The 55,019-nt window shown below is 72.8% G+C and carries 53 protein-coding genes and 2 tRNA genes; 19 read left to right on the forward strand and 36 right to left on the reverse strand.

Annotated features, from left to right (window positions below; genetic code table 11):
• Both V3T34_RS02910 and V3T34_RS02915 read right to left on the reverse strand, forming a co-directional pair.
• Positions 1-1,040, reverse strand: a 1,040-nt coding sequence (locus V3T34_RS02910) for an MASE1 domain-containing protein (RefSeq protein WP_305079092.1), incomplete at its 3' end; no start/stop codon positions are given.
• 258 nt (positions 1,041-1,298) lie between these two features.
• The gene (locus tag V3T34_RS02915) at positions 1,299-1,520 is read right to left on the reverse strand and encodes a hypothetical protein (RefSeq protein WP_060847723.1); all 222 of its coding nucleotides are present in this window, start codon (positions 1,518-1,520) and stop codon (positions 1,299-1,301) included.
• A 449-nt stretch (positions 1,521-1,969) separates the two neighbouring features.
• On the opposite strand from V3T34_RS02915, the gene V3T34_RS02920 reads away from it, so the two are divergent.
• The gene (locus V3T34_RS02920) at positions 1,970-3,658 is read left to right on the forward strand and encodes a methyl-accepting chemotaxis protein (RefSeq protein WP_305079091.1); all 1,689 of its coding nucleotides are present in this window, start codon (positions 1,970-1,972) and stop codon (positions 3,656-3,658) included.
• A 60-nt stretch (positions 3,659-3,718) separates the two neighbouring features.
• Here the strand turns inward: V3T34_RS02920 and V3T34_RS02925 are convergent, their stop codons facing one another.
• From V3T34_RS02925 to V3T34_RS02980, 12 genes are all read right to left on the reverse strand, one after another.
• Positions 3,719-4,570: a metallophosphoesterase gene (locus tag V3T34_RS02925; protein ID WP_305079090.1), complete on the reverse strand. Its 852-nt coding sequence runs from the start codon at positions 4,568-4,570 to the stop codon at positions 3,719-3,721.
• Positions 4,571-4,572: 2 nt separating this feature from the next.
• Complete coding sequence (locus tag V3T34_RS02930) at positions 4,573-5,610, reverse strand: DNA polymerase III subunit delta' (RefSeq protein ID WP_305079089.1); 1,038 nt, start codon at positions 5,608-5,610, stop codon at positions 4,573-4,575.
• A complete protein-coding gene (gene tmk, locus V3T34_RS02935) occupies positions 5,600-6,322 on the reverse strand; it encodes a dTMP kinase (RefSeq protein ID WP_244533314.1) in 723 nt (240 codons plus the stop codon). Before tmk ends, V3T34_RS02930 begins: the two co-directional genes overlap by 11 nt.
• The gene (locus tag V3T34_RS02940) at positions 6,319-7,488 is read right to left on the reverse strand and encodes a D-alanyl-D-alanine carboxypeptidase family protein (protein ID WP_060847726.1); all 1,170 of its coding nucleotides are present in this window, start codon (positions 7,486-7,488) and stop codon (positions 6,319-6,321) included. Before V3T34_RS02940 ends, tmk begins: the two co-directional genes overlap by 4 nt.
• A gap of 408 nt (positions 7,489-7,896) precedes the next feature.
• Positions 7,897-9,201, reverse strand: coding sequence for a septal ring lytic transglycosylase RlpA family protein (locus V3T34_RS02945; RefSeq protein WP_305079088.1), 1,305 nt, complete (start codon positions 9,199-9,201; stop codon positions 7,897-7,899).
• Between the two features lie 249 nt (positions 9,202-9,450).
• Positions 9,451-10,188, reverse strand: a complete 738-nt coding sequence (locus tag V3T34_RS02950; RefSeq protein ID WP_305079087.1) for a DUF2459 domain-containing protein — start codon at positions 10,186-10,188, stop codon at positions 9,451-9,453.
• Between the two features lie 4 nt (positions 10,189-10,192).
• Positions 10,193-10,444: a DUF2283 domain-containing protein gene (locus tag V3T34_RS02955; RefSeq protein WP_305079086.1), complete on the reverse strand. Its 252-nt coding sequence runs from the start codon at positions 10,442-10,444 to the stop codon at positions 10,193-10,195.
• Between the two features lie 187 nt (positions 10,445-10,631).
• Positions 10,632-13,343, reverse strand: coding sequence for a valine--tRNA ligase (locus V3T34_RS02960; protein WP_305079085.1), 2,712 nt, complete (start codon positions 13,341-13,343; stop codon positions 10,632-10,634).
• A 174-nt stretch (positions 13,344-13,517) separates the two neighbouring features.
• The gene (locus V3T34_RS02965; protein ID WP_175539855.1) at positions 13,518-14,144 is read right to left on the reverse strand and encodes a PopZ family protein; all 627 of its coding nucleotides are present in this window, start codon (positions 14,142-14,144) and stop codon (positions 13,518-13,520) included.
• A 140-nt stretch (positions 14,145-14,284) separates the two neighbouring features.
• Positions 14,285-15,655 (reverse strand): TolC family outer membrane protein, encoded by a 1,371-nt coding sequence (locus V3T34_RS02970; RefSeq protein ID WP_175539864.1) that lies wholly within the window; start codon positions 15,653-15,655, stop codon positions 14,285-14,287.
• 632 nt (positions 15,656-16,287) lie between these two features.
• Positions 16,288-16,941 carry a protein-L-isoaspartate O-methyltransferase family protein gene (locus tag V3T34_RS02975; protein WP_060847732.1) on the reverse strand — a complete coding sequence of 218 codons (654 nt, stop codon included), beginning with the start codon at positions 16,939-16,941 and terminating at the stop codon, positions 16,288-16,290.
• A gap of 166 nt (positions 16,942-17,107) precedes the next feature.
• Positions 17,108-17,181: transfer RNA gene (locus V3T34_RS02980), tRNA-Cys, on the reverse strand.
• 245 nt (positions 17,182-17,426) lie between these two features.
• Between V3T34_RS02980 and V3T34_RS02985 the strand changes: the two genes are divergently transcribed.
• Positions 17,427-17,502, forward strand: a tRNA-Asn gene (locus V3T34_RS02985).
• A 215-nt stretch (positions 17,503-17,717) separates the two neighbouring features.
• Complete coding sequence (locus tag V3T34_RS02990) at positions 17,718-17,894, forward strand: DUF1328 domain-containing protein (protein WP_048431004.1); 177 nt, start codon at positions 17,718-17,720, stop codon at positions 17,892-17,894.
• 116 nt (positions 17,895-18,010) lie between these two features.
• Here V3T34_RS02990 and V3T34_RS02995 read toward each other — a convergent pair whose 3' ends face one another.
• Positions 18,011-18,247: a hypothetical protein gene (locus V3T34_RS02995; RefSeq protein WP_305079084.1), complete on the reverse strand. Its 237-nt coding sequence runs from the start codon at positions 18,245-18,247 to the stop codon at positions 18,011-18,013.
• 452 nt (positions 18,248-18,699) lie between these two features.
• On the opposite strand from V3T34_RS02995, the gene sseA reads away from it, so the two are divergent.
• Positions 18,700-19,542 carry a 3-mercaptopyruvate sulfurtransferase gene (gene sseA, locus V3T34_RS03000; protein ID WP_305079083.1) on the forward strand — a complete coding sequence of 281 codons (843 nt, stop codon included), beginning with the start codon at positions 18,700-18,702 and terminating at the stop codon, positions 19,540-19,542.
• Between the two features lie 28 nt (positions 19,543-19,570).
• Here sseA and V3T34_RS03005 read toward each other — a convergent pair whose 3' ends face one another.
• The 8 genes from V3T34_RS03005 to V3T34_RS03040 all read right to left on the reverse strand — a co-directional run bounded on the left by V3T34_RS03005 (position 19,571) and on the right by V3T34_RS03040 (position 27,596).
• On the reverse strand, positions 19,571-19,786 hold the full coding sequence (locus tag V3T34_RS03005; RefSeq protein WP_060847735.1) for a DUF1289 domain-containing protein: 216 nt from the start codon (positions 19,784-19,786) through the stop codon (positions 19,571-19,573).
• A gap of 121 nt (positions 19,787-19,907) precedes the next feature.
• Positions 19,908-20,738 (reverse strand): amino acid ABC transporter ATP-binding protein, encoded by an 831-nt coding sequence (locus tag V3T34_RS03010; RefSeq protein WP_060847736.1) that lies wholly within the window; start codon positions 20,736-20,738, stop codon positions 19,908-19,910.
• 8 nt (positions 20,739-20,746) lie between these two features.
• A complete protein-coding gene (locus V3T34_RS03015) occupies positions 20,747-21,898 on the reverse strand; it encodes an amino acid ABC transporter permease (RefSeq protein ID WP_305079082.1) in 1,152 nt (383 codons plus the stop codon).
• A 10-nt stretch (positions 21,899-21,908) separates the two neighbouring features.
• Positions 21,909-23,120, reverse strand: a complete 1,212-nt coding sequence (locus V3T34_RS03020; protein ID WP_305079081.1) for an amino acid ABC transporter permease — start codon at positions 23,118-23,120, stop codon at positions 21,909-21,911.
• A gap of 70 nt (positions 23,121-23,190) precedes the next feature.
• The gene (locus tag V3T34_RS03025) at positions 23,191-24,213 is read right to left on the reverse strand and encodes an amino acid ABC transporter substrate-binding protein (protein WP_060847739.1); all 1,023 of its coding nucleotides are present in this window, start codon (positions 24,211-24,213) and stop codon (positions 23,191-23,193) included.
• A 237-nt stretch (positions 24,214-24,450) separates the two neighbouring features.
• Complete coding sequence (locus V3T34_RS03030) at positions 24,451-26,376, reverse strand: right-handed parallel beta-helix repeat-containing protein (RefSeq protein WP_305079080.1); 1,926 nt, start codon at positions 26,374-26,376, stop codon at positions 24,451-24,453.
• A 12-nt stretch (positions 26,377-26,388) separates the two neighbouring features.
• Positions 26,389-27,075, reverse strand: coding sequence for a hypothetical protein (locus tag V3T34_RS03035; RefSeq protein WP_305079079.1), 687 nt, complete (start codon positions 27,073-27,075; stop codon positions 26,389-26,391).
• Complete coding sequence (locus tag V3T34_RS03040; protein ID WP_305079078.1) at positions 27,072-27,596, reverse strand: hypothetical protein; 525 nt, start codon at positions 27,594-27,596, stop codon at positions 27,072-27,074. Before V3T34_RS03040 ends, V3T34_RS03035 begins: the two co-directional genes overlap by 4 nt.
• A 765-nt stretch (positions 27,597-28,361) precedes the next feature.
• On the opposite strand from V3T34_RS03040, the gene metC reads away from it, so the two are divergent.
• The gene (gene metC, locus V3T34_RS03045) at positions 28,362-29,549 is read left to right on the forward strand and encodes a cystathionine beta-lyase (protein ID WP_305079077.1); all 1,188 of its coding nucleotides are present in this window, start codon (positions 28,362-28,364) and stop codon (positions 29,547-29,549) included.
• Positions 29,550-29,651: 102 nt separating this feature from the next.
• Here metC and V3T34_RS03050 read toward each other — a convergent pair whose 3' ends face one another.
• A complete protein-coding gene (locus tag V3T34_RS03050; protein ID WP_305079076.1) occupies positions 29,652-30,245 on the reverse strand; it encodes a pyridoxamine 5'-phosphate oxidase family protein in 594 nt (197 codons plus the stop codon).
• Between the two features lie 111 nt (positions 30,246-30,356).
• Here V3T34_RS03050 and V3T34_RS03055 point away from each other — a divergent pair, with 111 nt between their 5' ends.
• A complete protein-coding gene (locus V3T34_RS03055; protein ID WP_091882475.1) occupies positions 30,357-30,674 on the forward strand; it encodes a hypothetical protein in 318 nt (105 codons plus the stop codon).
• On the opposite strand, the gene V3T34_RS03060 is transcribed toward V3T34_RS03055, so the two are convergent.
• A complete protein-coding gene (locus tag V3T34_RS03060) occupies positions 30,629-31,360 on the reverse strand; it encodes a gamma-glutamylcyclotransferase (RefSeq protein WP_305079075.1) in 732 nt (243 codons plus the stop codon). The two genes, V3T34_RS03055 and V3T34_RS03060, sit on opposite strands and share 46 nt — an antisense overlap.
• 145 nt (positions 31,361-31,505) lie before the next feature.
• On the opposite strand from V3T34_RS03060, the gene V3T34_RS03065 reads away from it, so the two are divergent.
• Both V3T34_RS03065 and V3T34_RS03070 read left to right on the forward strand, forming a co-directional pair.
• Positions 31,506-31,817 (forward strand): hypothetical protein, encoded by a 312-nt coding sequence (locus tag V3T34_RS03065; protein ID WP_060847746.1) that lies wholly within the window; start codon positions 31,506-31,508, stop codon positions 31,815-31,817.
• Positions 31,818-31,900: 83 nt separating this feature from the next.
• Positions 31,901-32,194 (forward strand): hypothetical protein, encoded by a 294-nt coding sequence (locus tag V3T34_RS03070; RefSeq protein WP_060847747.1) that lies wholly within the window; start codon positions 31,901-31,903, stop codon positions 32,192-32,194.
• Between the two features lie 19 nt (positions 32,195-32,213).
• On the opposite strand, the gene V3T34_RS03075 is transcribed toward V3T34_RS03070, so the two are convergent.
• Both V3T34_RS03075 and V3T34_RS03080 read right to left on the reverse strand, forming a co-directional pair.
• On the reverse strand, positions 32,214-32,939 hold the full coding sequence (locus V3T34_RS03075; protein WP_305079074.1) for an alpha/beta hydrolase: 726 nt from the start codon (positions 32,937-32,939) through the stop codon (positions 32,214-32,216).
• Between the two features lie 116 nt (positions 32,940-33,055).
• On the reverse strand, positions 33,056-33,532 hold the full coding sequence (locus V3T34_RS03080; protein WP_305079073.1) for a hypothetical protein: 477 nt from the start codon (positions 33,530-33,532) through the stop codon (positions 33,056-33,058).
• A 287-nt stretch (positions 33,533-33,819) separates the two neighbouring features.
• On the opposite strand from V3T34_RS03080, the gene V3T34_RS03085 reads away from it, so the two are divergent.
• The gene (locus V3T34_RS03085) at positions 33,820-34,050 is read left to right on the forward strand and encodes a hypothetical protein (protein WP_305079072.1); all 231 of its coding nucleotides are present in this window, start codon (positions 33,820-33,822) and stop codon (positions 34,048-34,050) included.
• Positions 34,051-34,149: 99 nt separating this feature from the next.
• A complete protein-coding gene (locus V3T34_RS03090; protein ID WP_305079071.1) occupies positions 34,150-35,148 on the forward strand; it encodes a GDSL-type esterase/lipase family protein in 999 nt (332 codons plus the stop codon).
• Positions 35,149-35,304: 156 nt separating this feature from the next.
• Here the strand turns inward: V3T34_RS03090 and V3T34_RS03095 are convergent, their stop codons facing one another.
• The 7 genes from V3T34_RS03095 to V3T34_RS03125 all read right to left on the reverse strand — a co-directional run bounded on the left by V3T34_RS03095 (position 35,305) and on the right by V3T34_RS03125 (position 40,721).
• Positions 35,305-35,760 carry a type II toxin-antitoxin system RatA family toxin gene (locus V3T34_RS03095; RefSeq protein WP_048431019.1) on the reverse strand — a complete coding sequence of 152 codons (456 nt, stop codon included), beginning with the start codon at positions 35,758-35,760 and terminating at the stop codon, positions 35,305-35,307.
• Between the two features lie 4 nt (positions 35,761-35,764).
• The gene (gene lipA / locus V3T34_RS03100) at positions 35,765-36,727 is read right to left on the reverse strand and encodes a lipoyl synthase (RefSeq protein WP_091882454.1); all 963 of its coding nucleotides are present in this window, start codon (positions 36,725-36,727) and stop codon (positions 35,765-35,767) included.
• A 153-nt stretch (positions 36,728-36,880) separates the two neighbouring features.
• Positions 36,881-37,168 carry a GlsB/YeaQ/YmgE family stress response membrane protein gene (locus tag V3T34_RS03105; protein ID WP_060847754.1) on the reverse strand — a complete coding sequence of 96 codons (288 nt, stop codon included), beginning with the start codon at positions 37,166-37,168 and terminating at the stop codon, positions 36,881-36,883.
• Between the two features lie 154 nt (positions 37,169-37,322).
• The gene (locus V3T34_RS03110) at positions 37,323-37,649 is read right to left on the reverse strand and encodes a lipid-A-disaccharide synthase N-terminal domain-containing protein (RefSeq protein ID WP_060847755.1); all 327 of its coding nucleotides are present in this window, start codon (positions 37,647-37,649) and stop codon (positions 37,323-37,325) included.
• Positions 37,650-37,653: 4 nt separating this feature from the next.
• Positions 37,654-38,412 (reverse strand): glycosyltransferase, encoded by a 759-nt coding sequence (locus V3T34_RS03115; RefSeq protein ID WP_305079094.1) that lies wholly within the window; start codon positions 38,410-38,412, stop codon positions 37,654-37,656.
• Between the two features lie 23 nt (positions 38,413-38,435).
• Positions 38,436-40,151 carry an ArnT family glycosyltransferase gene (locus V3T34_RS03120; RefSeq protein WP_305079070.1) on the reverse strand — a complete coding sequence of 572 codons (1,716 nt, stop codon included), beginning with the start codon at positions 40,149-40,151 and terminating at the stop codon, positions 38,436-38,438.
• Positions 40,152-40,298: 147 nt separating this feature from the next.
• Positions 40,299-40,721, reverse strand: a complete 423-nt coding sequence (locus V3T34_RS03125; RefSeq protein WP_236012769.1) for a hypothetical protein — start codon at positions 40,719-40,721, stop codon at positions 40,299-40,301.
• A 226-nt stretch (positions 40,722-40,947) separates the two neighbouring features.
• Between V3T34_RS03125 and V3T34_RS03130 the strand changes: the two genes are divergently transcribed.
• From V3T34_RS03130 to V3T34_RS03145, 4 genes are all read left to right on the forward strand, one after another.
• A complete protein-coding gene (locus V3T34_RS03130; RefSeq protein WP_305079069.1) occupies positions 40,948-42,015 on the forward strand; it encodes an ABC transporter ATP-binding protein in 1,068 nt (355 codons plus the stop codon).
• 132 nt (positions 42,016-42,147) lie between these two features.
• Complete coding sequence (locus tag V3T34_RS03135) at positions 42,148-43,170, forward strand: extracellular solute-binding protein (protein ID WP_407942653.1); 1,023 nt, start codon at positions 42,148-42,150, stop codon at positions 43,168-43,170.
• Positions 43,171-43,623: 453 nt separating this feature from the next.
• Positions 43,624-44,583, forward strand: coding sequence for an MBL fold metallo-hydrolase (locus V3T34_RS03140; RefSeq protein ID WP_060847760.1), 960 nt, complete (start codon positions 43,624-43,626; stop codon positions 44,581-44,583).
• Between the two features lie 214 nt (positions 44,584-44,797).
• On the forward strand, positions 44,798-46,426 hold the full coding sequence (locus tag V3T34_RS03145) for an ABC transporter permease (protein ID WP_305079093.1): 1,629 nt from the start codon (positions 44,798-44,800) through the stop codon (positions 46,424-46,426).
• Between the two features lie 369 nt (positions 46,427-46,795).
• Here the strand turns inward: V3T34_RS03145 and V3T34_RS03150 are convergent, their stop codons facing one another.
• Positions 46,796-48,139 (reverse strand): extracellular catalytic domain type 1 short-chain-length polyhydroxyalkanoate depolymerase, encoded by a 1,344-nt coding sequence (locus V3T34_RS03150; protein ID WP_331369096.1) that lies wholly within the window; start codon positions 48,137-48,139, stop codon positions 46,796-46,798.
• A gap of 103 nt (positions 48,140-48,242) precedes the next feature.
• Positions 48,243-48,662, reverse strand: a complete 420-nt coding sequence (locus tag V3T34_RS03155; protein ID WP_060847761.1) for a CopG family transcriptional regulator — start codon at positions 48,660-48,662, stop codon at positions 48,243-48,245.
• A gap of 205 nt (positions 48,663-48,867) precedes the next feature.
• Between V3T34_RS03155 and V3T34_RS03160 the strand changes: the two genes are divergently transcribed.
• From V3T34_RS03160 to V3T34_RS03180, 5 genes are all read left to right on the forward strand, one after another.
• Entirely contained in the window at positions 48,868-50,205 is a 1,338-nt protein-coding gene (locus tag V3T34_RS03160) for an adenylate/guanylate cyclase domain-containing protein (RefSeq protein ID WP_305079766.1), read from the forward strand.
• 38 nt (positions 50,206-50,243) lie between these two features.
• On the forward strand, positions 50,244-51,170 hold the full coding sequence (locus tag V3T34_RS03165; RefSeq protein WP_244537492.1) for an amidoligase family protein: 927 nt from the start codon (positions 50,244-50,246) through the stop codon (positions 51,168-51,170).
• 300 nt (positions 51,171-51,470) lie between these two features.
• Positions 51,471-52,475, forward strand: coding sequence for a tryptophan--tRNA ligase (gene trpS, locus V3T34_RS03170; RefSeq protein ID WP_305079767.1), 1,005 nt, complete (start codon positions 51,471-51,473; stop codon positions 52,473-52,475).
• An 82-nt stretch (positions 52,476-52,557) separates the two neighbouring features.
• Positions 52,558-53,589, forward strand: coding sequence for an LLM class flavin-dependent oxidoreductase (locus V3T34_RS03175; RefSeq protein ID WP_060847764.1), 1,032 nt, complete (start codon positions 52,558-52,560; stop codon positions 53,587-53,589).
• Between the two features lie 70 nt (positions 53,590-53,659).
• Positions 53,660-54,778 (forward strand): metallophosphoesterase, encoded by a 1,119-nt coding sequence (locus V3T34_RS03180; protein ID WP_305079769.1) that lies wholly within the window; start codon positions 53,660-53,662, stop codon positions 54,776-54,778.
• Positions 54,779-55,019: the final 241 nt, after the last annotated feature.

Consider the following 55,019-nt stretch of genomic DNA (forward strand, 5'->3'; position numbering starts at 1 on the left):
TCGATCGCGACCAGGCTCGGGACCGCCCGGGGATCCCGCATCGCCGCCAGGGCCGTCTCGCGGAAGGCAGTGCGGTTGAGCACGCCGGTCAGGCCGTCGGTGGCGGCGATCCGCGCCAGCTCGGCCCGCTGCGCCCGCAGGGCCTCGGCGCTCCGCGACAGGGAGCGGAGGTTCCTGCCCTGCGCCGTGAGCGCCGCCGCCACCGGCAGGCAGGTGAGCAGCAGGACGGCCAGGAAGGCGTGCAGCAGGGTGGCCTGCTCGTGCGGGTCGGGCGTGACCGCGGCGATCGGGCCCTGGCCGCGCAGGGTCGCGACCGTGCCGATCACCGCGATGACCGCCACGGCGGCCTTCGTGCCGAGCCGCCCGACCCGGAACGTCGCCAGCATCGCGGGACCGAACAGCACGAACAGCAGCGACCGCTCGGCCACGCAGAACACCCCGCAGGCGGTCGCGGCGACGAGCCCCTGCAGCCCGAGCGCCTCGGCGCGCCGGCTCCAGTCCTTGCCGGTCAGGCACCGCCGGTAGTCGCCGCGCAGCAGCGCGAAGAGGAACGGCGTGAACACCAGGAGGCCGAGGCCGTTGCCGGTGACCCAGCTGCCGAAGGCGACCCTCGGGTCCCGCCCGGACACCAGCGAGGCGACCGCCGCGCCGCCGAGCCCGCTGAGCGCCGGGGCGACCAGGCCGCAGACCAGGATGAAGCGCCCGACGACGGAGGGCGCGACCAGCACGTCCTCGCCGTTCAGGACGGGCCGCAGGAGGCGGGCGGCGATCCAGGCCTCGGCGACGTGGCAGAGGCCGTCGAGGAACGGGGTGGGGCCGACGCCCCGCATCGCCAGCCCCGTCGCCACGTTGGCCAGGTAGCCGACGGCGAGCAGCCTTCCCCAGCCGTCCGGGCGGCGGTCGAGCAGCGCGGCGAGGAGGACGGCGTTGGCCGGCCACACCGCCGCCAAGCCCTGCCCGTCGCCGGTGAGGCGGATCGTGCCGGCGGAAAGGACGGCGTAGAGGAGGCCGACGATGCACTCTGCCTGTCTGGCTGTCACGGAGGGTCCCATCCGGCTCGACGCCCGCCGCCCAGCGGCGGACCTAACGTCAGTCGGCTGCCATGATGGTCGAGTCGTTGATGGTGGGATAACGGGACGTGGAAAAATCTCGCGACTGCGCGCGATCATGGACTATTTGGCGAGTGAGATGATGGTCGCACAGGAGAGATCGACGTGTCGATCGATCGATCGTCCAGTTTTTTTCCATCATTTCCTTGCGTGAGATCCAGCCGAGGGGCACCGCACCGCGTCCCGGCGTCATCCGCCCGCCCTCACCCGCCGGCACTGCGTCTTGAGGTAGGCGGTCTGCCCGATACCGGCCCGGACCTCGGAGCGGGCGATGATCTCCTGCCAGCCGGTGGCGCAGCCGATCTCGCTCGCGACCCGGGTCTTGAACACGTCGGTGGCGTTCGCCTCCTCGCACTCCTGCACCGGGACCGTGTTGGCGCAGATCAGCACCACCGCCAGGAATCCGTTCATCGTCCCCTCCTCCTGCCCGAGACGAGAGATGATGGGGCCCGGCGGGGTCGAGAAAAGCTGGATATTTGGCCGGGTCTATCTCGGCGGTCTGCCAAATGTTCGATCGGGAGCTTTCGTGCGACGCGGCGCCTTGTAAAGGAATGTCGAGGATCGCGTGGCGGCCCCCGTCCCTCTGCGTCAAGGCGAACGCTCCGCATTCGACCCCGAGTTGTCGTCAGCGCGCGAATACCTTCGAGGCCACAGGTGTTCGTTCTTGGCGTTCGGAAATGATGCCTCGCCGGCCGTCGTTAAGCTATGCATTGTCGACATATAGATCAATATCGACGATATTTGATCGCGATGGCGAATTCGCCAAATATAATTGCAATTTCAGCAATGGATTTACATTTTATTAATAATCGTTGAATAACCGAGGCTGGATAATTAACTTTTTATCGGAGCCGCAATCCATGCGCCTGGATCGTATTTCCATTCGCACCAAATTGGTTTTTTCTTTCGCCTGCGTGCTGCTGTTCGTTCTGGCGGTCGGTGCCGCAGGCTGGAGCGGCATCTCGTCGCTCAGCCACTCGCTGTCCCAAATCGGTCGAAACAGCCTGCCCAGCGTCGCGACCGCCGCCTCCCTGCGTGCGGCTGCCATCGACGTGCGCGTCAGCGTCGTCAACCACATCCTCTATACGGACGTGGAGCGGATGACGTACGAGGAGGGCGCCCTGGCAAAGAAGATCGCGGTCGTCGCCACTCTCGGCGACGCCTATGCCCGGCTGATCGGCTTGCCGGGGGAGAGGGAACTCTTCGAGGCGTTTCGATCGAACTGGACGCAGTTCCTCGACAAGCTGCCCGTCGTGGTGACCCTGTCTCGCAACGGCGACAAGTCGCGCGCGTTCACGGAAAACGTGACGGTCGTGCGTCCGAGCATCAAGGCCGCGGCGGAGGCCCTGGACGCCATCGTGTCCATGAACGAAGCCGCCGCCGGTGCCACGGTCGCGGCCAGCGAGCGTGCGGTGGCGACGGCCCACACGATCATGACGGCGATCGGCGCGGCGGCCGTGGGCCTGACGCTTCTCGTGACGGCGCTCATCATCGGCAGCATCGCGCGGGGGATCGGCGCCATCGTGCGGCCGATGCAGGCGCTCGCCTCCGGCGACCTCTCGGTGACGGTTCCGCACCGGGGACAGCGGACCGAGATCGGCACGATCGCCGACGCCGTGCAGGTGTTCAAGGGCGGCCTCGTGCGGATGAAGACGCTGGAAGCGGAAGCCGCGCAGGCGCGGCTCGCGGCGGAGGAGCATCGCAAGCGCGTCATGCGGGAGATGGCTGACGGGTTCGAGGCGGCGGTGGGCGGCGTGATCGGCATGGTGTCGTCCTCGGCGACCGAGCTGCAGGCGACGGCGCAGCAGCTGACGTCGACGGCGAGCCAGACGGCCAGCCAGTCGAACGCCGTCGCCGCCGCCGCCGAGGAGGCCGCCTCCAACGTCAGCACCGTCGCCGCCGCGACCGAGGAGCTGGGCTCCTCGGTGCAGGAGATCGGCCGGCAGGTCGACGGCTCGGCGGACCTCGCCCGGCGGGCGGTGGCGGAGGCCGATCACGCCGGTACGCAGGTGCAGGAGCTGAGCGCGGCGGTCGCGCGGATCGGCGACGTGGTGGGGCTGATCTCGACCATCGCCGGGCAGACCAACCTCTTGGCGCTCAACGCGACGATCGAGGCCGCCCGGGCCGGGCCGGCCGGCAAGGGCTTCGCCGTCGTCGCCTCCGAGGTGAAGGCCCTGGCGGAGCAGACCGCCCGGGCCACGAACGACATTTCCGGGCAGATCTCCCAGGTCCAGACCTCGACCGGGCAGGCGGTGGCCTCGATCGGCGGGATCACCGGGCGCATCCGCGAGATCAGCGCCGTCGCCACCTCGATCGCCGCGGCGGTGGAGCAGCAGGGCGCGGCGACCCGGGAGATCGTCCGCAACGTCGCCCAGGCGGCCCAGGGCACCGGCGAGGTGACGGGCAACATCGCCGGCGTGGCCGGCGCCGCCGACGAGACCGGTGCGGCGGCGAGCCAGGTGCTCGGGGCGGCCTCCGAATTGTCGCGCCAGTCGGAGCACCTCACCTCCGAGGTCGCCCACTTCCTCGCCACCGTCCGCGCGGCCTGACCCGACCGCATCGGCGGTCGCGCGGTCGGCGCCTTTCGCCCCCGCCCCGCCTCCGGTCCTTCAGGCCGGAACCTCCACCACCAGCCCCGGATCGAAGCTCGCGCCCTCGACCGGGTTGGCGAGGCAGCGGGTGCCGTGGAGCGCGAGGTCGTGGGCGGCGTGGAAGTGGCCGGAGATCCAGAGCTTTGGCCGGTGGACCGCCGGCAGATCGGCGAGGAGCGTGGTGGCGTAGAAGGCCGGGACCCACCAGGGCACGCCGGGGGCATCGCGAAAACGGTCGGCGGATTCCGCGATCGGCGGGTGGTGGGTCACCGCGACGGTCGGGCCGGGATGGGGCCGCGCGAGCGCCGCGCCCAGTGCCGCCCGGTCGGCGGCATGGGCCGCCATCGCGGCGCGCGGCGACCAGGGCGTGCCGTCGGCAAGCCGGATCGCCCGGTATTCCCGCGAGCCGGTCGCCGGATCGGTCATGCGGGCCTCCGCGTAGGCGACCGGGTCGTCGGGGCGGTCCGGCGTGTCGGGCGCGAGCCAGCGCCCGGCGAGCGCCCAGTCGCTCCACAAGGTGGCGCCGACGAGGCGCACGCCGTCGATCACTCGGGCGTCCCCGGCCTGGAGCAGCATCACCCGCTCGCGGCCGGCGGCGGCGTTCTCCGCCGCGACCGCCGCCGCCAGCGCCGCCAGCAGCTCGGGGGCGGTGCGGGGATCGCCGGCGGGCGCGTAGCGCTCGTGGTTGCCCGGCACCCACACCACCGGCCGCTCGCCGGCGAGCTGCAGGAGCGCGGCGAGCCCCCGCTCCGGCTGTCCCTCCCAGACGTCGCCGGCGCAGACCAGGAGGTCGAAGTCCCGGGCCGGGGCCGGCACCGCCGCGAGCGGCCGGCGCTCGAGATGCAGGTCGGAGAGCGGAAAGAGCCGCATCCTCAGGCGCCGAACAGCGACAGCACCACCGGCCGCCGGTCGAGGTTGTAGACCTGCGCCTCCCGGGCGGCCTTCGCGGCGCGCTCGGCGGCGTCGGCGAGCGCCGCGAGGCGGGCCGGCGGCTCGCCCTGGCGGCGCTCGATCTCGGCGGCGAGCCGGCGCTGCACCGCGTCGAGGGCGGTGGCGTAGAGGGCGTCGGCGTCGCGGCCGGCGAGCCGTTCGGCGAGCTTCAGGGCGCGGCGCCAGTCCGGCCGGTCGCCCTGGTCCATCAGGGCCTCGACCTCGTCCACCACGCCGATCGTGTCGGGATCGAGGAGCTCGATCGCGCGGGCGACCGAGCCCTCGCTCAAGCCGGCGGCCCGGTCGATCAGCTCCGGCGGCCGCGTCGCATGCGGGGCGCCGAGGCCGCGCAGCACCTGCGCCACCGCCCCGGTCGGCAGCGGCTTGAGGGCGAGGCGCCGGCAGCGCGAGCGGATGGTCGGCAGGAGGCGCCCGGGGGCGTGGCTGACGATCAGGAACAGCGAGCGCGGCGGCGGCTCCTCAATCACCTTCAGGAGGGCGTTGGCGCTGGCGAGATTCAGCTCGTCGGCGCAATCGACGATGCAGATCCGGTAGCCGGCATCGGCCGAGGTCGCCGAGAACAGGTGGAGCGCGCGGCGCGCCGCGTCGACGCCGATCTGGGTCGGGATCGTCTTGGCCCCCGGCGCCTTCTGGCGGCGCAGGAGCACGAGGTTGGGATGCGCCAGCCCGGCGACCTGGCGGGCGACCGTGTGGCCGGGGGGCAGCGCCAGGGTGTCGGGCGTGCCCGCGCTGTCGCCCCGCGCCAGGAGGTGGCGGGCGACCCGGAAGGCGAGCGTCGCCTTACCGATGCCCTTCGGCCCGCCGATGAGCCAGGCATGGTGCAGCCGCCCGGCGCCGATCGCCTCCCGGAAGGCGCGCTCGGCCGCCTCCTGGCCGAGCAGGTCATGGCGGTCGCGCGGGCGCGGCACGCCCGGGACATCGCCGATCTCGGCCTCGTCGTCGCGCAGCTCAGGCGGCATCGGAGACCCCCGGGGCGAGGTGCGGCAGCCGCGCCGCGACCGCCGCGCGGACCGCCTGCGCGACGGCATCGGGCGGCGCTTGCGCGTCGATCACGACGCAGCGCCCCGGCTCGGCCTCGGCGATGGCGCGGAAGGCGGCCCGCAGGCGCTGGTGGAACTCCAGGGCCTCGGCCTCGAACCGGTCCGGCGTGACGGCGGCGGCGCGGTCGCGCTGGCGGGCGCGGGCGAGCCCGATCTCCGGGGGCAGGTCGAGGATCAGGGTCAGGTCCGGCCGGGTCGGACCGACCACCACCCGCTCCAGGGCGGCGAGCGTCTCGGGCTCGAGGCCGCCGGCCGCGCCCTGGTAGGCCCGGGTCGAGTCGCTGAAGCGGTCGCAGAGCACCACGGCGCCGCGCGCGAGGCTCGGGCGGATCAGGGTCGCGAGGTGGTCGAGGCGGGCGGCGGCGAACATCAGCGCCTCGGCGAAGGGGCCGTGGGGCTTGGCGATGCCGGAGAGCACCGCGGCGCGGATCCGCTCGGCCCGGGGCGAGCCGCCGGGCTCGCGGGTGGTCACCACCTCGCGGGGCCCCCGGTCCGGGCCGGCCCGCAGCCAGGCGGCGAGCCGCGTGATCTGGGTCGACTTGCCGGCGCCCTCGCCGCCCTCGAAGGTGATGAAGCCGCCGGGGCGCGCCAGCACCTCGGCGGGAGCCCCGGTCACGATCGTCCCGGTCACGACTTGCTGGTGATCCGGCTGAGGGCCTGGCGGAACCAGCCGGTGCCGACCTCGAGCGCCGCGTCGAGGGCGCGCTGGGTCATGGTGCCGGCGGGCACGGCCTCGGCGGTGTAGAGCGGCATGTCGAGCACCACCTGCTCGCCGCGGGTGACCTTGAGCCGGCCGACCTCGCGGCCCTCCTCCACCGGCGCGGTCAGCGGGCCCTGGTAGGTGGCGCGCGCCACCAGCCGGTCGCCGTTGCCGCGCGGCAGCATCAAGCGCACCGGCTTCCTGGTGACGAGGGCGACCCGGCCCTTCTCGGCCCCGAAGGTCTCGGCCTCCGCCACGGTCTCGCCGGCGTTGAAGATCTGGCGCGCCTCGAAGGCGCGAAAGCCCCACTCGATCAGCTTGCGGGCTTCCGCGGCGCGGTCGCGGGCGGTCTTGAGGCCGCTCACCACCAGAACCAGGCGCTGGCCGTTCTGCACCGCCGAGCCGGTCAGGCCGTAGCCGGATTCCTCGAGGTAGCCGGTCTTCAGCCCGTCGGCGCCGATGTCGAGGGTGAGGAGCGGGTTGCGGTTCTGCTGGCGGATCTTGTTCCAGGTGAACTCGCGCTCGGAAAAGAGCTTGTAGTTCTCCGGGTAGGTCTCGATCAGGTGGATGGCGAGCTTCGCCATGTCCCGGGCCGTGACCTTCTGGTCGGGCGCCGAGTAGCCGGTGGCGTTGCGGAAGGTCGAGCGCTCGAGCCCGATCTCCTTCGCGTGCCGGTTCATGATCTGGGAAAAATTGTCCTCGGTGCCGGCGACGCCCTCGGCCGCGGCGATGGCCGCGTCGTTGCCGGACTGGACCACGATGCCGCGCAGGAGGTCGGGCAGCTTCACCTTGCTGTTGAGCTGGGCGAACATCGACGAGCCGCCGCCGCCCGCGCCGCCGCGGCGCCAGGCATTCTCGCTGATCGTGAACTCGGTGTCGGGGCCGAGCTTGCCCTTGCGCATCTCGTCGAAGAGCACCTCGACGGTCATCAGCTTGGCCATGCTGGCCGGCGAGAACGGCTCGTCGGCGCCCTTCTCGAACAGGATCGCGCCGGTATCGGCGTCGATCAGGATGGCGTGCGGGGCCAGCGTCTGGAAGGCCTGCGCCCAGGCACCGGACGCCGCGACGGTGATCCCGAGGGCGGCCGCGAGGGCCATGCCCGCGGCGCGGCGCGTCAGCGCCCTGCCCGCTCCGGTGGTCGCTCTCACACGCATCCCCTACCGCTCGAAACCCCGGCCGTCCGGGAGACCCGCCGCACTCTGCCGTCCCGCTCGCGCCCACGCAACCGCGGCTGTGCCGCAGTGCGGGATGGGGAACCGTTTTGGAGATGGATTCGGGCCTGGATGCCGTTCATCCGGCTCCGCCGCCCCTGCAACCTGCGACCTCATCCAGAGGCGTTGGCCGATCGAAAATCGGCCGACCTCGAAGGAGGGCTCCGGGGATCTCGGAGGCTTCTGGAATCTCGGAGGCTTCTGGAGGCCTCCTTCGAGGTCAGTCGATCATCGATCGACCGACACCTCAGGATGAGGTCGCGAGAAGGATGCCCGCGCTCACGAGGACTGCCCTCAATACATCCCCGCGACCTTCGAGCGCGGCGGCATCCCGGGCTTGCGGCCGGTGTTCTTGGTGTCGCCCTTGGCGTCCTCCCGGTCGCCCTTCTGGGCGCCGGCGAGGCGCAGCGGCGGCGCGATCGGGAGCGGGCCCGTCCTGGGGGCGGCCTTGGCGATGACGGTCGTCTTCGCGGGCTTGCCCCCGGCCGGCAGCGCGGCGGCGTGCATGACCTGCGCCAGCGAGGCGCGGTCCGGCGCCGGGTGGCCCGCGAAGGCGAGCGCCTGGCTCGGGGCGGCGGGCCTGTGGGCCGGGGCAGCCGCCGCCTTGGGCGCGCGCGCCGCGGCGAGGCCGGGATTCAGGCCCTCGACGGCGGCGACGCGCACCGGCGCCGGCGCCCGGGGCGCCTCGGCGATCCTGACCGGCGCCGGCGCGTGCGCGGACGCGCGGACGGGGACCACGCGGGCGGGGGCCTGGCGGCGGATCTCGGGTTCGTCCTCGACGGCCTGTGCCGAGGCGAGCTGCACGGGTGCGACGACCCGCGGCTTCTCGACGATCGGGCGCACCGGCTCCGGCTCGGGCTGGCGGAACGCGAAGGGCTTCGCGTCGTCGCCCGCATCCGCCACCATGATGTTGGCGCCCATCGGCGAGCCGGCGGGCGTGCCGTCGGTGCGCAGGGTCGCCATCAGCTTGCGGTCGTCGCTGCCGCCGACCGAGGCCTTACCGACATACTCGACCCGGACCTTGGTGGTGCCGCGGCGGCGGAAGTCGAGCGCCTCGGCCACCGCCTGCGACACGTCCATCAGGCGGTCGGCGTGGTAGGGCCCGCGGTCGTTGACCCGCACCACCATCGAGTGGCCGTTCTGCAGGTTCGTGACCCGGGCGTAGCTCGGCAGCGGCAGGGTCGGGTGCGCGGCGGCGACCGAGAAGCGGTCGAAGATCTCGCCGTTGGCGGTCTGTCGGCCGTGGAAGGCGGTGCCGTACCAGGAGGCCAGGCCCTCGCGCACGTAGCCCCGCGCGTCCTGGCGCGGCACGTAGGTGCGGCCGGCCACCACGTAGGGCTTGCCGGTCATCTGCCGGCCGCCGCCCTTGGGAATCCTGTCGTTCTCGCCGTAGAGGCGCGGGCTCGCGGCGACGCCGTATTTCGGGTCGATCTCGCGCCCGCCGCTCTTCAGCGCGAGGGTCTTGGGCGTCGGCCCGGCGCAGTTGGCCGCGGCGAGCGCGATTCCCGCCACCAGGGCCCACTTGACGACCGGCACAGGCCGGAGGGCCCCCCGCTCCGTCTCCGGACGCGGAGTACCGCTCTTCGAAGATCCCGCCATCGACCCCTCGGATCCCGCGCCGCCGTCGAGGAAGGCTCACCCGTTCCGGGGAGCGGACCCCACGGCCGCACAGGGTTACGCTGCACTTGGAAAGCGACCCTGCCGGCCCTGCGTAAACGAAAGCGTAACGACGGCTCTCGCGCGAGTCCCGTCCACATCCGTCCACAGCGGAACCCGGTCCTCGGCGGGACTACCGGCGAGGCCGGGCCCCGCGCTGCGGCGCGCCGCGAGGCGCCACCCGGTCGATCCTCAGGGCGCGCCGGCGCGCCAGGCCAGATCGAGGGCGAGGCCCCGCGGCAGGGTATCGAGGAGCGGCGTCACCGGCAGGCCAGCGGCGTGCAGGAGCCCGGCGCTCCAGTGGTTGCAGACGTGGAGAAGGCCGAAGCGCCCTTCCGCTTCGTAGAACAGGCTCGGTCCGTAGAGCCCCGGCCCCGCCTCGACCGGGCGGCCGTCCCGCAGGGTGAAGGCGGCGGCGAGCGCTGCGGCGAGACGCCCGAACCCGGCCCGCGACAGGTGCAGGGTCACGGTCCCGGCGCCGCGCAGCGCGTCCTCGTCCGCGATCCCGACGACGTGCAGCACCGCCGGGCGTCCGCCCGGGGTGAACAGGGCGGCGAGCGCCAGGCGCCAGTCGAGGGCGTCGAGCGTCGGCACGGCGCGGTAGAAGCCGGCATCGCCCCAGCCGATCTCGAGCGCCGGATAGGCGCCGAAGCGCTCGGTCACCCCGACGAGGGCGCCGGCTCCCGCCTCGGCCGCCGCCCGGGCCAGCGCCTCGCGCGGCAGCAGCAGACCGGAATGCCAGGCATTGGCGACGAGCCGCACCGTGACCGTCTCCGCGCCGGGTGCCGGCGGGTAGAGGGCGGGATCCCCCGCCTTCGCGGTGAGCCAGGCCGCCAAGACGAGGCCGAGGCCGAGGCCGGCGGCGAGGACGAGGCCGAGCGAGGCGGCGTACCGCACGGAGCGCGGGAGGAGGCGCCGGCGGCGCGCCATGCCGTCAGGCCGCCTCGACCAGCCGCCGCAGCTCCCGGTCGATCGCCGGGGGCGCCGAGGATGCGGCGAGGATCTCGATTCCCGCGGCGGTCCCGGCGGCGTCGTAGGCGACGCGCCAGCCCGGCCGGACCTCCCGGCTCGCCACCGCCTCCGCATCGCCGAAGCGGACGGACAGCATGTCGGTCCGGGTGTCGTAGCGGCCGGTCACCGGGCGGGACGGGGCGGGAGCGGAGGGGGAGACGGGGGGGCGGCTCATGCGTGTGGGGAGGTTTCGGGGGGAGGCTTCGGGGTCGCCGGCGCGAGGCGTCGTCGCCCCACGCGCCTGCGCCCGATCCTCGGGTCGGGCACCGCGTGGACGTTCCTCTCCCCGAACGGACTCTCGGCTTCGGCGTGTTCGGCGCCGGTGCGGGCAGCGGCCCGCACCGGATCCCGTGTCGTCGGAATCAGCCCTGCAGCCGGGTCAGGGCGTCCCGCACCTTCTCGCGCCGCGCGATGGCGGCGTCGCGGCGCTCGCGCTGCTCCTCCACCACCTCCTCGGGGGCGCGGGCGAGGAAGTCGGCGTTGCCGAGCTTGGCGTCGATCTTCCCGATCTCGCCGTCGAGCTTGGCATCCTCCTTCTTCAGCCGCGCCACCTCGGCGGCGAGGTCGACCACGCCTTCGAGCGGCAGGGCCGCGACCTCGCCGCGCACGATCAGCTGCACGGCGTTGCGCGGGCTCGTCCCCACGGTGTCGATCGAGGCGATGCGGCCGAGCCGCCGCACGGTGTCGCCCCAGCGCGCCACGCGCTCGCGCACCGCCTCGCTTGGCGCCACCAGCACCAGGGGGATCTGGGCGCCGGCCGGCACGTTCGTCTCCGAGCGGGCCGAGCGGATCTCCGACACGAGGTCGACGACCCAGCCGATCTCGGCCTCCGCCTCGGGACGCGCGAGCCCGCCGAGGTCCGGCCAGGCGGCGAGCGCCAGGAGCGGACGTGTGATGCCGGCCTCGCGCGCCTTCGTCGCCCACAGCTCCTCGGTGAGGAACGGCATGAACGGGTGCAGCAGCACGCAGATCTGGTCGATGATGTAGGCGATGGTCCGGCGCGTCTCGTCCTTCGCCGGCCCGTCCTCGCCCTGGAGCACGGGCTTGGCCAGCTCCAGGTACCAGTCGCAGAACACGTTCCAGACGAAGCGGTAGGCGGCGTTGGCGGCGTCGTTGAAGCGGTAGGCCTCGATCGCCCCGGTCACCTCGGCGACGGCCCGGGCGGCCTCGCCGAGCGCCCAGGCGTTCAGGGTCTGGGTCGCGCTCCCGGGCGCGAAGGCGGGATCGAGCCGGCAGCCGTTCATCTCGGCGAAGCGCGCGGCGTTCCAGAGCTTGGTCGCGAAGTTGCGATATCCCTCAACGCGTTGCACCGAGAGCTTGATGTCGCGTCCCTGCGCCGCCATGGCCGCGAGGGTGAAGCGCAGGGCGTCGGCGCCGTAGCGGTCGACGAGGTCGAGGGGATCGACCACGTTGCCCTTCGACTTCGACATCTTGGCGCCCTTCTCGTCGCGGACGAGGGCGTGGATGTAGATCGTGCGGAACGGCACTTCGTCGAGTGCATGAAGACCGAGCATCATCATCCTGGCAACCCAGAAGAAAATGATGTCGAAGCCCGTCACCAGCGCGCTGGTCGGGTAGTAGCGGGCGAGTTCGGGAGTCTGCTCCGGCCAGCCCAGCGTCGAGAACGGCCACAGGCCGGACGAGAACCAGGTGTCGAGCACGTCCTCGTCGCGGCGCAAGGCGACCGGACGGCCGTGCTTCTCGGCGGCCTGGGCGAGAGCCTCCTCCTCGCTGCTCGCGACGAAGCAGTTCCCCTCCGGGTCGTACCAGGCCGGGATCTGGTGGCCCCACCACAGCTGGCGCGAGATGCACCAGGGCTCGATGTTCTCGAGCCACTGGAAATAGGTCTTCTCGTAGGTCTCGGGCACGAAGCGGGTGCGGCCGTCGCGCACCGCCTGCAGCGCCCGCTCGGCCAGCGGCTTGACGTTCACGTACCACTGGTCGGTGAGGTAGGGCTCGATCACCACGCCCGAGCGGTCGCCGTGCGGGACCGCATGGGTGTTGGGCTCGATCGCCACCAGCCGGCCGCGCTCCTCCATGAGCGCGACGACCTTGGCGCGGGCCTCGAACCGGTCGAGGCCGTGCAGCGCCAGCGCCTCGGGCTCCGGGCTCGACCCTTCCAGGAAGTCCGCATTGCCCTCGAGGCTTATGCGGGCTTCCTCATCCAGGATGTTGATTTGCGCCAGCCAGTGCCGGCGGCCGACCTCGAAGTCGTTGAAGTCGTGCGCCGGGGTGATCTTGACCGCGCCGGTGCCCTTCTCGGGATCCGAGTACTCGTCGGCGACGATTCCGATCAGGCGGCCGACGAGCGGCAGGCGAAGCCGCTTGCCGACGAGCGCCCGGTAGCGCTCGTCCTCCGGATGCACCGCCACCGCGGTGTCGCCCAGCATGGTCTCGGGCCGGGTGGTGGCGACCGTGATGGTCTCACCGGTCTCGCGGCCCTCCTCGTCCACCACCGGATAGGCGAAGTGCCAGAGATGGCCCTTCAGCTCGACCTGCTGCACCTCGAGGTCGGAGATCGCGGTCTGGAACTTCGGGTCCCAGTTCACCAGGCGCTTGTCGCGGTAGATCAGGCCTTGCGCGTGCAGGTCGACGAAGACCTTCAGGACGGCCTTCGACAGGCCCTCGTCCATGGTGAAGCGCTCGCGCGACCAGTCGCAGGAGGCGCCGAGCCGCTTGAGCTGGTTGACGATGGTGCCGCCGGATTCCGCCTTCCACTCCCAGACCCGGCGGACGAATTCCGGCCGGCCGAGCGTACGCCGGTCGGGCTGCTGCTGCTCGGCGAGGCGGCGCTCCACCACCATCTGGGTCGCGATGCCGGCGTGGTCGGTGCCGGGCTGCCACAGCACGTCCTTGCCGCGCAGGCGCTCGAAGCGGGCGAGCACGTCCTGGAGCGTGTTGTTGAGGGCGTGGCCCATATGCAGCGAGCCCGTCACGTTGGGCGGCGGGATCATGATGCTGTAGGGCTCGGCGCCGGCCCGGTCGGGGCGGCCGGCCCGGAAGGCCTGCGCCTCCTCCCATTCGGCGGCGATGCGCGCCTCGACGGCGGCGGGATCGAAGGTCTTGTCCATCATCGCGGGAAGCAGCCACTCGCCCGGCGCCCGAGGCGCATCCCGTCCGGCGGGACGCGCGCCCCGCGGGCGCCGTCAGAAACGAAACAAGGCCGGCCGCGCGAGCGACCGGCCCCCGAGCCCGCTTTCAAGCGGACCCGCGCCGTTCCGTCAACTGGCCCGCCCGGGCGGGGGCGTTCAGCGCCCGCGGGCGACGCGCTCGATCTCGGCGCGCACCAGGCGCTCGACCATGACCGGCAGGTTGTCGTCGAGCCAGGACTTCAGCATCGGGCGCAGCATGTCCTGCACCAGGTCCTCGATGGTGCGGGCGTTGCGGGTCAGCACCGTGTTGGCGAGGAGGTCGAAGGCGTGGCTGACCGTGGCGTCGGTCGCCTGCGACAGGAGCCGCTCCTCGACCGCCGGCGGCACGGGCGGTGCGGGCGGCGGCGGGGCCGCGGCCCGGGGGGGCTCCGGGGGCGGAGGCGGCGGCGCGGGCTCCGGCTCGATCTCGATCGCGTCGAAATCCATCGGCTCGTCGCGGAACTCGATCTCGCCCAGCGCATCGAAGGGGTCGATATTCGGCTCGGGGGCCTTCTCGACCGCCTTGGCGACCGGCTCGGGCTTCGGGACCGGGATCGCGACCTCGGCGAGGTCGAGCACGTCCTCCTCCGGCTCGGGATCCGGCACCGCCGTCGGCTTCGATCCGGCGGCGGGGGGCTCGCCCGGCTTCTGGTCGTCGGCGATGATGCGGCGGATCGAGGCGAGGATCTCCTCCATCGAGGGTTCCTGCGTCTTGTCCTGCGTCTTGGGGCTCGCGGCGCTCATCGGGCTCAACGCTCGAGGTCGGAGGGGGGAGGATCGGGTGGGTCAGAGTACGCAGCGGAGGCCGTCCCGCACAAGCGAAGCGGTCCCCGACTCACACGCAAAAAGGCATCGGCCGGGACGGGCCGCGGCGACCCGGGGGCCTAGCGGCCGTCCGGGGTGCGCACACCGTACCAGAGATCCTTGACCTGATCGTAATGCTGCTTGGCGCTGTACTGTGCCACCGGCACCGCGATGAAGCGGGTGGTGAGGCGGCCGACGGTCTGCACCACCTGGTAGGAGCCGATCACCCGGTCGCGCTGGGCGGCGATCAGGCTGACGCGGGCGCTGAGCAGCTCCTGCTGGGCGTTCAGCACGTCGAGGGTGGTGCGCTGGCCGACCCGGGCCTCCTCGCGCACGCCGTTCAGGGCCACCTCGTTGGCCTGGACCTGGGCCTGCGAGGCGATGACGCGGGCCTTGGCGGCCTCGAGCGCCCCCCAGGCGGTGACGATGCCGGCGCGGACCTGGTCGCGGGTCAGCTCGGCCTGGAGCCGGGCCTGGCCGACCTGCTCCTTGGCCTGGCGGATCTGCGCGTACTCGGCGCCGCCCTGGTAGAGCGGGACGGTGAGCTGGCCGACGATCGAGCCCTGGAAGAAGCGTGTGTTGGCGATCTGCTGGTCGAAGACCTGGGCGGCGTTGCCGGTCACGCTGACCGTCGGGTAGAGCGACGATTCGGCGATCTTGACCTGGGCCTCGGCGGCGTCGACCGAGTGGAGGGCCGAGAGGATCGCCGGGTGCTCGACGAGGCCGATCTCGACCGCCGCCGTCAGGGTCCCGGGCACGAAGCGGTCGATCGGCCGGCCGGGGGCGAGCTGGCGCGGCTCGACGCCGATCACCTGCCGGTAGGTCGCGATGCTGGTGCGCAGGTTGGCCTCGGCCAGGCTGACCTGGGCCCGGGCGCCGGCGAGGCGCGCCTCGGCCTGGGCGACGTCGGTGCGGGTGACCTCGCCGACGTTGAAGCGGTCGCGGGTCTGGCGGAGCTGCTCCTCCAGCACCTCGACGTTGTTGCGGTTGAGCTCCAGCGTGGCGGTGTCGGCCAGCACGGACATGTAGGCCTGCGCCGCCGAGAACAGCGTCGTCATCTCGGTGTTGCGCAGGGTCTCCCGGCCGCCCAGCACCTGCGACTCGGCCTGGCGGGTCTGGTTGTCGGTGCGAAAGCCGTTGAACAGCGTCTGGCTGACCGAGAGGCCGGCGGTGCCCGGCACCAGGGTCTGCTCCGACGCGCGCCCGATCGCCCCGGCGCCGCCCTCCGCCAGCGCGGCCGCGCCGAGCTTGCCGGAGACGTGGCTGACGCCGACGCTCGCCGAGGCGCTGACCGTCGGGCGGTAGCCCGCCAGCGCCCGCGGCACGTTCTCGTCGTTGGCGCGCTGGCCGGCGCGCTGCGCGTTGAGCGTCGGGTTGCCCGCATAGGCCCGCGCGAGCGCGCTATCCAGGGTTTCCGCGGTCGCGCCCTGGCCCGCCATGGCGAGGGCCATGGCGGCGAAGCCGCCCAGCCGTAGCCCGCGGAACGCCCGAGTTCCTGTGTCCGTCACGCCTGTCTACCCTGTGCGGCTAGCTCACGATGACCGGCCCTGCGCCGTTGGGCGGCGGAGCCGATTCGCCATCTCGCTGTGCCCACCTCGAGGGAGACCTTAACCGAGGGCGGTTCCCGGGGCACGGCCCCCGCGGCGCCGATGGCTCTGTTTGCCCGGCACTGCCGCAAAAAAGCGACAGGTTCCCCCAGGCAGAAATCCTCGACGGACATCCCGGGGGCCTGCGGCGAGCCCGCCCGCATCCCCGATCGTCATGCGGCGGGGACCGACCGGATCGTGTCGGGTTTTGGTAAAGGAAGCGTTTCGGTGTGCGGTAGCGCACGGGAGCCCGCCGGCTCGCACCGGGTCTGCGGCCGCCGCGTCCCCGCCGTGCCGGACGGAGTCGGCCCGCGCCGGGAGGCGCGTCGTGCGAAATCAGACGGAGCGGTCGCAGCGCGGATTTCGGCTTCGCTCGAGCGCCGCGCCGGCTGACGACACGAGATCCGGAAGCGATCGTCCGGATCTCCCGTCATACGCTTGCGACCGCTCGCGCGGCGACGGCCGCGCGAGCGGTCCCGCGAGGCGGACAACCGGGCTCAGAACGCGAAGCCGGCCTCGACCGCGAAGGCGCGCAGCGGCGGCAGCGTGGCGTCGAAGAGCGGGCGCGAGCCGAAGGCGTCGCCCGAGCGCACCCACAGGGTCGCCTTGGCCGGGCGGCCCTGCCCCTGGACGCAGGCGAGGCGCCCGCCATCGGCGAGCTGGTCGAGCAGGACCTGCGGGCGCCGCTCGACCTGGCCCTCGACCAGGATCGCCGCGTAGGGAGCGTGGCCCGGCGCGCCCGTCTCGAGCGGGCCGGCCTCAACGGTGACGCCCTCGCCCAGCCGCTCGCGCGCAGCGGCGGCGAGGCCGGGGAGCGACTCGAGGGCGACCACCTCGACGCCGAGGCGGCGCAGCACCGCGGCGCCGTAGCCGAGGCCCGTGCCGACGTCGAGGACGCGGTCGCCGGGCTTGAGGGCCAGCGCCTGGATCAGCCGCGCCAGCACCATCGGGGCCGGCATGAAGCGGGTCTCGCCGTCCTCGGCGCCGACCGCCTGGGGCTGGTCGATATAGGCGAAGGCTTCCCGGTCCGCCGGCATGAACCGCTCGCGCGGGACGGCGTCGAACGCGTCGAGGAGCGCGATGTCGGTCACGTCGAACGTCCGGAGCTGGCAATCGACCATGAGGCGGCGCGCTTGCGCGTAGTCGAGCATGAACGTCTCTGGAGAGCTTGAGCGACGGCCAAGCCGCGACGGTCAAGCCGCCGGGCGACGCGGTTGTGGTGGATCGCCGGCCAAAAGGCAAGGATCCGGGCGGCACGGCGCACGGGGGTGCACTGCGCCGGGTCGAACGATGTCTCGGAAGAACAAGGAGAATGGATGGAGGCCTCGCCCGGAATCGAACCGGGGTGCAAGGATTTGCAGTCCTCTGCGTAACCACTCCGCCACGAGGCCATCCGGGCCGGTTCGCAACCGACGATCGGGCGGGCCGGATCCGATCCGGTGCGCCGTCTCCCCGGCATCGGGCGGACGACCCGGGGACGAGGGGTCATTAGCAGGACCCGGCCCGGCTCCGCAACAGGGTCCTGCCGCAAAACCGCGGCCGGCGGCGACGAAATGGAGCCGGCTCGCGAAAATCCGATCCGACCCGGAAAATCCCTTGCGCGCCCTGCCCGGCTTGGGTAGTGCTCCCGCCGCGATCCCCGATAGCTCAGTTGGTAGAGCAGGCGACTGTTAATCGCCTTGTCGCAGGTTCGAGTCCTGCTCGGGGAGCCACTCCCTTCCGCACAGCGTTGAACGGCATGCGCGCCGCCCGTCCGGGGCCGGCGCCGTCTCGCGTGGTGCGGGGCACACGGACAGCCTCCGGCTTTCATCCGAAAAAATCGACGGAACCTGTCGCCCGGTCCATCAGTTTCTCGTTCAACTTGCTGCAACGCTTCACAGCACGGCGCCGCGAAGCAATCAGGCAGCGATTGACACGGGAGTTTCCAATGATCGGCTGGGCAATCACCTTCCTCGTCGTCGCCCTCGTCGCGGCTCTGCTGGGTTTCGGCGGCATCGCCGGTACCGCCATGGAGGCGGCCAAGATCGTGTTCTTCGTGGCGATCGTGCTGTTCGCCGTTTCGGCCATCTTCGGCCTGATGCGCGGCCGCTCGCCCCGGATCTGACGCGGGACGACCGGCGGGCCGCGACGGCCCGCCCCTCGCGAACGAGGCGGTCCTTCGGGGCCGCCTTTTTCTTTGGCGGCCCTCTCCTGTCGTCGGCGGGTGTCCTCGGCGGGACCTCAGGCCTCGGCGAGGCGCAGGACCGCCCCGGCCGGCCGCGGCATCGGATGCGGACGGGCCCGGCGCGGCACCAACCGGTGCACCGTGGCCGAGGGCGGCTCGGCGGGCGGCGCGAGCCGCGCGGCGCGGGCGGCACGCCAGTCGGCGAGCAGGATCGCCGCCGCCAGGTAGCCGAGGGACGACACCACCACTCCATCGGGACGGATCGGCGGTTCGAAGCGGGCCGTCGCCTTCATCGCAAAGCCTCCCTGCCGCGCCCAGCGCGGTTGTCGCGCCCGGCGCGGTGTCGCGACGGTGCGCGGATCGGCCGAGGCGGCGGCCCCGCGGCGCCGGGATCGGCGCGACGACCCGGGGATCGGTCCGGCGCAGATCGGTCCGTCGCCCGGGGCGGGCGGGCCAGGCAGCCCTCGGAGTCTCACCGCCTGGCCCGTCGACCACGCCCGGCCGTGCAAGGGAGAGTGGACACGGCGGGTGCAGTGGATGCTACGTCGCAAACGCCGTGCCAGGTGTGGCGAGGCGGGGGACGTTCCCCTCGCCCGCCGCCTCGCCCGATTCGGCGGCGGCGGCGCCCGGAAAGCGAGCACGTTGCCCCGGACGGGTCCGACGCTCTACCTATGGGTGAGACGGGTCTCGCGGCCCGATCCTGCAGGAACGGGCCCGCGCGGCCCCGCTTCGGAGACAGACTGGCATGTCGATCGGCCCCTTCGTCACGGTGGACTGGCTCGCAGAGCGGCTCGCGGCGCCCGACATCGTCGTGGTCGACGGCTCCTGGTACCTGCCGGCGATGGGCCGGGACGCCGAGGCCGAGTTCCGCGCCGCGCACATCCCGGGGGCGATCCGTTTCGACATCGACGCGGTGCGCGACGAGGCAAGCGCCCTGCCCCACATGCTGCCCTCGCCGGAGGCCTTCGCCTCGCGGATGCGCCAGATGGGCATCGGCGACGGCATGACGGTCGTGGTCTATGACGGGATGGGCCTGTTCTCCGCCCCGCGGGTGCGCTGGACCCTGAAGGCCTTCGGCGCCCGCGAGGTCGCGGTGCTGGAGGGCGGCCTGCCGGCCTGGGTGGCGGGCGGGCACCCGGTCGAGGAGGGCGAAGCGCGCCCGCGCGACCGGCGCCACTTCACCGCCCGGCTCGACCACTCGGCGGTCGCCAATGTCGGCGACGTGCAGCGGGCGCTGGCCGGCTCGGCCCAGGTGGTCGATGCCCGCTCGGCCGCCCGCTTCGCCGGCGAGGAGGCCGAGCCGCGCCCCGGCGTGCGGCCGGGCCACATGCCGGGTGCCCTCAACCTGCATTACGCGGCCCTGCAGGAGAACGGCCGGCTCAAGGACGAGGCCGCGTTGCGCGAGGCGGTCGCCCAGGCCGGCATCGACCTCGACCGCCCGGTGGTCGCCACCTGCGGCTCGGGCGTGACCGCGGCGATCGTCGGCATCGCCCTCGAGCGCCTCGGCCGCCCGCCGCGCTCGCTCTACGACGGCTCGTGGTCGGAATGGGGCGCGCGCGAGGACCTGCCGGTCGCGACCGGGCGGTGATCGGTCGCCGGCGCCGGGCCCCGGGGCATCAGGCGCCCCGGGACCGTCCGCCCGGCTCGGGGTCGCCGGGCGGCGGTCCCAGCTGCTGCATCCGGCGCGGCAGCTCGCGCAGGAGCGCGGTGCGCCGGTAGGGCGTGAGCTTCCGCCACGCCTTGATCTCCGGCACGGTGCGGCCGCAGCCCAGGCACCAGCCGGTCCTGCCGTCCCACGCACAGACCCCCGTGCAGGGATCGTCCTTCTTCATCGCAGGGCATCTCCGTGCCGCCACGCTCGACGCGGCGGCCGACGGGAGGTCCCTACCGGGCCCGTGCCGGAAAGGCACCCGCGATCGGGGGCGGGCCTGCGCCCCGCGCAGGCCCGGGTCCTCAATGCAGGATCTGGCTCAGGAACAGCCGGGTCCGCTCGTGCTCCGGCGCGCGGAAGAACGCCTCGGGGGTGTTCGATTCGACGATCTGGCCCTCGTCCATGAAGATCACCCGGTCGGCGACCTGGCGGGCAAAGCCCATCTCGTGGGTGACGCACAGCATGGTCATGCCCTCGTCGGCCAGGCCCACCATGGTGTCGAGCACCTCCTTGACCATCTCGGGATCGAGCGCCGAGGTCGGCTCGTCGAACAGCATGATCTTGGGCGCCATGCACAGCGAACGGGCGATGGCGACGCGCTGCTGCTGGCCGCCGGAGAGCTGGCCCGGATACTTGTGCGCCTGGTTGGGGATCTTCACCCGGGTCAGGTAGCGCATGGCGACCGCCTCGGCCTCGGCCTTCGGCATCTTCTTCACCCAGATCGGCGCCAGCGTGCAGTTCTCGAGCACGGTCAGGTGAGGAAACAGGTTGAAGTGCTGGAACACCATGCCGACCTCGCGGCGGATCTCGTCGATCCGCTTGAGGTCGTTGGTGAGCTCGATCCCGTCGACGACGATGCGGCCGGCCTGGTGCTCCTCCAGGCGGTTGATGCAGCGGATCAGGGTCGACTTGCCCGAGCCCGAGGGGCCGCAGATCACGATCCGCTCGCCCTTGCGCACGGTGAGATCGACGTCGCGAAGCACATGGAAGGCGCCGTACCACTTGTTGACCCGCTCCAGCGACACCGCGGTCGGCGCGCTGGCGAGCCGCGCCGCCGAGGTGTTGCGGGGCGCGAGATCCGGGTCGGTCTCCGGCAGGAGGACGGGGGTGCCGGGGGCGGGAGAGGAAGCCATGGGGGGATTCACCGTGTCTGGCCGGCCGCGAGCCGCCGCTCCATGAAGCGGGCGTAGCGGGACATGCCGAAGCAGAAGACGAAGTAGAACAGGGCCGCGAAGGCGTAGCCGGTCATCACCACGGTCGGCGCCGCCCAGGTGGGATCGACCCGGGCCGATTCGATCGTGCGGATGAAGTCGAAGATGCCGACGATCGAGACGAGGCTCGTATCCTTGAACAGCGCGATGAAGCTGTTGACGATGCCCGGGATCACGATGCGCAGGGCCTGGGGCAGGATGATCAGGCGCATCCGGTGCCAGGGGCTCAGGCCCAGCGACATCGCCCCCTCGGTCTGGCCCCGCGGGATCGCCTGCAGGCCGCCGCGCACCGTCTCGGCCATGTAGGCGGCGGAGAACAGCGCGATGCCCACCAGCGGCCGCACCAGCCGGTCCACCGTGACGTCGCCGGGCAGGAACAGCGGCAGCATCACGTTGGCCATGAACAGCACGGTGATGAGCGGCACGCCGCGCCAGAACTCGATGAAGATGACGCAGAACAGCCGCACGATCGGCAGCCGCGAGCGCCGCCCGAGCGCCAGGAGGATGCCGAGCGGCAGCGCCGCGACGATGCCGACGAGCGACACGATCAGGGTCACCAGCATGCCGCCCCACAGGGAGGTCGGCACGGCAGGCAGCCCGAGCGCCGGCACCCCGGCGAGCAGCCCGTAGGAGACGAGCGGGAAGACGACGAAGAAGTAGAGCGCGCCGAGACCGCGCTTGGGCGCGTCGAGCCACAGCATCCACCCGACCCCGACCGCCATCAGGGCGAAGAAGACGTTGGGCCGCCAGCGTTCCTCGACCGGGTACGAGCCGTAGACGAAGTAGTTGATCTTGTTCGCCACGAAGGCCCAGCAGGCGCCGACCGGGCGGCCCAGGACCTCGGGCCGGCAGGCGTCGCGGTTCTCGCCGGTGAAGACCGCGTCAATCACGAGGAAGCGCAGCAGCGGCGGCAGCACCAGCGCGACGACGGCGAGCGCCGCCAGCGTCATCACGGTGTTGGCCGGGCTGGAAAACAGATTCTGGCGCAGCCAGGCGAGCGGCCCGGCGACCAGGGCGGGCGGGGCCGATGCGGGCACTGGCTCGCGGCGGACGAAGGTGAGTGTCGGGGATCCGGCGGTCATGATGGGCGCCTCACCGCTCGATCAGCGCGACGCGCCGGTTGTAGAGGTTCATCACGAAGGCGGTGACGAGGCTGATCGTCAGGTAGACCGCCATGGTGATCCCCACCACCTCGACCGCCTGGCCGGTCTGGTTCAGCACCGTGCCCATGAAGACCTGGACGAGGTCCGGGTAGCCGATGGCCACCGCCAGCGACGAGTTCTTGGTGAGGTTGAGGTACTGGCTCGTCAGCGGCGGCACGATCACCCGCATCGCCTGCGGGATCACCACCAGCCGCATCGTCGGGCCGGGCTGCAGGCCCAGGGCCCGGGCCGCCTCGGTCTGGCCCTTGTTGACCGCCTGGATGCCGGCCCGCACCACCTCGGCGATGAAGGCCGCGGTGTAGACCGTGAGCCCGACCACGAGGGCGACGAATTCCGGATAGAGCTGCATCCCGCCGCGCAGGTTGAAGGTGCCCTTCACGGGAAACTCGAGCGCCACCGGGGCGATCCCGAGGAGCGCCAGCACCCCGTAGGCCAGGAGCGGCAGGCCGAGGACCAGCGCCAGCCCGACCGTCAGCACCGGCAGGCGCCGGCCGGTCTTCGCCTGCTCGCGCCTAGCATGCGCCCGGAAGACCAGCGTGCCGACGATCCCGACCAGGAGGGCGATGGGCAGCGCCCAGGCATCTGCCGCCAGCAGGGGCTTGGGCAGAAAGAGGCCGCGCTGGTTGAGGAAGACCGATGTCCCCAGCGCGTAGGAATCGCGGGCGCCCGGAAGGCTCGCCAGCACCGCGACGTACCAGAACAGCAATTGCAGCAGCAGCGGGATGTTGCGCAGCACCTCGACGTAGACCGTGGCGAGGGTGCGCACGATCCAGTTCGGCGACAGCCGCGCCACGCCGACCGTGAAGCCCAGGATGGTGGCCAGCACGATCCCGATCACCGCCACCATCAGGGTGTTGGTGAGCCCGACCAGGAAGGCGGTGCCGTAGGTCGAGGTCGCGGCCGCGAACGGGATCACCGTCTGGTTGACGTCGAACCCGGCGGTATTGCCGAGGAAGCCGAAGCCCGAGGCGACGCGGGCGTTGCGCAGGTTCTCGGCGGCGTTGCCGATCGCGATCCAGGCCACCACGCCCACCGCCAGCAGCAGCAGGATCTGGTAGGCCGCCCCGCGGATGCGGGGATCGTAGAGGGGCGAGACCCGGGGCGGACCCGAGCGGGACTCGGCCGGAAGCTGCGTCGGCAAGGGGGCGTGCTCGCGTCTGTGGTTGTCGGGGCGGCGCCCGGGATCGCCGGGCGCCGCGTCTGTCAGGCGGTCAGCGGATCGGCGGGCCGTATTGCAGGCCGCCCTTCGACCACAGGGCGTTGAGGCCGCGCTGGATCTTCAGGGGCGAGCCCTGGCCGACGTTCTTCTCGAACACCTCGCCGTAATTGCCGACGAGCTTGATGATCCGGTAGGCCCAGTCGTTGGTGAGACCCAGATCGGTGCCGTACTTGCCCTCGGTGCCGAGGATGCGCTTGACGTCCGGATTGTCGGTCGACTTCACCATCTGGTCGACGTTCGCTTGCGTGATGCCGGCCTCCTCGGCGTTCAGCATCGCGTAGTGGGTCCAGCGGACGATGTCGGCCCACTGGGCGTCGCCCTGGCGCACCGCCGGTCCGAGCGGCTCCTTCGAGATGATCTCCGGCAGCACGATGTTGTCGTCGGGGGCCGAGGCGCGCAGGCGCTCGGCGTAGAGGCCCGAGGCGTCGGTGGTGAAGGCGTCGCAGCGGCCGGCATCGTAGGCCTTGAAGGTCTCGTCGGCGCTGGCGAACGCCACGACCTCGTATTTCAGCTTGTTGGCCCGGAAGTAGTCGGCCAGGTTCAGCTCGGTGGTGGTGCCCTGCTGGGTGCAGACCGAGGCGCCGTCGAGCTGCTTGGCGGACGCGACGCCGAGCTTCTTCTTCACCATGAAGCCCTGGCCGTCGTAGAAGTTGACGGCCGGGAAGTCGAGCCCGAGCGTGGTGTCGCGCGACATCGACCAAGTGGTGTTGCGCGACAGGATGTCGACCTCGCCCGACTGGAGCGCCGTGAAGCGGTCCTTGGCCGAGAGCGGGATGAAGCGGACCTTGGTGACGTCGTTGAAGATCGCCGCCGACAAGGCGCGGCAGAAATCGACGTCGAGCCCGGTCCAGCGGCCCTGCGCGTCCGGCACGCCGAAGCCGGCCAGCCCCGGGTTGGAGCCGCAGGAGATGTAGCCCTTCTGCTTGATGCTGTTGAGCGTCCCTTGCGCCTGGGCGGCGCCGGCCAGCAGGGTGGCGCCGAGCCCGAAGGCCAGGGCGGCGACGATTCTCTTCATGCGGACTTCCATCTCCCGTTCCGGTTGCGGCGCCGTGGGGCCGCCGCCCGATTGCTCAAGCGCGAACGCTGCCTAAGCAAGAGGCATTCCAAGCGAAGCGGGCTGCCCGGTCAAGGGGTTGGCGCGTGCGACGAACAGCGTAGGCGGGGCTGCCGCCGGTTCGCGATCGGCGCAGGTTCTCACTGCCCAGGTGTAGCGCGCAAAATCAGATGGCATGGGGCGCAGGATCGAATGTCATCAGTTTAGCAGGTACGACCCGCCGATTTCCAGCGTCGCGCCGTCGGCGGCGGGATAGCCGCCGTCCAGCTTTTGCAGAACGACGACGCTGTCGTAGGCGGTGAAGTCGCCGGTAATGACGCCGGACGGCCCCTTGCCGACCCACTTGCCGCCGATGCCGTTGACGCCCCTCGGGAGACCGACCCGTAGGCCGTACCCGCCGCACGTCCCGTTCGTCGTCACAGCGACCTTGATCTGTACCGACACCGATCCGCCGGGATGGATGAAGTACCGCCCGGTCGCACTCGCGCTGCCGAGCGAGCCGGAGGGGCAGGCGAGCGATGGAGTGAAATCGGTCCAGGCGCCCGCCGCGGTCGGTGCGTCGTCCGTCGTGTTCTGCCACTGGACGGTCGAGGGCGACCCACTCGTGATCGCCCTGCCGGCACCCCAGCCGCGCGCGACGTTGCCCGCGATGTAGGTCAGTGTCGCCTTGGTGTCGGTCCCGTCGTCGTCGACCCAGATGGCCCGGGTGGCGCCGCCATATGGCAGCAGCGTGTTGTTGCGCAGGACGGTGCCGGAGGCGCGCAGGCGCAGGGCGGGCAGGATCGTCTCGGCGTCGCGCTGCACCTGGATCGCCCCCTTGATGGGCGAACCCGGGAACGCCGTCGTCATCCACGTCGCGTAGATGGTATTATCCGCGACCAGGCAGTTTTGGGCCGAATTGACCTCTACAGCCATCACGTTGATGTTGCGGAACGTGTTGCCGATCGCCGAGCAGCCGACCGCTCCGCCGAAGTCGATCCCATCACCGCCGACCCCGTCGAACAGGCTGTTTGTCACGCGCATGTCGAAGCCGGGCCCGATGACGGCGCTCCGGGTCCAGTGACTGCGATCGGAGGGAATGCCAACGTTGAGGAACGACGAGCCGTCGATGCTCAGGGACCGGCCGGCGAACAGCACGCCGAAGTACTGCTGATTGCGGAAGCGGCTGTCCCTGACGACGAGCCGTTGCGTGTAGCCCTTGGCGGGGTCGAGCCAGCACTCCGTCGGCTTGGTGCTGTCGGGGCACGTCAGGCCGGCGCGGGCATATATGCCGTTGGTGCCGCCGTCGAAGGTCACGCCATCCGCGGTGATATCCGACGAGCCGTAGATGCTGCCGCCATCGCCCATGCCGGCCTGGCCGCCCGACAGGCTGCCGCCGCGCACGACAATGGCGCCGCTGTCCTCCCAATGCAGCGCGTCCTGGTAGGCGCCGAGCCGCGAGTTGACGATCCGCGTCTCGGTCCGATCGGCCCGGTCGGTATTAGAGAGGACCGAGAAGGCGTGACGCTTGCAGCCGCCGACCGTCACGTCGTCGAGCGTGACCGCGCCGACACCGGACGCCACGATGCAGTCCACGTCCGCCGGCTGGTCGGGCGCATTGCCGTCGACCTTGAGGCGGCGGACCGATGCGCCCTTGCCGAGGGTGAGCGCGGTCGTCCCAACCTTGGCCCGCAGATAGGTTGCATCCCCCTGCCCTTGGAGCGTGCCCCCTGCCGGCACGGCCGCGGCGGCCACCAGGCAGGTTCCGCGCGGCATGAGCACGACGGGTGCGGACCGGAACGCCCGGGCGATGGCTTGCGTGTCGTCGGCAAGGCCGTCGCAGCGGACGCCGTAGAGGCGCGCCGGCGCCATGTCGGACAGGAGCGCAGCGAGATCGAACAGGTCGGAGCCGGGCGCCGGCCGGACCCGCAGGCCCGATCCGTCGACGGCCGGCGCTCCGCTCGAGAGAGCATCCAGCAGGATCTTCACGGCGCTGTCGACGTAGCGCGTGTTCGCAGGCGCTGCCGAGTTGTCGTTGGTCGCTCGATTAGGCACCGGCACGACCGGCGCTACACCCAGCGCGAGGGCGAGCGTGGGGACGATCGTCAGAGCGGAGACGGTGGCGAGTAGGCGCGAGAGACGCACGATGGACCTCGATTACTGAGCCTTGAGAGGGAGGCCGCCAGCGCCCTGGCGGAAGTATTTGCCGGCCGGGACCGGAACTGGACCCTCGCCCGACCACACCGGAAGGCTGTCGATCCAGGCGCCGTAAAGCGCCTCCATGACGGCCGCCATGCCAGCATCTCCCGGCACGAGCGGCAGGCCGAGGGCGGCGCGCGCCTCGACGGCGCTCCGGGCACCGGTTCCGCCCTGCGCGATGGACAGTGCAGTGGTGAGGCCGGACAGGCTGGTGATGTCGGCATTGTCTCCTGCTGCCGCCTTACCGGCCAGAGCGCTCGCCGGAGCACGGGTCTGGATCGCCGCCCTCAGGAGTACCACCGCGGCATCGAGCGCGGCCGAGAGCTTGGCGAGCGTGTCGCGCTCCGGCGCCACGCCGTCCCGCAACGCGCTGCGCAAGCTTTCGCCCAGGTCGGACCCGGCCAGGTACTCGACGAGATCGGCGACGGTGAAATCGTAGTCCCGGGCGCCGCGGATCGCCGCGACGGCACCGGGCACCACGACGGGCCCGGTCGGCGTGCCGTCCGGGACGATCGTGCCGGCCAAAAGATCCAGCTCCGCCTCCTCGGGCGTCAGCGCGATCGTGGCGGCGGCCGGGTCGCGGCGGTAGCCCGCCACCCACGGCCCGGCCTTCGCGGTGAAGCTGTGGAGCCGCTTGGCGCTCACTTGCCCTTCTCCCCCTTCTTGTCGTCGCCGGCGGTGACGTGGACGGTGGTGAGGAAGCCGCCGTCGCTCCGCACGGTCTTGTTGACGCTCTCGGCCTTCCACTGGCCGTCGATCAGCGGGCCTAACCCGGAGGAGGTCGCCGGAGCCTCGGCCCTGGCATGCGGCAGGCCCGGGCTCTCGAAGTAGCCGCCGCCCGAGCGGTTGTCCGAGGCGTAGACCTCGGCCTCGTTGCGGTAGGGGTGGGGCAGGATGCGGATCGGCCCCTGGCGCTTGGCGGAGGCCTTGGTCAGCTTCCGCTTCCCGGTCCTCTCGTCGTACCACGCCGCCGCCACGCTGCCGACCTCCGGGCGCGGCTCGACCTCGATCTCGTAGCCGAAGTTCCGGCGCCGGCGGATCAGGATCGGCGCGAAGGCGGTGCCGGCGCCGTTCTTCCCGCCCCCGCGCTTCATCGCGACCAGCTTGCCGCCGGCGGGCTTGACCGTGGCGCCGATCTCCTTGCTGACCGCGGTGGCGAAATCCATCAGTGACTGGTCCCAGCGCAGGCGGTAGGCGAGCTCGATCTTCGCCAGCTCGGGCTCCGACCTGGCTGCCCAGGCCGGCTTCGCCGGCGAGGTTCTTCACCAGGTCGCCGTAGGTGGTGGCGTCGTAGTGCTTGCGGCCCGACACCTTGAGCTTGTCGACGAAGTCGGCCGCCCGGAAGGTCAGGTCCATGGTCTCGCCCTGCTCGGGATCGCCCGACAGGGTCGCCTTCTGGAAGGTGTACTTCCCCTGCTCCACCAGCTCCTCGTCGGCCCAGCCCATCAGCACCATGTAGGTGTCGCCGCGCTTCGGCAGCGGGACGAGGCTCGGCGGGCCGACGCATTTGATGCGGGCGCTGTCGCTCCGGCGTTCGGGTTTGGACCTCGAGGCCCGCGGTAGGGTGCATCCTGCTGTGCGAAGTCGTGGCCGCTGGCCTGTTTTTCTGGGCCGCCGGCTCCACAAGGCCATGACAGATGATGTTGCGCGTCAGCACCCAGCCACGCCTTGTTCTGCCATATGATTCGGGCGCGGCGCGTTCGCCCAGATCGACCACCGTAAGGCCGAAAAATCCTTTGGGGACAAGTGCCTATCCCGACGGAACCCGGCCGATCCCGGAAATTCCCGGTTCTGCCATCTGATCTGGCGTCCTACATCTCGCGGCAGACCGTCACCGCCCAGGCTTGACGGCGGCGGGTGGTGCGGGATGTGCTCGGCCTCGATCTTCCGTCCGGTTTCCGGACGCCCGATCCTGCCACGCCAGAGGCCCGATGAGCATCACCCCGCCCCGCGACAAGAGCCGCCTCGGCACCCGCACCCGCCTGGTCCATGCCGGCCGCGACCCGTCGCAGCAGCACGGCTTCGTCAACACCCCGATCTATCGCGGCTCGACCGTGCTCTACGAGAGCTACGACGCGATTCAGAACCGGCGGTCGGAATACACCTACGGCACCGCCGGCACCCCGACGATCCGCTCCCTCGAGGCCGCCTGGACCGAGCTCGCGGGCGCCGCCGGCACGGTGCTGACGCCCTCGGGCCTCGCCGCCGTCACGGTCGGGCTGCTCTCCTGCCTCAAGGCCGGCGACCACCTCCTGGTGACCGATTCCGCCTACCGCCCGACCCGGGTGTTCTGCGACGGGTTCCTCGCGCGGTTCGGGGTCGAGACCACCTACTACGACCCCACCATCGGGGCCGGCATCGCGGCGCTGATGCGCGGGAACACGGCCGCCGTGCTCACCGAGGCGCCGGGCTCGCAGAGCTTCGAGATGCAGGACATCCCGGCCATCGCGCAAGCCGCCCACGACCGCGGCGCCTGCGTCCTGATGGACAACACCTGGGCGACGCCGCTGCTCTTCCCGCCGCACGAGCGTGGGGTCGACATCGCCATCGAGGCCGGCACCAAGTACCTGTCGGGCGGCTCGGACCTGCTGCTCGGCCTGACGTCCGCCAATGCCAAGTACTGGCCGGCCCTGCGCCGGACCTTCGAGCAGTTCTCGATGTGCGCCGGGGCCGAGGACGTGTTCCTGGCGCTGCGGGGCCTGCGCACCCTGCCCTTGCGCCTGCGCGAGCACGGCGAGCAGGCGCTCGCCCTCGCCCGCTGGTTCCAGGGCCGGCCGGAGGTCGCCCGGGTGCTCCACCCGGCCCTGCCGGAGGATCCCGGCCACGCGATCTGGTCGCGCGACTTCCTGGGCTCCTCCGGCCTGTTCTCGATCATCCTCGAGCCCTGCCCCGAGGCGGCGGTGGCGGCGATGCTCGACGGGCTGGAGCTGTTCGGGATGGGGTTTTCCTGGGGCGGGTTCGAGAGCCTGGTGATCCCGTTCGACTGCGCGCCCTATCGCAGCGCCAACCCCTGGGCCCCGGGCGGGCCGGGCCTGCGGTTCCAGATCGGGCTCGAGGACCTCGACGACCTGACGCGGGACCTCGACGCCGGGTTCGCGCGGCTGCGGGCGGCATCGTGAGGCGGTGACGGCGCCTCGCTCGCGCCGCATCCGCCGCGCGCCATGCTCGGCCCGGATGGCCGGCGGCGGAACCTCGGGGGCGATCGAGCCGGCCGGGGCCCGCTACGGCGCCAGCCAGGTCGCCGCCGGCTCCTTCCCGTCCCAGCTGAACAGCGCCCGCCGGTGGCCCTGGCGGGCGAGGTACAGGAACTCGAGCCGGGCGGCCGTCAGCACGACCACGCGGAACTCCGCAAAACCGGCCTCCACGCCGTCGTCGTCGCGGGGCTGGGCGTAGGCGCCGCCCTCGGCCAGGGGCGTGCCGGGCCCGGGCGCGGTGGCGTAGCCGATCCGGCTCATCGGCCGCGACGCCGCCCAGGCGGCGCGGGCCACCGCGTCCTGCCCGTGCAGGCGGGCCGTGCCCTCGATCCGGACCTGGATCTTGGCCTTGGGATCGTAGGCGTGGAGCGAGACCCGGGGGTCGGCGGCGATCTCGGCGGCCTTGGCGGAGCGGGCGTCGCAATGGACGCGCAACGACCGGGCCGCCCGGTCGACCCCGCGCAGCACCACGGTGCGCAGGCGCGGGGCGCCGTCGCGGCCGATCGTGGCGAGGGCCGGCGTGTGAAAGCCGCTCTGGTGGGCCGCGCCCTCCTCCAGCCGGCGCCAGGCCTCGGCGAGGCAGCCCGCGAGGTCGTCGTAGAACGCAGGCGTCTCGGTCATGGTGGCTCGCGCGGATCCGGTTCGTTCACCAATCTAGGTCACGATCCGGGGAACCGGGATGCCCCGGTGAAGCTTGTCCGTACGTCCGATCCTTCCGAGGTTCTTCGACCCATGACGCTCCGCACGATGCTGGCCTGCCTGCCTCTGGCGGCTGCCCTGGCCGCCGCGCCGGCGGCCGCCGCCGACATGCCCGCCGGCTATGCGGGGCGCGCCGGAGCCGGGTTCTCGGCCGGCTGGGTCGCGCCGCCCCCACCCCCGCCCGTCGCCCTCGAGGCGGAGGTGCAGGCCGACATCCTCGTCGCCGCTCCGCCGCCGCGCCGTCTCCTCGGCTTCGGCTACGCGCCGGTCCTGCCCTATTACGGCGTCTCGACCGGTCCCTACGGCTACCCGCCGCGGCGCGAGCCGGGGGTCGGCGTCGGGCTGTTCTGAGCCGCGAGCCGCTCCGCCACCAGCGCCTGCAGGGTCCAGAGGTGGCGGTCGCGCAGGCCCGCCGCCTCGCAGGCTGCCACCGTGTTGAGCAGGTACTCGGCGCTCGGGCCGGTCGGGCCGCAGGCTGCCGCGATGTGCCCGGCGATCGCCTCGTCCGTCAGGCGTCCGGCGTAGCGCGTCCCCGCCCGGTCGGCCACGAAGGCCAGGGCCGGGACGGGGCCGTCCGCGGTCCCTACGGCGATCCAGCGGGCTTCGTATCCGCGCCCGCGCATCTCCCGCCGCCAGACCGGCCGGACCGCCTCCCGCAGGTCGGGGCCGGCGATCCGGTAGGCGAAGCCGCGGCATCGGCCGCCCCGGTCGAGGGCCAGCATCACGCCGGGCCGCTCCGGCGTGCCGCGAAAGCCGGGCTGCCACAGGCAGAACCGGCGGTGCCAGCCCCGCACCGTCGCCGCGCGCCGCTCGGCCACGGGAAATTCCGGCCGCCACATCAGGGCGCCGTAGGCGAACAGCCACAGGGCGTCGCGATCGCCCGGCTTCTCCGCCAGGGCCGCGTCGAGGCGGGCATCGGCCTCCGCCTCGCCCATCAGCGCCATGCCGCAGCCGGGGCCGCGTTCGTCCGCGGCCACGGGGTGCGGGTGGGTGCGTGCGATCAGCGCGGCGGTGAGCGTGAGGGAGCGTTTCGGCATCGCGACCGTTAGTGCAGTGGGTGCGGCAGCGTTGCCGTGGGCCGGGCGGGGCCTCGCGGCTTTTCGGCCAAGCGTGGCCGCCCCATGTCCGTTAGTGCCGTGCTAAGCCGCGCGGGTCCAGATTGTCCGGAATGGAGGACGCGTTATGGCCATCACGGGTCGCTTCAATTTCCGCAAGACCCTGACGGGCAAGCTCGTCCTGCAGGTCGAGACCGAGCGCCGCTCCTGGTGGCCCTTCGCCCGTGCCGCCTCGCCGGGCCATGTCTGGCGCGACGCCACGCCGAAGGACCTGACCGCGGTGGAGCTGCAGCCGCTGCTCAACCTGCGCCGCAATCCCGGCTACATGCCGCGCAACCCGGTGATCTTCATGATGGGCCGGGAGCCGGCGAGCGCCGCGCCGTCGGCCGAGGTGGTCACCCTCGCGGCCCACCGCGCCGGCCAGCAGCAGGCCGGCTGAGGGCCGCGGCACCGCCCGCGCCCTGCCGCGTTGTCCCGGTTCACCAGGACGGGGCGCGACCCCGCCGAACGGGAGAGCGCAGGATGGGCATGACCTCCGTGAACCAGGCCGTCATCGAGACCCTGTCGGAGCAGATCGTCGCCGCCTATTGCGGGTCCGGCCTCCCCGAGGGGCCCGCCCGGGGCAAGTCCCGTGCGCGGCTGATGGACGAGGTCGCGCATGCCATCGAGGAATCGGTCGGCAGCCGCACCCTGGCCGAGGACGGCCCGGAGCGGGTCAATGCCGTGCTCGCCGATTGGGAGGCGCAGGAGGGCCGCAGCTTCGGCCTGCGGCTGATCGAGATCGACCCCGGCCGCACCGTGGCGACCATGGGATAGGTCTATCCCCGGAATAGGCCTATCCCCGGCCGAGCTCGACCAGCAGGTCGGCGAGCGGCCCCGGCGCGCTCACCATCGCGTCGTGGCCGGTGGCGAGGTCGCGCCAGTTCCAGCCGGGCTGGCCCCGCACCCAGTCCTTGACCCGGTCGAGGGTGGCGTAGGACGGCGTCGTGCAATCGACGTAGGTGCGCGGCAGCCCGTTGCCGACGGGGCCGCGGATCGGCAGCGGGCTCTCGTAGGTGCCCAAGGGGTGCGGGGTCAGGCGCCGTTCGAGCCAGGCCGCGTCCGCCGGATCGAGCACCCCGAAGGCCGCGGCCGGCGGCGGCGGCAGGCTCACGCCCCTACTCGACTCCGCGGCGGCCCGGCGGCGGGCCGCCACCACCTCGGGGGCGAGCCCGTCGAAGGGTGACCGGCCCGGCTCCACGATCAGCGCGTCGAGATAGACGAGGTGGCGCAGCCGCTCCGGCATCGCCTCGGCGACGCCGCTGATGGCGAGGCCGCCGAACGAATGCCCGACCAGCACCACGTCGGTCAGCTCCTCGGCGGCGATCGTTCCGGCGACGTCCTGCACGAAGGTGTCGAGGGTGATGGCGCGCGACATCAGGTGCGCCCGCTCGCCGAGGCCGGTGCAGGTCGGGGACAGCACCCGGTGCCCCTGCGCCCGCAGGCGATCGGCCACCCGGACCCAGCACCAGCCGCCATGCCAGGCGCCGTGGACCAGCACGAAGGTCAGCCCGTCGCTCATCTCGCTCAAGCCCTCCCGGCGCGTCGGCGGAGCCAAGCGCGAACGGGCCCGGCGCGCAAGGGGCTTATGATTGGGGCTTCGGATGAGGGCTTCGACTCGGAACCCCGGCCCCGGCCCTACTCCTCGGCCTCGTCGCGGTCCTCGCGGTTGGCGTCGAAGCCGGCGATCATCCGCTCGATGGCCTTGAAGCTGCGCACCGCCTCCTGGGTGCGGCCGGCGGCGCACTGGCCCTCGGCCGAGCGGTACCACAGCAGCATGCTGTTGAAGGCGTGCTGGTGGGGCGCCTCGGCGACGCGGGCGCGCCGCGCGGTCTCGGCGTCGAACCACACCCGCGCGAGGTGGCCGGCATTGGTGCAGACGTCGGCGGAGGGCGGCAGGGCGGCGCGGGAGACGGTCGGGTCGCACAGCATGGCGAACCAGATCGCCCCGGCGACGAGGCCGGAGGCCCCCAGCATCCCGAGGGCGCCGCGCCCGCGCCGGCGCCAGTCGGGCCGCATCGGCTCGGCGGCGGGCAGCGCCTCGACGGTCTCGGGCCGGCAATGGGTGTAGTGCGTCGAGCCGTCGGCGTGATGGTGAGGCCACGGATGGGTCATGGGGGCACCCCCTCGATCAGGGTGGGACCCGGGAGCCTCGCATGAACCATCACGGGAGCCGGGTCGTCGGGACGGATCGCGGCGGCAGCACGACGAGCCGCAGCCGATCGCCGGACGATCGTGCGGCGGCGTCGGACCCTCGCGAGATCGCCGATGGTTAAGCCCGCCTTGCGGCGTCCGGCGTGTTCCAGCGCACATTCCGCGCGCAAGTGCTGGCGCCCGCGCGGGCGGCGTGCTCTCTCGGGCGGCAGGGGCGCGACGACGCCCCCGATCGGGAGGACGACGCGATGAGGCATTGGCGCGAGGCGGCCGCGGCCGCCCTCTGTCTCGCGGCCCTGTGGGCGGCCCCGGCGGAGGCGCAGGACCGCCGCTGGGCGACCGCCTGGGCCGGCTCGGTCCAGGGCCCCTACCCGGTCGGCAACCCCTCGGCCCAGCCCGACCAGAGCTTCGCCTTTCCCGATCCGGCGGAGGGCGCCCGCGACCAGACCCTGCGGCTGGTGCTGCGCCCGGACCTGTAGGGCCGCGAGGCCCGCCTGCGGATCTCGAACGCCTTCGGTACCCGGCCGCTGACCCTCGACGGCGTCCATGCCGGGCTGCAGCTCGGCGGCGGCGCCCTGGTGCCGGGGACGAACCGGCCGGTGCTGTTTTCCGGGCGCGACCGGGTCACGGTCCCGCCCGGGGGCGAGGCCTGGTCCGACCCGGTCGCCCTGCCCTTCGCGGCCGACCCCGATGCGGCCCTGCTCGCCGGGCGCAAGCTCGCGGTCTCGCTCCACGTCGTGGGCGCGAGCGGGCCGATGACCTGGCACGCCAAGGCGCTCCAGACCTCCTACGCCACCGCACCCGGCGCGGGTGGGCACGGCGCCGACGAGGACGAGGCCGCCTTCCCGTACTCCACCGCCTCGTGGTTCTTCCTCGATGCCGTCGACATGGCGGTGAGCGCGCCGACCCCGGTCGTGGTCGCCTTCGGCGATTCGATCACCGACGGCACCGCCTCGACGATGAACGGCGACGACCGCTGGCCCGACGTGCTGTCGCGCCGCCTGCACGCGAAGGCCGGCAACCGGGTCGCGGTGGTCAATGCCGGCATCGGCGGCAACCAGGTGGTCGGCCCGGCGGAATACGGCCCCCGGAAGCCCTTCCCGGGCGGTCCCTCCGCCCTGGCGCGGCTCGACCGCGACGTGATCGGCCTGTCGGGCGTCGCCAGCGTGATCTGGCTCGAGGGCACCAACGATTTCAGCCGCAACGGCGAGGCCACCCGGGAGGCGGTCGAGGCCGGGATGCGCGAGGGCGTCGCCCGCCTGCGCGCCGGCATCCCGGGCGTGCGGGTGATCGGCGCCACCCTCACCTCGGCCAAGGGCAGTTCCAGCCCCGCCCACGGCCATCCCGAGCAGGACGAGAAGCGTCGCGGCCTCAACGCCTTCATCCGCGAGTCGGGGGTATTCGACGGCGTGGTCGATTTCGACGCCGCGACCCTCGATCCCTCGACCGGCGGATTGCGCCCCGAGATGGTCCCGGAGAGCACCACCGGCGGCAAGGGCGACCGGCTGCATCCGAACCGGGCGGGTTACGTGGCGATGGGGAGCGGGATCGATCTCGGGGTGGTGCTGGGACGCTGATCCCTCAATCGTCCTTCGTCCGGGCCGCGGGACGGTTCAGCATCTTGCGGAACCGTAGCACCCTCGCGCGATCTTCGATCGCCCCAACCTCTCTCCCACACGGGAGAGGGGGCCCCCGCGCCCGACTGTATCAGACTGGATCAAGTGGAAACCGTGTCACGCCCGCGCGTACAACCGATCCGCCCGGCTCTCGAACGCATCCGTGAACTTGCGGAACGCCCGGTCGAACATCTTGCCCATGAGGAGCCCGAGCGCCAGGCTCTTGAACTCGTAGGTGATGAAGAACTCGACCGTGCAGCCGCCGTTCGGGGCCTCGCGGAAGGTCCAGCGGTTCTCGAGGTGGCGGAACGGGCCGTCGATGTACTCGGCCAGGATCTTCAGGTTCGGCCGGTCGAGGCGGACCCGGGTGGTGAAGTGCTCGGAGATCGCCTTGTAGCCGACGCCCATGTCGGCGACGAGGGTCTCGGTGCCGTCCTCGCCCTCCTGCTTGCGCAGCACCCGGAGCGAGTCGCAGAGCGGCAGGAACTCGGGATAGCGCTCGACGTCGGCGACGAGATCGAACATCTCCGTCGGGCTGTGGCGGACGGTGCGGGTGGTGCGGAAGCTCGGCATCGGGTCAGACGGTCCCCAGCCGGTCGAGCCGGGCCTGCTTGAGCCGGGCGAAATCCTCGCCGGCATGGTGGGAGGAGCGGGTGAGCGGCGTCGCCGAGACGAGCAGGAAGCCCTTGGCGTAGGCGGTGGTCTCGTAGGCCTTGAACGCGTCCGGTGTCACGAAGGACAAGACCGGGTGGTGCTTCTTCGTCGGCTGCAGGTATTGCCCGATGGTCAGGAAGTCGACCTCGGCCGAGCGCAGGTCGTCCATCAGCTGGAGCACCTCGTTGCGCTCCTCGCCCAACCCCACCATGATCCCCGACTTGGTGAAGATGGTGGCGTCGAGTTCCTTGACCCGTTGCAGCAGGCGGATCGAGTGGAAGTAGCGGGCGCCGGGGCGCACCGTCAGGTACTTCGACGGCACGGTCTCGAGGTTGTGGTTGAACACGTCGGGGCGGGCCGCCACCACGATCTCGAGGGCGCCGTCCTTGCGCAGGAAGTCGGGGGTCAGGATCTCGACGGTGGTCGAGGGGCTCGAGCGCCGGATCGCCGCGATGACGGCGGCGAAATGCGAGGCGCCGCCGTCCTTCAGGTCGTCGCGGTCGACCGAGGTGATGACGACGTGGTGCAGGCCGAGCTTGGCCACGGCCTCGGCCACCCGCTCGGGCTCGGCCAGATCGAGGGCGTCCGGCATGCCCGTGCGCACGTTGCAGAACGCGCAGGCCCGGGTGCAGGTATCCCCCATGATCATGAAGGTGGCGTGCTTCTTCTCCCAGCACTCGCCGATGTTGGGGCAGCCCGCCTCCTCGCACACCGTGACGAGCTTGTTCTCGCGCACGATGGCCTGGGTCTCGGCCCATTTCGGCGAGCCCGGCGCCTTGACGCGGATCCAGTCCGGCTTGCGCAGGATCGGCTGGTCGGGCCGGTGCGCCTTCTCCGGGTGACGGGGGCGCTGGTCGTTGCGCAGGAGGTCGAGGACGACGGCCATGGGATCCGGGCGGGAAGCGGTCGCGAACCCTTCGCGGCGCGGTCCTGACTTAAGATGTCCGGGCCGCCGGGGCAAATGGGGCGTGACGCGCCGCCGCGCGGCGCGCCATCCCGGGCTTGCCGTCGCGCCAAAGGCGCAACGGTCTCGGGAGGGTCAGTAGCGCCGCTCGCCCCGGACCGCCCGCACCACCGCGATGACGATCACCGCGCCGACGGTCGCCGAGAAGAGGTTGCGCCAGAACCCGAAGATCGGGATGTGGAACTGCGCCGCCAGGAAGTTGCCGACCACGCCGCCGATGATGCCGAGCACGATGTTGCCGAGCAGGCCCATGTTGGAGTTCATGAAGCGCTCGGCCAGCCATCCCGCCAGCGCCCCGATGACGATGGCCATCAGGAGGCCGACGCCCGGCTGCCCGAGCGCTCCGTACACGTGACCGTCCATGCTGTTCCCCTGTGTCGCCGCCGGTTCGACGGCCCGGGCATAGATGGGGTGGCGCGGCCGCGTTGCACCAGGCCGGGCTTGGCGGGAGATGCGAAATCTGACGGTGCGGCACGCCCGCGGCCGGGCCGCGCGCCGGAGGGGCGGCCCCGGCCGCCTACTTCCCCTCGGCCTTCCGCTCGCGGAACAGGAGTGCGAGGTTGCGCAGGTAGATCACCGTGCCGAGGCTCTGGCCGAGGATGAAGACCGGGTCGCGCCGGTAGAGCGCGTAGCCGAGCAGCACCGCCGAGCCGCCGAGCGACAGGAACCAGAACGAGAGCGGGATGACGCTGCGCCCCGCCTTCTCGCTGGCGACCCACTGGACGAGGAAGCGGGCGGTGAACAGCCCCTGCCCGACGAGGCCGACCAGCAGCACGAGGTCCACGGGGCCGGTGAACAGCGACCAGAAATAGGCGCTGAGCCCGTGCATGATGTCGGCGACCATCGCCCTACTCCGTCTCGACCTGCTCGACCTGCGGCACCCGGCGCCGGCGGCGGATCAGCCACCACACCCCGGCGAGGTCGAGGATGCCGACCCAGAGCCGGTCGAACAGGCCGTAATTCGAGTGGCCGGTGAGCCGCGGCCGGTCGACCACATCGCCGTGGACGACGGAAAACCCCTCGCGGGCGACGAGGGCCGGCATGAAGCGGTGCAGCGCGTCGAAATACGGCAGGCGCAGGTACACCGCCCGGCGGAAGACCTTGAGGCCGCAGCCGGTGTCGCGGGTCGCGTCCTTGAGGATGCGGCCGCGCACGCCGTTGGCGATGCGCGACTGGATCATCTTGCGCCGGCCGTCCTTGCGGCCGACGCGCTGGCCCTGCGCCAGCCCGGCCCCGGGGCCTGCCGCTTTCAGCGCCCCGACGAGGCTCGGGATGAAGGCCGGGTCGTTCTGGCCGTCGCCGTCCAGCGTCGCGACGAACTCGCCGCGCGCCGCGAGCACGCCGCTGCGCACCGCCGCGCTCTGGCCGCAGCTCTCGCGGTGGCGCACCACCCGCAGCTCCGGGTGCCGCGCCCGCGCCGCCGCCAGGGCCGCCGGGGTGGCGTCGGTCGAGCCGTCGTCGACGTAGACGATCTCGAACGGGCTCAAGGGCGCGCAGGCCGCCGCGATCTCGGCGAGGAGGGGCGCGATGTTGCCGGCCTCGTTCTTCACCGGCACCACCACGCTGAGGCGGATGGCCTCCTGCTCCTGCACGGCCTGGTCCGGCATGGCCTTGTCGCTCTCCGTCTGGGTCACGGCGTCACCGCGTAGGCCGACAGCCCGACCGGCTTGCCGCCGTTGATGTTGAAGCCCGTCACGCGGCCGACCGGCTGCGGCGGGGTGCCGCCTTCCGCGTCCGCAAACGCCTTGGCGAAGCGGTCCTCGACGTAGACGAGGCGGCAGCCGCCCCGGCGCAGGAAGCCGGCGGCCTCCTCGCCGGAATCGAGCATCGCGAGGTCGGTGCCGATCAGGAAGACCAGGCTCGGCTCGCGGTAGCCGAGGGTGCCGACCGTCGGATTCCGGCACGGCAGCGCGTCGCGGATCGCCGCGAGCCGCGGCGAGACCTTCAGGGCGGGCAGCGCCGGCTGGGTCAGGCCGAACACCGCCGGGCTCAGGAGCAGGCTCGCCAGCACCGCGGTCGCCAGCGCGCGCTCCGGGAACCCGTCCGCGAAGGCGCGCCAGGCGAGGAACGCGACGGCGCCGGCGGCGAGGAGCAGCGGCAGGCCCGCCCACGGAATCGTCCCGTCGAGGCGCCAGGCCGCGACGCAGAGGCCGATCGTGAGGCCGGCGGGGATGAACGGCACCAGGAGCGCCACGAGCCGCGCCCCCGGCCGGTCGCGATGGACCGCCCCGCGGGCGACCGCCATCACGGCGAGGATCGCGAGGGCCGTGCACAGCGGCAGCACGTAATGCGGCAGCTTGGTCGGCACCGCCTCGAAGACGAGCCAGGACGGCAGCACCCAGGCGACCAGGAAGGCGACGCCGTCCTCGCGCCGGTTCGCCCAGGCGAAGGGAATCGCCATCGCGGCGAAGGCGGCGGCAGGCCAGAAGGTGGCGAAGATGACCAGCAGGTAGGTGCCGGGCGGCGCCCAGTGCTGGGTCTGGGCGGTGCCGACCTTGCCCAGCATGTCGTGGCCCACCGCCTCGCCGTAGAAGGCGCCCCCGCTCTTCAGCGTGATGGCGACGAACCACGGCGCGACGAGGACCAGCACCAGGACGAGGCCGAAGCCCGGGCGCAGGCGCTTCAGCCAGGCGCCGGAGCGGGCAAAGACCGAGAGGCCGAGCGCGGCGAGCCCGGCGAACATCGGCACCATCGGTCCCTTGACCAGGATGCCGAGCGCCACCGCGAGCCAGAAGGTCAGCACCGTGCCGGTCGGCAGCCGGAGGGCGGCGGCGCGGGTCAGCCACGCCCGGGCGAGCGCCCCCATGGCGGCGACCGCACAGGCGGTGAGCAGCGCGTCGGTCTTGGCGAGCCGCGCCTCGGCCGAGAGCATCACGCTGGCTCCCACCAGGGCGGCGGCCAGCAGGGCCTGGCGCCGCGGCAGGAAGGCGAGCGCGGCCCAGTAGCCGAGCAGCACCGTGGCGACGGCGCCGATCAGCGAGGGGATGCGGTAGAGCCAGATGGCGGTGCGGGCGCCCGGCACGCCCAGCGCCTCGCCGGCGGCGACGACCGCGCTCTGGGCCCAGTAGATCCCGACCGGCTTCTTGTGCCGGGCCTCGCCCTGGAAGCGGATGTCGACGAACTCGCCCGATTCGAGCATCTGCTTCGAGGCCTGGGCGAAGCGCGGCTCGTCCCGGTCCATCGGCTGGAGCGAGGCGAATCCCGGCAGGAAGCAGACCAGCGACAGGACGACGAGCAGCGCGCAGGCCGCCCCGTGGCTGCGCGCCCCGAGATCGAGGAGGCGCTCCGCGAAGAGGCCCACGGAGGCGGCGCGGCCGGGGCGGCGCCCGGCGGCAAGGCTCGTCAATGCATGGCTCCGAACCGGAAATCCCGACGCGCACGGCGCCTGTCGCGGCGGGCGCCCGTGTCGGTGATCCGGTCCGGAAAGTCAATTTTTCGCGGCCGGAGCGGCGGGGCGTCTCGACCGGTCCGGGAAGCGGGTGGAATCCTGCCGTTACGCCATCTCGAACAGGAACCCGTCCACCGCCGGGATCGCCACCGACAGGCTGACCCCGCGCGAGGCCCGCGACAGGCGCCAGGGGCGCTCGCGGCCGGCGCGCACCGCCTCGGAGGGGCGCAGGCGGCGGGTGGCGCCGTCCTCGCCGACCTCGTCGATGGTGAGGAAGCCGTAGACGAGCAGGCGCGAGGCGAGCAGCTTGGTCTCGCGGTCGCCGGCGGCCACCGGCAGGCTGCCGGCCTCGTAGACCGTGTCCATCAGGCTGCGCTGGTCGCGCCGCGCGGCGGCGACCCGGGGGCTCGGCGCGAGCTCGTGCTCGATCGGACCGGGACGCTCCCGGCGCCGGAACGCCACCACTTTTCCCCCTTCGAAGGCTCGACCTCCCTCGGGGGCGCCGTCCTGGCCCGACAGGTTACGCATACGCACCACACCCTTCGACGCGCCGCCGACTCGTGCAGGCCGCGGCGATGCGGAGGATTCGATGATTCCGCTTAACGCCCGATTGACCCTGAGCGCGATCGCCCCGTGCCGGATCGGCGCAGGCACCCGCGCCCTCGCCTTGTCCCGGCGCCCTCGCCCGGGGCGGGCATCGCGTGTATGAGCGCCGGCGCTTCCCCCCTTCCCGGCGCACGAGGAGCCCGCCCGCATGACCGAACCGGCCCCGTCGCGCCCGGCCGCCCTGGCGGTGGAGGACCTGGCCTGCCGGTTCGGCCGGGTGCAGGCCCTCGCCGGCGTCTCGCTCGCCGTGCGCCCGGGCGAGGTGATGGCGCTGCTGGGTGATTCCGGTTGCGGCAAGAGCACGCTGCTGCGGGTCGTGGCCGGGCTCGAGGCGCCGCAGGCCGGCACGGTGCGGCTCGACGGGCGCCTCGTCGCCGGGCCGGGGACGTGCGTGCCGCCCGAGGCGCGCGGCGTCGGCCTGATGTTCCAGGACTACGCCCTCTTCCCCCACCTCACGGTGCGCGAGAACATCCGCTTCGGCCTCAAGGGCCAGCCGCCGGCGGCCCGCGAGGCGGCCGACGAGCTCCTGGAGCAGGTCGGCCTCGCGGCCCATGCCGGCGCCTACCCGCAGACCCTGTCGGGCGGCGAGCAGCAGCGGGTGGCGCTGGTGCGGGCGCTCGCCCCGGGACCGCGGCTGCTGCTCCTCGACGAGCCGTTCTCCAACCTCGACCGGCGGATGCGCGACCGGGTGCGCGAGGACACGGTGGCGCTCCTGCGCCGCACCGGCACCACCGCCCTGATGGTGACGCACGATCCCGAGGAGGCGCTGGCGGTGGCGACCCGCATCGCGCTGATGCGCCGCGGCCGCATCGTCCAGGTCGCCACCGGGGAGGCGCTCTACCGCCGCCCCGAGAGCCTGTTCGCCGCCCGCTTCCTCGCCGACGCCGCCGAGATCCCGACCCGGATCGCCGGGGGCCGGGCCGGCACGCCGCTCGGCGCGGTGCCCGCCTCCCACCTGCCGGAGGGCGCCCCGGTCCGGGTCTGCCTGCGGCCCGAGGCCCTGCGGGTCGGGGCGCCGGGGGACGGCCTGCCCGCCCAGGTCCTGCGCCGCACCTTCCTGGGGGCGGCGAGCGTGCTCCATCTCGGCTTGCCGGGCCTGTCCCTGCCCCTGCGCGCGCGCCTGCCCGGGCCGGGCCCCTACGGCCCGGGCGACGCCGTCGGGGTGACGCTGGTGCCGGATTCCGTGCTGGTCCTGCCCGACGAGGAAGCCGCGTAGCCCGCAAGACTTACGCGCCGGGTCGAGCAGGCTTACATTGAAACAACTAAAATCTATCGCACTTGCTTTTGTTTCGGGATTGCTTCTCTAGGAGGCGCCACCTTCGGGAGACGCCCCTTGTCCCTGTCACGTATCGCGCTCGGCCTCCTCGGTCTCGTCGCCCTCGCGGGCCCCGCCCGCGCGCAAGGCGCCCCGGAGGGCGCCCGCGAGGTCAACCTCTACACCACCCGCGAGCCCGGCCTGATCCGCCCGCTGCTGGACGCCTTCACCAAGGCGAGCGGCGTCAAGGTCAACACGGTGTTCGTGGACAAGGGCCTGACCGAGCGCGTCGCCGCCGAGGGCGCCCGCTCCGCCGCCGACGTGATGATGACGGTCGACATCGGCAACCTGATCGAGCTCGTCGACCGCGACCTCGCCCAGCCGGTGCGCTCCCCCGCCCTCGAGGCGGCGATCCCCGCCGCCCTGCGCGACCCCGAGGGGCGCTGGTTCGCCCTCTCGACCCGCGCCCGGGTGGCCTATGCCGACCCGGACCTGCGCGACCTCGCCGGGCTGACCTACGAGGATTTCGCCGACCCGAAATGGAAGGGCAAGGTCTGCCTGCGCTCCGGCCAGCACCCCTACAACACCGCGCTGATCGCCGCCTACCTGGTCAAGCACGGCGAGGCCAAGACCGAGGCCTGGCTGCGCGGCCTCAAGGACAACCTCGCCCGCAAGGCGGCCGGCGGCGACCGCGACGTCGCCCGCGACATCGTCGCCGACCTCTGCGACGTCGGGCTCGGCAATTCCTACTACGTCGGCCTGATGCGCAGCGGCCGCGGCGGCCCGGAGCAGCAGAAGTGGGGCGAGGGCATCCAGGTGGTGCTGCCGACGTTCCAGGGCGGCGGCACCCACGTCAACGTCTCGGGCGCCGTGGTGGCGAAGAACGCCCCGCACCGCGACAACGCCGTCAAGCTGCTCGAGTACCTCGCCTCCGACGAGGCGCAAGCGCTCTACGCCAAGGCCGATTACGAGTACCCGGTGAAGCCCGGCGTCGCCGTCGACCCGCTGCTCGCCGCCCTCGGGCCGCTCAAGGTCGATTCCACCCCGCTCGTCGAGATCGCCCGCAACCGCAAGGCGGCGAGCCTGCTCGTCGACAAGGTCGGCTTCGACCGCTGATCCGCGATTCGTCTCCGTCATGCGGGGCGGAGACGGATGAAACTCGGGAAACCTCCTCTCCCCGCGGGCGGGGAGAGGCCTGAGCTCCGAAGGGGCTCGGGGAGCCGCGAACCGTAGGTTCGCTGCGAGGGTGAGGGGGTGGTGCCGGAGCAGTCTCGTCCGGAGATACCCCCTCACCCACGCTCCGGCTTCGCCTGCGCTTGCCGCTGACCCGACAAGGGGTCAGCGGCCCTCTCCCCGCCCGCGGGGAGAGGAGAGCCCTGCGCTCTTCTCGTCTCGAATGGTTCTCCGGACAGGCTCCCGCCGACGGAGGGAGTGCGGTGCGAAGGCGACGGCGCCGGGGGTGATCCCGGGCCCTTCCCCGGTCTCCGCTGCCGCTCCCTGCCTTGACGGAACTTGCCGGTTCCTGGACGAGCGGGGCCGACCGACGCGGCTCCCGCCTGGATTGATCCCATGTCCGACGACCTCCGCCACCCGACCCGACGGACGCTGCTGGGCGGCACCGCCGCCCTGGCGGCCGGCCTCGCCGCGACGGGCGCCGCGGCCCAGGCGCCCGCCCCCGTCCCGCGCCGCTCGCGGCTGATCCTGCTCGGGACGGCCGGCGGCCCGACGCCGAAGCCCAACCGCGCCGCGCCGGCCCAGGCCGTCGTGGTCGACGGGCACACCTACCTGATCGATGCCGGCAACGGGACCGGCCGGCAGATGGTGCTGGCCAAGCTCAAGCTCGGCTCGCTCGATTCGGTGTTCCTCACCCACCAGCACTCGGACCACAACGCCGATTACGGCAACGTGCTGCTGCTCGCCTGGGCGACCGACCTCGCCCACCGCGTCGACACCTACGGGCCGCCGCCGCTCGCCCGGATGACGCGCCAGTTCCTCGACCTGAACGACTACGACATCAAGACCCGGATGGAGGACGAGGGGCGCCCGGCGCTCGCCGATCTGATCGTGCCGCACGAGATCACCGCGCCCGGCCCGGTGATGCGCGACGAGCGCGTCACGGTGACGGCCGCCCTCGTCCAGCACCCGCCGGTCGAGCCGGCCTTCGCCTACCGCTTCGACTGTCCCGACCGGTCGATCGTGATCTCGGGCGACACCCGCTACTCGCCGAACCTGATCGCGCTCGCCAAGGGCGCCGACGTGCTCGTACACGAGGTCATGTACCTGCCTGAACTCGACAAGCTCATCGCCACCGAGCCCAACGCCAAGACCTTGCGCGAGCACCTGATCGCGAGCCACACCACCACCGAGGAGGTCGGGCGCGTCGCGACCGAGGCCGGCGTGAAGACGCTGGTGCTCTCGCATTTCGTGCCCGGCGGCTACCCGTTCATCAAGGACGAGGTCTGGCTCGAGGCGGTGCGGCCGCATTTCAAGGGCGAGATCGTCGTCGGCCGCGACCTGATGGAACTCTGATGCCGCGCGACGTCGCGCCGATCCTGGTCGACCGGCCTCCCGTCGGCAGGGGCCGCTCGTGACGGATCGCGACGGCCTGATCGACCGGGATCTCGACGGTGCGGCCCCGCCCCGGCGGGCCGCCGTTCCGGTGCGGGGCGCTCCCGCCGTCCCGGCGCCCCGGACGCGCGCCCCGCGGGCCGTCACGACCGGCCGGGCGCGGCGTCCCGGGCTCCTGCTCCCGGCCTGGACGCTCGCCGCCGGCCTCACCGCCCTCCTGGTCCTGGCGCCGGTCGCGGCGCTCGGGCTCGAGGCGCTGCAGGGCTCGGGCGGGCTGTGGCCGCACCTCCTCGCCCACGTCCTGCCCCCGGCTCTGCACGACACCGCCCTGCTGCTCGCCGGGGTCGGGATCGTCGTCGTGGTGGTCGGCACCGGGGCGGCCTGGCTCGTCGCGGCCTACGAGTTCCCGGGGCGGCGCCTGCTCGACTGGGCGCTGCTGCTGCCGCTGGCCGTGCCCACCTACATCGCGGCCTACGCCTATCTCGACCTCCTGCACCCGGTCGGTCCGGTGCAGAGCGCGATCCGGGCGCTCCTCGGCTATGCCCGCCCGCGCGACCTGATCCTGCCCGACCTGCGCTCCCTGCCCGGCTGCATCCTGCTCCTCGGCTTCGTGCTCTACCCCTACGTCTACCTGCCGACCCGGGCGCTGTTCCTGATGCAGTCGGCGACGCTGGTCGAGGCCGGGCGCAGCCTCGGGGCCCGGCCGGCCGCCGTGTTCCTGCGGGTCGCCCTGCCGCTCGCCCGCCCGGCCATCGCGCTCGGCGCCAGCCTGGCGCTGCTCGAAGCCCTCAACGACATCGGGGCGGCGGAATTCCTGGGGGTGCGCACCCTCACGGTCTCGATCTACGACACTTGGGTCAACCGCTCCGACCTGCCCGGCGCCGCCGGCCTGGCGCTGGTGATGCTCGCCGCCTGCCTCGGCCTGATCGCGGTCGAGCGCCGGGCCCGGCGCGGGCGCGGCTATGCCGGGGCGGCCCAGCGCCCGCGCCGGATGAGCCGCACGCCGCTCTCCGGCCCCGCGGCCCTCGCGGCGCTCGCCCTCGGCCTCGTCCCGGTCGCCCTCGGCTTCCTGGCGCCGGCGAGCTACCTCGCGGTCGAGGCCTCCCGGCGCCTGCATCGGGCCGGCCTGTCCGGGGCGATCCTGTCGGAGAGCCTCAACACCTTGGTTTACGCGGCCCTCGCGACCGTGGTCGCCACCATCCTCGGCCTCGTCGTGGCGGCGGGGCCGCGGCTCCTCGGCGGGCGCTGGCACGAGGCGCTCCTGCGCTGCGCCACCTTCGGCTACGCGATCCCCGGGGCGATCCTGGCGATCGGCCTGCTGCCGCCGCTCGCCGCCCTCGACGGCCTCCTCGACGGCGCGAGCCGGGCGCTCACCGGCGCGCCGCTCGCCGCCATGGGCCTCGGCACGGGGGCGGCCCTCGTCTACGCCTACGCGGTGCGCTTCCTCGCCGTCACCGCCGGCAGCAGCGAGGCCGGCCTCGCCCGGGTGCCGCGCTCGCTCGGCGATGCCGCCCGGATCCTCGGCCGCGGCCCGGTCGGCGCCCTGGCGAAGGTCCACCTGCCGCTGACCTGGCCGGCACTCCTCGGCGGCGCGCTCCTGGTCTTCGTCGATTGCGTCAAGGAGCTGCCCGCGACCCTGATCCTGCGCCCGCTCAATGTCGAGACCCTGGCGACCCACCTCTACGGCGAGGCCGCCCGCGGCACCTACGAGGACGGCGCGGTCGCCGCCCTGCTCATCGTCGCGGTCGGGCTCCTGCCGGTGGCGCTGCTCCTGCGGGTCTCGACCCCGAAGGTGTCCCCCTAAGCAGATTTCGCCGAAGCGGTTACCGGTTCGGCGCCGAAAATCTGCGACGAAACAAGACCCTAAGCAGACTTGCGTTGGCCTGCCAAATGTACACGACTGGGGCGTGAAGCCGTTCTGCGTCAAGGCTTTCCCATACGCCACCTCATTCTGAGGTGCGGGCGATCGACGATCGACTAACGCCTCAGGATGAGGTCGCGGGTGGGAGAGATAATCATCGCGGATTCACGTCGCTGTCGTGTACCGTGTGGCCTGCCAACGCAAGTCTGCTTAGGCATGATACCGAAGCGCCTTCGAACGGACGCGTTCGAAGGCGCTGGGCAAGCCCGGATGGGCGCCGGCGCCGATGCGACGGCGCGAGGGTAGGACGGGTCAGCCCGCGCGGGCGTGCTCGCGGAAGAACCGCAGCATCTCCGCGCTGGCGTCCGGCCCGCGCGGCTCGGTGTAGGAGCCGTCCGGGCTGCCGCCCGACCAGGCATGGCCGGCCCCGTGCAGCACCCACTTCTCGACGATCCCCCGGCCGGCCGCGTCCGCATGGACGCTGCGGGTCCAGCCGATGCCGCCGGGCGATTCCCCCCGCGTCACGGTCTCGGTCAGGCCCGGGCCCGGCAGCGCCTGGGCGGCCACCCGCTCGCCGTTGAGGGGGTGCACCGTGCGGTCGCCGTCGCCGTGGAAGACGATGGTCGGCACGCGCGCGCCCGCCGGCCGCCGCGGCGCCGCCCCGCCCTGGCCCATCGCGGCGAGCGCCGAGGGCAGGTCCCGGGCCGCCCCGCAGGCGAGCCCCGAATGGATGCCGGCCGCCGCGAACACGTCCGGATAGGCCGCGGCCAGGATCGCCGCCGCCGCGCCGCCGGCCGAGAGCCCGGCGACGTAGACCCGGGCCGGGTCGGCGCCGAATTCCGCCACGACCTCCCGGGCGATGCCGGCGATCAGCGCCGGCTCGCCCGCGCCGCGGCCCTGGTCGCGGGGCTCGAACCAGTTCCAGCATTTCTGGGCGTTGGCCGCCCGCTCCTGGCGCGGATAGACCACGATCAGCCCCTGCTCCTCGGCGAGCGCGTTCATCCGCGTGCCGAGGGCGAAGTCGTCCGAGTCCTGGGTGCAGCCGTGCAGCATCACGACCACCGGCAGGGTCTCCCCGTCCCGGCCGCTCGGCACGAAGACCTTGTAGGTCAGGCCGCCGGCCGGGCCCGCGAAGCGCCGCTCCTCGAACCGGGCGCCCGGCGGCACCGGCACGGGGCGGCGCGCGCCCAGGCCGTGACCGAGGCCCGCGCCAAGACTTGCGCCGAGCCCCGCCTTCAGGCCTGCGCTCAGGTTGGCGCCCAAGGCGGCGCCCGGGCCGGCATCGAGGCCCACCCCGACCCCGCCGGCGCGCAGCAGATCGGCGAGCCCTGCGGCCTGGCCGGCCTTGTGCAGGAAGGACCGCAGAGCCTCGGGCATCTCCGGCAGGCCGGCCGGAGCCGCGGGAGCCTCCCCCGGGGCCGCCGCCGGGGCATCCCCCGGGACGGTCCAGGCGCCCCCCGGCTCGGCGGGGGCGTCGAGGTCGATCGCCTCCAGGACCGCCGCATGCCCCCGCGGCGGCGGGGCCGGCTCGGACGAGGACGGTGCGGAGGGGGTTTCGGCCGTTGCGCGGCCCTGGAGCAGCGCCACCGCCTCGGCGAGGCGGCCGGCCCGGGTGAGGCGGGTCACCTCCGCCATGTCGACGGCGGCGAGGTTCATCGAAGACAGGCCGGCCGGGTTCGGGCCGCCGCGGAACGGATCGAAGGCGCTCATGGGGATCATCCTTGCGGAGTTCGAGGGGGGCGGGTCTAGGGGCCGGAGGTCAGGCGATGCGGTCGGCCAGCGCCGCCTTGACGGCGGCGCTGGCGTGGAAGGCGCCGAGCACCTGGATCGACGCGATGGCGGCCCGGGCGAGTTCCGGCGTGACGTCGTCCGCGATGGTGGCGAGCCCGAGCACCTGGATGCTCAGCGGCGTCCCGGCCGCCCGCGCCGCCTCGAGCTCGGCCCTGGTGATGTGCGTCAGCCCCAGGCTGAGCTGGCGGCGCGCCACCGCCTGGCGCACCGCCTCCTCCTGCCGGTCGAGCTGGTTGCGCACCGCCGTGCGGATGAAGTCGGCGCGGTTGGCGTAGAAGCCGTCGCGCACCATCAGGTCGATGCGGCCGAGGTCGACGAAGCCGAGATTGACCGTGACCTTCTCGCTGTCCGGCACCTTGGGCCGCAGCTCGTGAACGGTGCCCGTCATCCTGTCGCCTTCCTCTTACCATCCCGTTGGATGGTCTGGAGATGGCGATGGGAGGTTCGGCCCGCAAGGGGCGGTGTCCCGGAACGGATCGATCGCCCGTGCCGTTCGGCCCGCGGGAGCGCCGGCGCCGTCCGCTTGCCGGACCATTCGGGGGGAAGGCCCGCCCTCGACGCCCCGGCGGCCCGCGCGTAAGGCTTTGCCCCGCATGACCACACCCGATCGGACCCCGCCGGACCGGGGCGCGGCGCTCCAGCCCGGCAGGCCCCGCCCAGCGGTGCCCCGCCCCGCCGCGGACGAATCCGGCCTCGCCGCGGGCCTGGCGGCCGGCACCGCCACCCGCATGCTGGCGATGCGCCTGGCGATGCTGGGGGTGCTGGCGGTCTCGGCCCATCTCAGCGACGGCGTGCTGCATGCCGGCAGCCACTGGTTCATCCTGGGCGGCTACGCGGTCTCCTCGCTCTGGCTCGCCGCCACGGCGCGGCGGCGGGGCGGGGCGCGGCTCGCCTGGATCGCGACGCTGCTCGACGCGGCGCTCGCCGCCTACATCGTGCTCGAGCACATGGTGGCGGCCGCCGAGGTCGCCGACGAGCCCGGCACGATGGCGAGCCGCCTGCCGGCCTTCCTGCTGCTGCTCGAATCCGGCCTCACCCTCAGGCCGCGCCATACGGCGGTCTTCGCCGCCATCGTCGCGGGGGTGTGGTCGGGCGCCCTCGGCCTCGGGCTCCTCGATCCGCATCTCGGCCTGCCGCCGGCGGCGAACGTCTTCGGGCTCCTGTCCTTCCTGGTCGCGGCCGCCTTCGTGATCGAGGGGGCGCTGCGCCTGCGCCGGGGGGTGGCCACGATGCTGCGCCTCGAGCACGAGCGGGCGACGCTGGCGCGCTTCGTGCCGGCGGGGATCGACCTCGTGCGCCGCGACGGGCCGACGGCGCTCCAGCCGCGCCACGCCTGCCTGCTCGCCCTCGACATCCGGGGCTTCTCGGCGCTGACCCGGCGCTGGGGCGAGGCGCGGGTGCTCGACTGGCTGCTGGCGGTGCGGGCGCTCGCCCACGCGGCGGTGACCGAGCGCGGCGGCCTCGTCGACAAGTACGTCGGCGACGGGGTGCTGGCCCAGTTCGTCGACGGCGCCCCGGCCGAGCAGGCGGCCGCGGCGCTCGCTTGCGTGCGCGAGATCGAGGCGCGGATGCACGCGATGAACGAGGCGCGCCGGCGCGAGGGCCTGCCGGCGCTCGCCCTCACCGCCGCGGTGCATGCCGGCGAGGTCCTGGTCGGCGTCCTCGACGACGGCTGGCGGGCCGAGTTCACCGTGCTCGGGCCGGCGATGAACGCGCTCGCCCGGGTCGAGGCCCGGGCCAAGCGCGAGAACCTGGCGGTCGCGGTCTCGAAGCGGGTGATGCGGCTCCTCGGCCCGGACGCGCCCGCGGGCCGGCGCCTGCCGCGGCGACCGGGCGAGGAGGATTGCCCGGACCTGTTCGGCCTCGATCCCCTGCCCGTCGGCGCCCCGGCCCCTATCTCCCCGGATCTGCCCGTGACGGCGGCGCCGTGAGCGCCGTCGGGCCGGCCCCCTCCTGCCCCGAGTCGCGCGTGCCCGAATCGCCCTCCCTGGAATTCCGCTCGCCGCCGCGTCCCCTGCGGGAGGACGGGACGCCGCGCCGGGTCGGCGTCGAGATCGAGTTCACCGGGCCCTCGGCCCGGATCGCCGCGGCGGCGCTCGCCGCCGGCCTCGGCGGGCGCCTCGCCGAGGAGGACCCGCACGCCTTCCGGCTCGAGGGCACGTCGCTCGGCGACCTGCGGGTCGAGCTCGACCTGCGCGCCGCCCATCCGCAGCGGCGCATGACCGAGCCCGGCGCGCTGCCCCGCCTGCCGGTCCGCGCCGCCGGCCGCTCGCTTGCCGCCCTCCTCGGCCCGGTCGTGCCCCGCGAGCTGATCACCGGCCCCCTCGCCTTCGACCGGCTGCCGGAGGTCGACCGGCTGGCCGCCCTGCTGCACGGCGCCGGCGGCCGGGGCCGCGGCGCGGTGCTCCTCGGCTCGCTCGGGCTGCACTTCAACGTCGAGCCACCGGATCTCACCGCCGCGACCCTGACCGGCCTGCTCAAGGCCTATCTCCGCTCCGAGCCGCAACTGCGCCGGGAGACCGCGGCCGGCGGCTTCCTCGCCGCCCGCGGGCTGCCGCCGCCCTTCCCCGCGCCTTACGCCGCCAAGGTGCTCGATCCCGCCTACCGGCCCGACCTCGACGGCCTCGCCGGCGATTATCTGGCGGCCAACCCGACCCGCCACCGCGGCCTCGACCTCCTGCCGCTCCTCGCCCACCGCGACGAGGCCGGCGTGCGGGCCGCCCTGCCGCCGGACGAGAAGGTGAGCCCCCGGCCGGTGCTGCATTACCGGATGCCCCAGGCCCATGTCGGGCTGGCGGGCTGGAGCCTGGCCCCGGCCTGGAACCTCTGGGTCGGGGTAGAGGAGCTGGCCGAGGGCGCGGCGCCGGCCCGCCAGGCGGCGTCCGATCCCGCTTGAGGGCGGCGGGGACGCCCGCCGGAGAGCTTCACGATCGCAACGCGATCGCGAAGCTCTCCGGGCTTCCGATTTTGCCGCATTTTCCTCGACGAACCGGCATCCACTTCGTCGGAAAATGCTCTAAGCTCGTCCCCGATGACCGACCTCCGCTCCCCCCGCGCGACCGTCTGGTGGCGCTTCCCGTAAGGAAGCGGCCGTCGTCATCCTGTTGCGACCGATGCCGCCGTGCGGTGGCATGGTCGGTCCCCTGAGGCTCTCGGCATCCGTCGGCGCGGCGGCTGTCTTCGAGAAGAGAGCCCGATGTCGTCAAAGCCCGTCATCCTCACCGGCGACCGCACCACCGGTCCGCTGCATCTCGGCCATTACGCCGGCTCGCTGCGCAACCGCGTCGCGCTCCAGCACGACCACCGCCAGTACCTGCTGCTCGCCGACGCCCAGGCACTGACCGACAACGCCCACGATCCGGCCCGCATCGCCCGCAACGTGATCGAGGTCGCGACCGATTACCTCGCGGTCGGCATCGATCCGGCGGTGACGACGCTCTGCGTGCAATCGGCCCTGCCGGCGCTCGCCGAGCTGACCCTGCTCTACCTCAACTTCGTCACGGTGGCCCGGCTCGAGCGCAACCCGACGATCAAGGACGAGATCCAGGCTCGCGGCTTCGGCCGCGACATCCCGGCGGGCTTCCTGTGCTACCCGGCGGCCCAGGCCGCCGACATCACGGCGTTCCGCGCCACCCTGGTCCCGGTCGGCGCGGACCAGGCGCCCCTGATCGAGCAGGCCAACGAGATCGTCCGCCGGATCAACCGGCAGGCCGGGCGCGACCTCCTGCCGGAGGCGACCGCGCTGATCCCGCCGGTCGGGCGCCTGCCCGGGGTCGACGGGCGGGCCAAGATGAGCAAGTCCGGCGGCAACGCCCTGCCGCTCTCGGCCTGCGACGCCGAGATCGCCGCGGCGGTGCAGCGGATGTACACCGATCCCGACCACCTGCGCGCCTCCGATCCCGGCCGGGTCGAGGGCAACGTGGTCTTCACCTATCTCGACGCCTTCGACCCCGACCCGGACGAGGTGGGAGCGCTCAAGGAGCGTTACCGCCGCGGCGGCCTGGGCGATGCCGCCCTCAAGCAGCGCCTCGCCGGCATCCTGCGCGACCTCCTCGGGCCGATCCGCGAGCGGCGCGCCGCGATCGCCCGCGACCCCGACCGGGTGCGGGACGTGCTGCGCACCGGCACCGCGCAGGCCCGCCGCCTCACCGAGGAGACCCGCGACGCGGTGCAGGACGCCCTCGGCCTGTTCCGGCTCTGAACCCTCGTTGTGCGCGGCTGCAAGCCTGCCCTTGCATCGCCGCGCATTTCAAACCGGCCCCGGCGCGTCCATCTTGGGAGCCATGACACAGACCCTGCAATTCGGCCTCGACACGTTCGGGGATGTCACCGCCCGCGACGGCGAGCCCCTCTCCCACGGCCAGGTCCTCCGCGACGTGGTCGCTGAAGGGGTTCTGGCCGACGAGGTCGGGCTCGACTTCTTCGGCGTCGGCGAGCACCACCGCGAGGACTTCGCCGTGTCCTCGCCCGAGATGGTGCTGGCGGCGATCGCGGCGCGCACGACGCGCATCCGCCTCGGCTCGGCCGTGACGGTGCTCAGCTCCGACGACCCGGTCCGGGTCTACCAGCGCTTCTCGACCCTGCAGGGCCTCTCGAACGGCCGCGCCGAGGTGATCCTCGGCCGCGGCTCGTTCACCGAATCCTTCCCGCTCTTCGGCTACCCCCTCGACCAGTACGAGACCCTGTTCGAGGAGAAGCTCGGGCTCTTCTCGGCGCTGCTGGCCGGCGGGCCGGTGACCTGGCAGGGCACCACCCGGGCGCCGCTGTCGAACCAGTCCGTCTTCCCCACCCCGGAGGCGCCGCCCACGACCTGGATCGGGGTCGGCGGCAGCCCGAACTCGGTGGTGCGGGCGGTCCAGCACGACCTCCCCCTGATGCTCGCCATCATCGGCGGCGATCCGCAGCGCTTCCGCCCCTACGTCGACCTCTACCACCGGGCCTGCGCCCAGCTCGGCCGCAAAGTGCGCCCGATCGGCGTCCACTCGCCGGGCTATGTCGGCGAGACCGATGCGGGCGCGCGGGAAGAATTCTTCGCCGACTACAAGCGGATGCGCGACCGCATCGGCGCCGAGCGCGGCTGGCCGCCGATGACGCGCCAGGAATTCGACCGCGAGGCCGATCACGGCTCGCTCTACATCGGCAGCCCCGAGACGGTGGCGAAGAAGATCGCCGCGACGGTGCGGGGCTTGGGCCTCGGCCGGTTCCAGCTCAAGTACAGCGCCGGGCCCCTGCCGCACGAGCGGCTGATGCGCGGCATCGCGCTCTACGGGACCCGGGTGGCGCCCCTGGTGCGCGAGATGCTGGAAGTGGGGTAAGGAGCGCTCGCGCCCGCCGGGCGCGGTACCCCGGGGTGTCCGGCCCGCCCGCCACCGCAAGGAGCCCGCCATCTTCCACCTCGTCTTCGCGGCGCCGTGCCTCCTGGTGATCGCCCGCTGGCTCGCGCCGCTCTCGCTGCCGCTCGCCGCCAAGGCGACGCTCGCGGTGCTGCTGCTCGCCGCCTCGCAGTTCCACCTCTGGAACCGACTCTCCTCCGGCTCCGTCTTCGCCCCGGAATTTCCCCGCGCGGTCGTCCTCGCGCTCAACGGGGCCTTCGGGGCGATCGCGCTGCTCGCGGTCCTGCAGATCGCCCTCGATCTCGGGGCGCTCGCCGCCGCCCTAGTCCAGCGCGGATCCGTCGCGATTCCCGACGGGCTGCGGTTTACCGCCGCCGGGCTCGCGGTGCTGCTCGCCGGGATCGGCGTCGCCCAGGCCGCCCGGGTGCCGCCGATGGTCGAGCGCGAGGTCGTGATCCCCGGCCTGCCGCCGGCCTTCGAGGGCTACCGGCTGCTCCAGCTCACCGACCTGCACCTGAGCCGCCTCTTCCCCGCATCTTGGGCCCGCGCCGTGGTCGCCCGCGCCAACGCGGCGGGCGCCGACGCGATCGTCGTCACCGGCGACTTCATCGACGGCTCGGTGGCGATGCGCCGGGACGACGTGGCGCCGCTCGCCGCGCTTCGCGCCCCGGACGGCGTCTTCGGCATTCCCGGCAACCACGAATATTTCTTCGATTACCCCGCCTGGATGGCCCATCTCGCCGGCCTCGGCCTGCGGATGCTGCCGAACGCCCACGCGGTGCTCGCCCGGGGCGAGGCCGCCCTGGTGCTCGCCGGCGTCACCGACGCCTCGGCGCCCAACGCCGGCCAGCCCGGCCCCGACCTCGCGGCGGCGCTCAAAGGCGCCCCGCCCGGTGCCCCGATCCTCCTCCTCGACCACCAGCCCCGGAACGCCCGGCAGGCGGCGGCGCGGGGCGTGGCGCTCCAGCTCTCCGGCCACACCCATGGCGGCATGATCCGCGGCCTCGACCGGCTGGTGGCCCGGGGCAACGACGGCTTCGTCTCGGGCCCCTACGCGGTCGGCGGTATGACCTTGTTCGTCGGCAACGGCACCGGGATCTGGCCGGGCTTCGCGCTGCGGCTGGGGCGGGATTCGGAGATGACGCTGTTTGTTTTGCGGGGTGGTGGGTGAGCGCGCGGTCTTGGGTTGCGTGACAATCACAAGCGGCCCACGGATACTCTGGACTTAAAATATTGTGAATATAGAGGAATTACGTTCTATCCCTCCCGGTGGCGGCGAGAAGACCGGTCTTGAAAACCGCCGTGGGGGCAACTCCACCGTGGGTTCGAATCCCACCCCTTCCGCCAGAAATTTCAATGACTTAGGTGAGATCGCCCGACGCGGACTTCGTCGGACTCCGCCGTGTCTGTGC

The organism is Methylobacterium ajmalii (assembly GCF_036448855.1).
In the GTDB taxonomy this organism is placed as follows: Bacteria; Pseudomonadota; Alphaproteobacteria; order Rhizobiales; family Beijerinckiaceae; genus Methylobacterium; species Methylobacterium ajmalii.

Excerpts from the sequence above, each read along its gene's own strand:
- V3T34_RS02915 (WP_060847723.1), bottom strand. The coding sequence starts at position 1,520 with ATGAACGGATTCCTGGCGGTGGTGCTGATCTGCGCCAACACGGTCCCG.
- V3T34_RS02920 (WP_305079091.1), top strand. The coding sequence starts at position 1,970 with ATGCGCCTGGATCGTATTTCCATTCGCACCAAATTGGTTTTTTCTTTC.
- V3T34_RS02925 (WP_305079090.1), bottom strand. The coding sequence starts at position 4,570 with ATGCGGCTCTTTCCGCTCTCCGACCTGCATCTCGAGCGCCGGCCGCTC.
- V3T34_RS02930 (WP_305079089.1), bottom strand. The coding sequence starts at position 5,610 with ATGCCGCCTGAGCTGCGCGACGACGAGGCCGAGATCGGCGATGTCCCG.
- V3T34_RS02940 (WP_060847726.1), bottom strand. The coding sequence starts at position 7,488 with ATGGCCCTCGCGGCCGCCCTCGGGATCACCGTCGCGGCGTCCGGTGCC.
- V3T34_RS02945 (WP_305079088.1), bottom strand. The coding sequence starts at position 9,201 with ATGGCGGGATCTTCGAAGAGCGGTACTCCGCGTCCGGAGACGGAGCGG.
- V3T34_RS02950 (WP_305079087.1), bottom strand. The coding sequence starts at position 10,188 with ATGGCGCGCCGCCGGCGCCTCCTCCCGCGCTCCGTGCGGTACGCCGCC.
- V3T34_RS02955 (WP_305079086.1), bottom strand. The coding sequence starts at position 10,444 with ATGAGCCGCCCCCCCGTCTCCCCCTCCGCTCCCGCCCCGTCCCGCCCG.
- V3T34_RS02960 (WP_305079085.1), bottom strand. The coding sequence starts at position 13,343 with ATGATGGACAAGACCTTCGATCCCGCCGCCGTCGAGGCGCGCATCGCC.
- V3T34_RS02965 (WP_175539855.1), bottom strand. The coding sequence starts at position 14,144 with ATGAGCGCCGCGAGCCCCAAGACGCAGGACAAGACGCAGGAACCCTCG.
- V3T34_RS02970 (WP_175539864.1), bottom strand. The coding sequence starts at position 15,655 with ATGGCCCTCGCCATGGCGGGCCAGGGCGCGACCGCGGAAACCCTGGAT.
- V3T34_RS02975 (WP_060847732.1), bottom strand. The coding sequence starts at position 16,941 with ATGCTCGACTACGCGCAAGCGCGCCGCCTCATGGTCGATTGCCAGCTC.
- V3T34_RS02990 (WP_048431004.1), top strand. The coding sequence starts at position 17,718 with ATGATCGGCTGGGCAATCACCTTCCTCGTCGTCGCCCTCGTCGCGGCT.
- V3T34_RS02995 (WP_305079084.1), bottom strand. The coding sequence starts at position 18,247 with ATGAAGGCGACGGCCCGCTTCGAACCGCCGATCCGTCCCGATGGAGTG.
- sseA (WP_305079083.1), top strand. The coding sequence starts at position 18,700 with ATGTCGATCGGCCCCTTCGTCACGGTGGACTGGCTCGCAGAGCGGCTC.
- V3T34_RS03005 (WP_060847735.1), bottom strand. The coding sequence starts at position 19,786 with ATGAAGAAGGACGATCCCTGCACGGGGGTCTGTGCGTGGGACGGCAGG.
- V3T34_RS03010 (WP_060847736.1), bottom strand. The coding sequence starts at position 20,738 with ATGGCTTCCTCTCCCGCCCCCGGCACCCCCGTCCTCCTGCCGGAGACC.
- V3T34_RS03015 (WP_305079082.1), bottom strand. The coding sequence starts at position 21,898 with ATGACCGCCGGATCCCCGACACTCACCTTCGTCCGCCGCGAGCCAGTG.
- V3T34_RS03025 (WP_060847739.1), bottom strand. The coding sequence starts at position 24,213 with ATGAAGAGAATCGTCGCCGCCCTGGCCTTCGGGCTCGGCGCCACCCTG.
- V3T34_RS03040 (WP_305079078.1), bottom strand. The coding sequence starts at position 27,596 with ATGGATTTCGCCACCGCGGTCAGCAAGGAGATCGGCGCCACGGTCAAG.
- metC (WP_305079077.1), top strand. The coding sequence starts at position 28,362 with ATGAGCATCACCCCGCCCCGCGACAAGAGCCGCCTCGGCACCCGCACC.
- V3T34_RS03050 (WP_305079076.1), bottom strand. The coding sequence starts at position 30,245 with ATGACCGAGACGCCTGCGTTCTACGACGACCTCGCGGGCTGCCTCGCC.
- V3T34_RS03055 (WP_091882475.1), top strand. The coding sequence starts at position 30,357 with ATGACGCTCCGCACGATGCTGGCCTGCCTGCCTCTGGCGGCTGCCCTG.
- V3T34_RS03060 (WP_305079075.1), bottom strand. The coding sequence starts at position 31,360 with ATGCCGAAACGCTCCCTCACGCTCACCGCCGCGCTGATCGCACGCACC.
- V3T34_RS03065 (WP_060847746.1), top strand. The coding sequence starts at position 31,506 with ATGGCCATCACGGGTCGCTTCAATTTCCGCAAGACCCTGACGGGCAAG.
- V3T34_RS03070 (WP_060847747.1), top strand. The coding sequence starts at position 31,901 with ATGGGCATGACCTCCGTGAACCAGGCCGTCATCGAGACCCTGTCGGAG.
- V3T34_RS03075 (WP_305079074.1), bottom strand. The coding sequence starts at position 32,939 with ATGAGCGACGGGCTGACCTTCGTGCTGGTCCACGGCGCCTGGCATGGC.
- V3T34_RS03080 (WP_305079073.1), bottom strand. The coding sequence starts at position 33,532 with ATGACCCATCCGTGGCCTCACCATCACGCCGACGGCTCGACGCACTAC.
- V3T34_RS03085 (WP_305079072.1), top strand. The coding sequence starts at position 33,820 with ATGAGGCATTGGCGCGAGGCGGCCGCGGCCGCCCTCTGTCTCGCGGCC.
- V3T34_RS03095 (WP_048431019.1), bottom strand. The coding sequence starts at position 35,760 with ATGCCGAGCTTCCGCACCACCCGCACCGTCCGCCACAGCCCGACGGAG.
- lipA (WP_091882454.1), bottom strand. The coding sequence starts at position 36,727 with ATGGCCGTCGTCCTCGACCTCCTGCGCAACGACCAGCGCCCCCGTCAC.
- V3T34_RS03105 (WP_060847754.1), bottom strand. The coding sequence starts at position 37,168 with ATGGACGGTCACGTGTACGGAGCGCTCGGGCAGCCGGGCGTCGGCCTC.
- V3T34_RS03110 (WP_060847755.1), bottom strand. The coding sequence starts at position 37,649 with ATGGTCGCCGACATCATGCACGGGCTCAGCGCCTATTTCTGGTCGCTG.
- V3T34_RS03115 (WP_305079094.1), bottom strand. The coding sequence starts at position 38,412 with ATGCCGGACCAGGCCGTGCAGGAGCAGGAGGCCATCCGCCTCAGCGTG.
- V3T34_RS03125 (WP_236012769.1), bottom strand. The coding sequence starts at position 40,721 with ATGCGTAACCTGTCGGGCCAGGACGGCGCCCCCGAGGGAGGTCGAGCC.
- V3T34_RS03130 (WP_305079069.1), top strand. The coding sequence starts at position 40,948 with ATGACCGAACCGGCCCCGTCGCGCCCGGCCGCCCTGGCGGTGGAGGAC.
- V3T34_RS03140 (WP_060847760.1), top strand. The coding sequence starts at position 43,624 with ATGTCCGACGACCTCCGCCACCCGACCCGACGGACGCTGCTGGGCGGC.
- V3T34_RS03150 (WP_331369096.1), bottom strand. The coding sequence starts at position 48,139 with ATGAACCTCGCCGCCGTCGACATGGCGGAGGTGACCCGCCTCACCCGG.
- V3T34_RS03155 (WP_060847761.1), bottom strand. The coding sequence starts at position 48,662 with ATGACGGGCACCGTTCACGAGCTGCGGCCCAAGGTGCCGGACAGCGAG.
- V3T34_RS03160 (WP_305079766.1), top strand. The coding sequence starts at position 48,868 with ATGACCACACCCGATCGGACCCCGCCGGACCGGGGCGCGGCGCTCCAG.
- trpS (WP_305079767.1), top strand. The coding sequence starts at position 51,471 with ATGTCGTCAAAGCCCGTCATCCTCACCGGCGACCGCACCACCGGTCCG.
- V3T34_RS03175 (WP_060847764.1), top strand. The coding sequence starts at position 52,558 with ATGACACAGACCCTGCAATTCGGCCTCGACACGTTCGGGGATGTCACC.